This is a genomic window from Alkaliphilus hydrothermalis (genome assembly GCF_016908555.1).
Classification (GTDB): Bacteria; Bacillota; Clostridia; order Peptostreptococcales; family Natronincolaceae; genus Alkaliphilus; species Alkaliphilus hydrothermalis.
Map to the genome: position 1 here is coordinate 1 of NZ_JAFBEE010000013.1, position 57,671 is coordinate 57,671.

General features: G+C 36.0%; 47 protein-coding genes and 3 riboswitches (1 of these 50 running past the window's edge). Of the genes, 30 read left to right on the forward strand and 17 right to left on the reverse strand.

Going from position 1 to position 57,671, the window contains the following annotated elements:
- The first annotated feature begins 452 nt into the window (after window positions 1–452).
- Complete coding sequence (locus JOC73_RS09875) at window positions 453–896, forward strand: CBS domain-containing protein (protein ID WP_204402678.1); 444 nt, start codon at window positions 453–455, stop codon at window positions 894–896.
- A gap of 100 nt (window positions 897–996) precedes the next feature.
- Here JOC73_RS09875 and JOC73_RS09880 read toward each other — a convergent pair whose 3' ends face one another.
- The 4 genes from JOC73_RS09880 to JOC73_RS09895 all read right to left on the reverse strand — a co-directional run bounded on the left by JOC73_RS09880 (window position 997) and on the right by JOC73_RS09895 (window position 5,216).
- The gene (locus tag JOC73_RS09880; RefSeq protein ID WP_204402680.1) at window positions 997–1,779 is read right to left on the reverse strand and encodes an ABC transporter permease; all 783 of its coding nucleotides are present in this window, start codon (window positions 1,777–1,779) and stop codon (window positions 997–999) included.
- Window positions 1,780–1,783: 4 nt separating this feature from the next.
- Entirely contained in the window at window positions 1,784–2,587 is an 804-nt protein-coding gene (locus JOC73_RS09885; RefSeq protein ID WP_204402682.1) for an ABC transporter permease, read from the reverse strand.
- A complete protein-coding gene (locus JOC73_RS09890) occupies window positions 2,584–3,561 on the reverse strand; it encodes an ABC transporter ATP-binding protein (protein ID WP_204402684.1) in 978 nt (325 codons plus the stop codon). Before JOC73_RS09890 ends, JOC73_RS09885 begins: the two co-directional genes overlap by 4 nt.
- Window positions 3,562–3,833: 272 nt before the next feature.
- Window positions 3,834–5,216, reverse strand: a complete 1,383-nt coding sequence (locus JOC73_RS09895) for an APC family permease (protein ID WP_204402686.1) — start codon at window positions 5,214–5,216, stop codon at window positions 3,834–3,836.
- A 104-nt stretch (window positions 5,217–5,320) separates the two neighbouring features.
- Window positions 5,321–5,422: riboswitch (glycine riboswitch) on the reverse strand.
- A gap of 325 nt (window positions 5,423–5,747) precedes the next feature.
- On the opposite strand from JOC73_RS09895, the gene gloA reads away from it, so the two are divergent.
- The 7 genes from gloA (at window position 5,748) to JOC73_RS09930 (ending at window position 12,266) form a co-directional block, all read left to right on the forward strand.
- Window positions 5,748–6,131, forward strand: a complete 384-nt coding sequence (gene gloA, locus JOC73_RS09900) for a lactoylglutathione lyase (RefSeq protein WP_204402688.1) — start codon at window positions 5,748–5,750, stop codon at window positions 6,129–6,131.
- A 181-nt stretch (window positions 6,132–6,312) separates the two neighbouring features.
- Entirely contained in the window at window positions 6,313–6,810 is a 498-nt protein-coding gene (locus JOC73_RS09905; RefSeq protein ID WP_204402690.1) for a GNAT family N-acetyltransferase, read from the forward strand.
- Between the two features lie 428 nt (window positions 6,811–7,238).
- Window positions 7,239–8,312 carry a pyridoxal-phosphate-dependent aminotransferase family protein gene (locus tag JOC73_RS09910; protein ID WP_204402692.1) on the forward strand — a complete coding sequence of 358 codons (1,074 nt, stop codon included), beginning with the start codon at window positions 7,239–7,241 and terminating at the stop codon, window positions 8,310–8,312.
- Between the two features lie 16 nt (window positions 8,313–8,328).
- On the forward strand, window positions 8,329–9,240 hold the full coding sequence (locus tag JOC73_RS09915; RefSeq protein ID WP_204402694.1) for a D-2-hydroxyacid dehydrogenase: 912 nt from the start codon (window positions 8,329–8,331) through the stop codon (window positions 9,238–9,240).
- Window positions 9,241–9,251: 11 nt separating this feature from the next.
- Window positions 9,252–10,499: a DUF1015 domain-containing protein gene (locus JOC73_RS09920; protein WP_204402696.1), complete on the forward strand. Its 1,248-nt coding sequence runs from the start codon at window positions 9,252–9,254 to the stop codon at window positions 10,497–10,499.
- A 353-nt stretch (window positions 10,500–10,852) separates the two neighbouring features.
- Window positions 10,853–11,338: a flavodoxin domain-containing protein gene (locus tag JOC73_RS09925; protein WP_204402698.1), complete on the forward strand. Its 486-nt coding sequence runs from the start codon at window positions 10,853–10,855 to the stop codon at window positions 11,336–11,338.
- Window positions 11,339–11,453: 115 nt separating this feature from the next.
- Window positions 11,454–12,266 carry a class I SAM-dependent methyltransferase gene (locus tag JOC73_RS09930; protein ID WP_330613160.1) on the forward strand — a complete coding sequence of 271 codons (813 nt, stop codon included), beginning with the start codon at window positions 11,454–11,456 and terminating at the stop codon, window positions 12,264–12,266.
- Window positions 12,267–12,306: 40 nt separating this feature from the next.
- Here the strand turns inward: JOC73_RS09930 and JOC73_RS09935 are convergent, their stop codons facing one another.
- From JOC73_RS09935 to JOC73_RS09945, 3 genes are read right to left on the reverse strand one after another with little or no spacing between them, the layout of a single operon-like run.
- Window positions 12,307–12,531: a hypothetical protein gene (locus JOC73_RS09935; protein WP_204402702.1), complete on the reverse strand. Its 225-nt coding sequence runs from the start codon at window positions 12,529–12,531 to the stop codon at window positions 12,307–12,309.
- A complete protein-coding gene (locus JOC73_RS09940; protein ID WP_204402704.1) occupies window positions 12,531–13,685 on the reverse strand; it encodes a Ger(x)C family spore germination protein in 1,155 nt (384 codons plus the stop codon). Before JOC73_RS09940 ends, JOC73_RS09935 begins: the two co-directional genes overlap by 1 nt.
- 18 nt (window positions 13,686–13,703) lie before the next feature.
- Window positions 13,704–15,308 (reverse strand): spore germination protein, encoded by a 1,605-nt coding sequence (locus JOC73_RS09945; RefSeq protein WP_243427930.1) that lies wholly within the window; start codon window positions 15,306–15,308, stop codon window positions 13,704–13,706.
- 90 nt (window positions 15,309–15,398) lie between these two features.
- Between JOC73_RS09945 and JOC73_RS09950 the strand changes: the two genes are divergently transcribed.
- From JOC73_RS09950 to JOC73_RS09960, 3 genes are all read left to right on the forward strand, one after another.
- A complete protein-coding gene (locus JOC73_RS09950) occupies window positions 15,399–15,599 on the forward strand; it encodes a hypothetical protein (protein WP_204402708.1) in 201 nt (66 codons plus the stop codon).
- Window positions 15,600–15,602: 3 nt separating this feature from the next.
- Window positions 15,603–16,544 (forward strand): GerAB/ArcD/ProY family transporter, encoded by a 942-nt coding sequence (locus tag JOC73_RS09955; RefSeq protein ID WP_204402710.1) that lies wholly within the window; start codon window positions 15,603–15,605, stop codon window positions 16,542–16,544.
- A gap of 115 nt (window positions 16,545–16,659) precedes the next feature.
- The gene (locus JOC73_RS09960) at window positions 16,660–17,610 is read left to right on the forward strand and encodes an L-threonine 3-dehydrogenase (RefSeq protein WP_204402712.1); all 951 of its coding nucleotides are present in this window, start codon (window positions 16,660–16,662) and stop codon (window positions 17,608–17,610) included.
- Window positions 17,611–17,728: 118 nt separating this feature from the next.
- On the opposite strand, the gene JOC73_RS09965 is transcribed toward JOC73_RS09960, so the two are convergent.
- Window positions 17,729–18,625, reverse strand: coding sequence for an AraC family transcriptional regulator (locus tag JOC73_RS09965; RefSeq protein WP_204402714.1), 897 nt, complete (start codon window positions 18,623–18,625; stop codon window positions 17,729–17,731).
- Window positions 18,626–18,921: 296 nt separating this feature from the next.
- Between JOC73_RS09965 and JOC73_RS09970 the strand changes: the two genes are divergently transcribed.
- Window positions 18,922–19,962, forward strand: a complete 1,041-nt coding sequence (locus JOC73_RS09970) for a M42 family metallopeptidase (RefSeq protein WP_330613161.1) — start codon at window positions 18,922–18,924, stop codon at window positions 19,960–19,962.
- An 88-nt stretch (window positions 19,963–20,050) separates the two neighbouring features.
- Here JOC73_RS09970 and JOC73_RS09975 read toward each other — a convergent pair whose 3' ends face one another.
- Together JOC73_RS09975 and JOC73_RS09980 are read right to left on the reverse strand one after the other, a co-directional pair.
- The gene (locus JOC73_RS09975; protein WP_204402716.1) at window positions 20,051–20,941 is read right to left on the reverse strand and encodes a LysR family transcriptional regulator; all 891 of its coding nucleotides are present in this window, start codon (window positions 20,939–20,941) and stop codon (window positions 20,051–20,053) included.
- Between the two features lie 81 nt (window positions 20,942–21,022).
- Complete coding sequence (locus tag JOC73_RS09980) at window positions 21,023–21,601, reverse strand: 4Fe-4S binding protein (RefSeq protein WP_243427926.1); 579 nt, start codon at window positions 21,599–21,601, stop codon at window positions 21,023–21,025.
- Window positions 21,602–21,809: 208 nt separating this feature from the next.
- Between JOC73_RS09980 and JOC73_RS09985 the strand changes: the two genes are divergently transcribed.
- Both JOC73_RS09985 and JOC73_RS09990 read left to right on the forward strand, forming a co-directional pair.
- Entirely contained in the window at window positions 21,810–23,081 is a 1,272-nt protein-coding gene (locus JOC73_RS09985; protein ID WP_204402720.1) for an MFS transporter, read from the forward strand.
- A gap of 128 nt (window positions 23,082–23,209) precedes the next feature.
- Window positions 23,210–25,027 carry a heparinase II/III family protein gene (locus JOC73_RS09990; RefSeq protein WP_204402722.1) on the forward strand — a complete coding sequence of 606 codons (1,818 nt, stop codon included), beginning with the start codon at window positions 23,210–23,212 and terminating at the stop codon, window positions 25,025–25,027.
- A gap of 124 nt (window positions 25,028–25,151) precedes the next feature.
- Here the strand turns inward: JOC73_RS09990 and JOC73_RS09995 are convergent, their stop codons facing one another.
- Window positions 25,152–26,903 (reverse strand): glycosyltransferase family protein, encoded by a 1,752-nt coding sequence (locus tag JOC73_RS09995; RefSeq protein WP_204402724.1) that lies wholly within the window; start codon window positions 26,901–26,903, stop codon window positions 25,152–25,154.
- A gap of 179 nt (window positions 26,904–27,082) precedes the next feature.
- On the opposite strand from JOC73_RS09995, the gene JOC73_RS10000 reads away from it, so the two are divergent.
- Window positions 27,083–28,330 (forward strand): nucleotide sugar dehydrogenase, encoded by a 1,248-nt coding sequence (locus tag JOC73_RS10000; RefSeq protein WP_204402726.1) that lies wholly within the window; start codon window positions 27,083–27,085, stop codon window positions 28,328–28,330.
- Window positions 28,331–28,427: 97 nt separating this feature from the next.
- On the opposite strand, the gene JOC73_RS10005 is transcribed toward JOC73_RS10000, so the two are convergent.
- Entirely contained in the window at window positions 28,428–29,456 is a 1,029-nt protein-coding gene (locus JOC73_RS10005; protein WP_204402728.1) for a CotS family spore coat protein, read from the reverse strand.
- A 102-nt stretch (window positions 29,457–29,558) separates the two neighbouring features.
- Here JOC73_RS10005 and JOC73_RS10010 point away from each other — a divergent pair, with 102 nt between their 5' ends.
- Window positions 29,559–30,311 carry an exodeoxyribonuclease III gene (locus JOC73_RS10010; RefSeq protein ID WP_204402730.1) on the forward strand — a complete coding sequence of 251 codons (753 nt, stop codon included), beginning with the start codon at window positions 29,559–29,561 and terminating at the stop codon, window positions 30,309–30,311.
- A gap of 128 nt (window positions 30,312–30,439) precedes the next feature.
- Here the strand turns inward: JOC73_RS10010 and JOC73_RS10015 are convergent, their stop codons facing one another.
- Complete coding sequence (locus tag JOC73_RS10015; RefSeq protein WP_204402733.1) at window positions 30,440–32,395, reverse strand: putative bifunctional diguanylate cyclase/phosphodiesterase; 1,956 nt, start codon at window positions 32,393–32,395, stop codon at window positions 30,440–30,442.
- 312 nt (window positions 32,396–32,707) lie between these two features.
- On the opposite strand from JOC73_RS10015, the gene JOC73_RS10020 reads away from it, so the two are divergent.
- From JOC73_RS10020 to JOC73_RS10030, 3 genes are all read left to right on the forward strand, one after another.
- A complete protein-coding gene (locus JOC73_RS10020) occupies window positions 32,708–32,932 on the forward strand; it encodes a hypothetical protein (protein ID WP_204402735.1) in 225 nt (74 codons plus the stop codon).
- Window positions 32,933–33,208: 276 nt separating this feature from the next.
- Entirely contained in the window at window positions 33,209–34,075 is an 867-nt protein-coding gene (locus JOC73_RS10025; protein ID WP_204402737.1) for a methionyl aminopeptidase, read from the forward strand.
- Between the two features lie 73 nt (window positions 34,076–34,148).
- The gene (locus JOC73_RS10030; protein ID WP_204402739.1) at window positions 34,149–36,491 is read left to right on the forward strand and encodes an ATP-dependent DNA helicase; all 2,343 of its coding nucleotides are present in this window, start codon (window positions 34,149–34,151) and stop codon (window positions 36,489–36,491) included.
- Between the two features lie 134 nt (window positions 36,492–36,625).
- Here JOC73_RS10030 and JOC73_RS10035 read toward each other — a convergent pair whose 3' ends face one another.
- Window positions 36,626–37,330: a cell wall hydrolase gene (locus JOC73_RS10035; RefSeq protein ID WP_204402741.1), complete on the reverse strand. Its 705-nt coding sequence runs from the start codon at window positions 37,328–37,330 to the stop codon at window positions 36,626–36,628.
- 7 nt (window positions 37,331–37,337) lie between these two features.
- A riboswitch (cyclic di-AMP (ydaO/yuaA leader) is annotated at window positions 37,338–37,470 on the reverse strand.
- A gap of 265 nt (window positions 37,471–37,735) precedes the next feature.
- On the opposite strand from JOC73_RS10035, the gene JOC73_RS10040 reads away from it, so the two are divergent.
- Both JOC73_RS10040 and udk read left to right on the forward strand, forming a co-directional pair.
- A complete protein-coding gene (locus JOC73_RS10040; protein WP_204402743.1) occupies window positions 37,736–39,433 on the forward strand; it encodes a M3 family oligoendopeptidase in 1,698 nt (565 codons plus the stop codon).
- Between the two features lie 221 nt (window positions 39,434–39,654).
- Window positions 39,655–40,275, forward strand: coding sequence for a uridine kinase (gene udk / locus JOC73_RS10045; protein WP_204402745.1), 621 nt, complete (start codon window positions 39,655–39,657; stop codon window positions 40,273–40,275).
- 189 nt (window positions 40,276–40,464) lie between these two features.
- Here the strand turns inward: udk and JOC73_RS10050 are convergent, their stop codons facing one another.
- On the reverse strand, window positions 40,465–41,298 hold the full coding sequence (locus tag JOC73_RS10050) for a DegV family protein (protein ID WP_204402748.1): 834 nt from the start codon (window positions 41,296–41,298) through the stop codon (window positions 40,465–40,467).
- Window positions 41,299–41,675: 377 nt separating this feature from the next.
- On the opposite strand from JOC73_RS10050, the gene JOC73_RS10055 reads away from it, so the two are divergent.
- Window positions 41,676–43,862 carry a DNA topoisomerase III gene (locus JOC73_RS10055; RefSeq protein WP_204402750.1) on the forward strand — a complete coding sequence of 729 codons (2,187 nt, stop codon included), beginning with the start codon at window positions 41,676–41,678 and terminating at the stop codon, window positions 43,860–43,862.
- Between the two features lie 47 nt (window positions 43,863–43,909).
- On the opposite strand, the gene JOC73_RS10060 is transcribed toward JOC73_RS10055, so the two are convergent.
- Complete coding sequence (locus JOC73_RS10060) at window positions 43,910–45,499, reverse strand: ABC-F family ATP-binding cassette domain-containing protein (RefSeq protein WP_204402752.1); 1,590 nt, start codon at window positions 45,497–45,499, stop codon at window positions 43,910–43,912.
- Between the two features lie 243 nt (window positions 45,500–45,742).
- Here JOC73_RS10060 and JOC73_RS10065 point away from each other — a divergent pair, with 243 nt between their 5' ends.
- From JOC73_RS10065 to JOC73_RS10085, 5 genes are all read left to right on the forward strand, one after another.
- Window positions 45,743–46,300 carry a methyltransferase gene (locus JOC73_RS10065; protein WP_204402754.1) on the forward strand — a complete coding sequence of 186 codons (558 nt, stop codon included), beginning with the start codon at window positions 45,743–45,745 and terminating at the stop codon, window positions 46,298–46,300.
- Between the two features lie 16 nt (window positions 46,301–46,316).
- A complete protein-coding gene (locus JOC73_RS10070) occupies window positions 46,317–47,900 on the forward strand; it encodes a GH3 family domain-containing protein (RefSeq protein WP_204402757.1) in 1,584 nt (527 codons plus the stop codon).
- A 16-nt stretch (window positions 47,901–47,916) separates the two neighbouring features.
- The gene (locus JOC73_RS10075; RefSeq protein ID WP_408626926.1) at window positions 47,917–50,457 is read left to right on the forward strand and encodes a diguanylate cyclase; all 2,541 of its coding nucleotides are present in this window, start codon (window positions 47,917–47,919) and stop codon (window positions 50,455–50,457) included.
- Between the two features lie 111 nt (window positions 50,458–50,568).
- Complete coding sequence (locus JOC73_RS10080) at window positions 50,569–51,357, forward strand: ABC transporter ATP-binding protein (protein ID WP_204402761.1); 789 nt, start codon at window positions 50,569–50,571, stop codon at window positions 51,355–51,357.
- A gap of 2 nt (window positions 51,358–51,359) precedes the next feature.
- On the forward strand, window positions 51,360–53,132 hold the full coding sequence (locus JOC73_RS10085) for an ABC transporter permease (RefSeq protein ID WP_204402770.1): 1,773 nt from the start codon (window positions 51,360–51,362) through the stop codon (window positions 53,130–53,132).
- Window positions 53,133–53,225: 93 nt separating this feature from the next.
- Here JOC73_RS10085 and JOC73_RS10090 read toward each other — a convergent pair whose 3' ends face one another.
- Window positions 53,226–53,471 carry a hypothetical protein gene (locus JOC73_RS10090; protein WP_204402772.1) on the reverse strand — a complete coding sequence of 82 codons (246 nt, stop codon included), beginning with the start codon at window positions 53,469–53,471 and terminating at the stop codon, window positions 53,226–53,228.
- 225 nt (window positions 53,472–53,696) lie between these two features.
- Window positions 53,697–53,879: riboswitch (Lysine riboswitch) on the forward strand.
- Window positions 53,880–54,023: 144 nt separating this feature from the next.
- On the opposite strand from JOC73_RS10090, the gene JOC73_RS10095 reads away from it, so the two are divergent.
- The 3 genes from JOC73_RS10095 to JOC73_RS10105 form a co-directional block, all read left to right on the forward strand.
- Window positions 54,024–55,655: a Na+/H+ antiporter NhaC family protein gene (locus tag JOC73_RS10095; RefSeq protein WP_204402774.1), complete on the forward strand. Its 1,632-nt coding sequence runs from the start codon at window positions 54,024–54,026 to the stop codon at window positions 55,653–55,655.
- A gap of 590 nt (window positions 55,656–56,245) precedes the next feature.
- Complete coding sequence (locus JOC73_RS10100; RefSeq protein WP_204402776.1) at window positions 56,246–57,091, forward strand: hypothetical protein; 846 nt, start codon at window positions 56,246–56,248, stop codon at window positions 57,089–57,091.
- Window positions 57,092–57,302: 211 nt separating this feature from the next.
- On the forward strand, window positions 57,303–57,671 hold the 5' portion of the coding sequence (locus tag JOC73_RS10105) for a hypothetical protein (RefSeq protein ID WP_204402779.1). 153 nt of this gene lie beyond the right edge of the window; the window shows 369 of its 522 coding nt (coding positions 1–369); its start codon is at window positions 57,303–57,305; its stop codon lies beyond the right edge, outside the window.

A 57,671-nucleotide genomic window follows, 5' to 3' on the forward strand; every position in this document is an offset into this window, starting at 1 on the left:
ATAGACACTTAACTAATATGGATTTGAAGTTCCTAATGCTTTAGTTAGTGCTATTTTTCTTACTCTAGTTTTTCATAACCTACTTTACACTACCTTAATTTATGTATAAAGATAAGTGAACACTAATATTATATCATATTGTTAAAAAGAAGACAACGATTTAATGATAACTGATTTCAACAAAGAAATTGCTTTAGGAGTCATAAATTAAATGGACTGTTGAAAAAACAATATTATAAAGGGGTATGTAAATAAATGGGTGTAGAAATTAAATATATTTAAGAATTTATATATTCTTTATTTAGAAATCCACGGTATAATAGAAGTATTAATAAAATTAAAAAAAATATAAATACCGTACCTTAAGCTGATTCCACTGGACAACAAACCCAAATTGATAGCATATGATGTAAACGTATGGCGGAGGCCATAGAGTTAAGGAGGAGTTTTATATGAATATTGCTTTTTTTATAACACCGAAAAAGGAGAGTGTATGTCTTTCTTGTAATGCAACCATGAGGCAAGCACTTGAAAAAATGGAGTACCACAGATACTCAGCCATTCCTCTAATTAATGACGAAGGTCAATATGTGGCTACACTGACAGAAGGGGATTTACTATGGATGTTAAAAAACACACCAGGACTAACGTTTCAGGGAACCCATGAAATTAGACTAAGGGATGTACCAAAACATATGAATAATCGAGCTGTATCCATTAATTCAGATATAGAAGACTTATTTAATCTAATCAGTAATCAAAACTTCGTTCCAGTAGTAGATGACAATAACATTTTTGTTGGGATTGTCACTAGAAACGCTGTAATGACCTATTTATATAATCTGGCATCAAAACAACAGGCAAGTTTGAATAAGCTAGCTAAAGTTACTGTATAGTGATATTAATAAAAATATGAATAACAAAAGCCAGTATCCTTACGTATATGAAATATATAAGGATGCTGGCTTTTTGTAGTATCAAGAAGACAAAGTTATTTTAGGAACCTGTAGATTTATAATGTTTTACCCCATAGTTCCAAGCAAAGATACAGGGAATAATAAATACCATCCCATATAAAGGGGAAATCATATATAAAAATTTATTACCTTCAGCTCGATTAAGGATGTGTAAGAGAGGAAGATAGTTAACTGTACCAAAGGGAATGATATAGGTGAAGAATTTTTTAATTCCCTCCTTATAGATACTTAACGGGTACTGAGACATTTCCCTACCACCGTCGGTGAGGATATTCATTACCTCCAATCCTTCTATGGTCCAAAAACAAAAAGTAGCCGATAAAAGGTAGATACCAGTAAAAATAAATACTCCACTTGCAATCATTAACACTAGAGTGATGATCTTATCATAACTCCAGACAATATCGAGATTTAGTAGGGCATAAACTAGCGCCATTAAACTCTGTAACAACCTACCGACACGAGTGAACTCAAATTTTGATCCCAAGACCTGTAGAAATGTTGTACGGGGTCTTACTAAAAGCCTGTCAAATTCCCCCCTGACTATCATACCTGAAAAGGAATCAAAGCCCCTAGCAAAGCATTCGCTGAGGGAAAAACCTATATGGGTCACGGCATAACATAGGGCAACCTCGTATAGGGACCAACCAGCCAAATTAGGGAAACGTTGAAACAATAGGAAAATCGAAACAAATACTAAAAAGGGAATAAAAAATTGTCCTATAGAAAGTAGTATAAAGGAGGTTCGATATTCAATCTGACTCTTAAAAAGTACCTTCATATATTTAAAGTAGAGTTTCAACTCATCAACCCCCTTGTATAATAACTTTCTTTAGTGCATTTTTCATCCATAAATTACCTAGAGACAATAAAACGAAGATCCATAGTAGCTGAATACCGATTCCCTGTAGACCCTCATGTATGCCAATGTTTCCAGCATAAATCCTAAAGGGTAAGTCGGCAACATACCTAAAAGGAAGGATGTAGACAATGCTCTTTAGTAAAGGAGGCATAAGGGGTACAGGTAAAATTAAACCTCCAAAAAACTCGCCAAGGACACCAAAAATTAAGAGGGAACCCGTCGGTGACATGGTGTAGAAGGTGAAGATATAGATTAACATGGAAATTGCAACAATTAAAATCAAACCCAAAGTTAAAGCAACAAAGAAAAGTCCAAAGGAAAATAAACTTACAGGTGAAGAAAATCCATAGGGATTTGGGAGTAGAGAGGCAACTAAAATAATAGGAAGAGACCTTAATATTGCTCCCGATAGTCGCTGGGCAATAAGTCTTGCATACCAAAATCCATATAAGCTGGTAGGGCGGCATAGTTCATAGGCGATATTCCCACTGGTGATGAGGCTAAATAATTCACTGTCCCTAAACCATAGCATAACAAAAACTAGGAAGCTTTGTTGTAGCCATATGACTTGTATTAGCTCCTGAAGGGAGATGGGCTGTGGACTAGAAGTACTGCGATAAAAGGCTTCAAAGACCATAATTAAGATAAAGCCCCAGAAAAACTGAGTAAAGACACCGGCTAAGGCGGCGGTTCTATATTGTAGTCCCTTTAGTAATCTCATCTTAAAAAAGGAATAATAGGCCTTCATATCTGAAACTCCTTATACAAGTCTACAATGATTTCCTCCACTGGCTGGGCATTAACGGCAACGTCCTTTATATCAAAGTTTTGGGATAAGATACTGATGACATCTGATACTTTAATCGTCTCTAAATCCACCGCTAAAGATATTCTTTCCTTTGTTCGAGATAAGACTGTTGTTCCTTTTATAGATAGATCCTGCGTACTTGCGGCAAAATCCACTGTAACTGTTTTGTGGGTTACAAAGCGATTCTTTAATTCGGTCAAGGTGCCGTCCATCAGTTTTTTACCTTTCCCAATGAGGATGATTCTTTCTGCCAGTGCCTCAATATCACTCATGTCATGGGTTGTTAAAATAACAGTTACTTTTTTCTCTTGATTAATCGTATTAATAAAGTTACGGACTGCCATTTTAGATACTGCATCTAGTCCGATTGTGGGTTCATCAAGAAATAATATTTTGGGGTCGTGTAGTAGGGAAGCTCCGATTTCACAACGCATTCTTTGACCGAGGCTTAGTTGTCGAACAGGTGTTGAAAGTAAAGCAGATAAATCAAGGGTTGCGGTAAGTAAGTCGAGGTTACTTTTAAAGGTTGTTTCAGGGATTTTATAAATATCTTTGAGGAGATAGTAGGAATCCATTACAGGAACATCCCACCATAATTGTGATCGTTGTCCAAAAACAACACCGATGTTCCTCACATGATTAATACGATTTTTCCAAGGTGTATTACCAAGAATACTACATTTCCCACTATCGGGGACTAGGATGCCACTGATTATTTTGATAGTTGTGGATTTTCCGGCCCCATTGGGACCTATATAGCCAACGATTTCTCCTTCATCAATGGTAAATGAAATGTCTTCTAGAGCCTGGACTGTTTTGTATTGGGGATTAAATATGGATTTAATTGCAGCTGTTACACCTGCATTTCGCTGGGCAACCTTAAAGCTTTTGTACAAGCCTTCAACCTCAATCATCTAATCACTCCTTTATAGAAAAGTAAAAAATAAGAAAATAAGCATTTAAGTAAAGGTAGTAGAAAGGATTGGAAATATTAGTCTGAAAATTTAACAGAAGAATTACATTATATAGTTCCTTTATATCAATGTCAATAAGAAATACAAAAAAACCCAATTCTTAGTTTGAGGATATCCTTAAGTAAGTCCAATGATAGGAAAAAACTCCCTTCATATGATGAGGGGAGTTCGGAAATAAGTTGATAGGTAATATATTTTGAGTATAAACTTTTTTATGCCCTGTAGATTTTCTTAATCACTAAATAAACAGGAAAACCAACCATAGTAATCACGATACCGAATAGAGCATTTGATGTATCAGTAATAAGGGTGCTGGCAATGATGTAGATTCCTCCAGCAATTCCCACTAATGGTACTACAGGATATAAGGGTACTTTATAGGTTCTAGGAAGATGGTTAAATTTCTTTCTTAAAATAAAAATCCCTGATACCGTCATGATGAAAAATAGCCAAACTACAAACATTGCTAAAGTGGTAAGAATCTCGAAGGAACCACTAAGCACATAAAGGACAGCTAAAATTCCCACCATAATAAAAGAAGCTAAAGGAGTTTCAAACTTCTTATTAACTTGACCGAGGGTATTGGCAAAGGGGAATAGGCGATCCTGTGCCATTGCAAAAGGAACTCTAACACCAGTCATCAAGTAGCCATTCATTGCGCCGAAGATTGAAACCATAATTCCTCCTGCGATTAAAGCTGCACCACCATTTCCGAAAAGAACGATTGCTGCATCGGAAGCAGGGGTTCCAGAAGCCATTACCTGATGTACAGGGATAATATTAATAATAGCAAGGTTAATTAGTACATATATTCCGATAATCATACTAAGCCCTAAAATGATTGATCTAGGAAGGTCTTTACCTGGATTTTTTAATTCTCCTGCCATGTTACCTACTCCAACCCAACCGTCATAAGCCCATAGGGTTCCCAGGATGGCTGCACCAAATCCAGCAATACCAGTAGTGCTTTTACCAGCAGCGGCTACAGCAGAAACTGCACCTGCATTACCATTGATCAAGCCAAATCCAATGATAATAATTATTGGAATAAGTTTGGCAATAGTAGAAACTACCTGCACCTTACTACCCAGCTTAGTAGAGATAATATTAATTGATATAATAAGGAAAATCATAAAAATTGCTAATACTTTTTGTTGTACTTCTGTTAGAGGAATAAAAAATGTAGCTTGTGTAACAAAGACAATAGATAGTGCTGCTGTTACACCAGGGACATAAATGATAGATTGTACCCACCCAAATAAAAATGCCCACTTTTCACCATATAGTTCCTTTAGATAAGCAAAGATCCCACCGGTTTTAGGGATAGCAGTGGCAATTTCAGTAATCGTAAGGGCAGAGGCAATGGTAACTACCCCTCCAAGTATCCAGGCTAGAATCCCCAGTAGAGGCGTACTGGCATTGGAAAATACTGAAGAAGACTTAAAGAAGATACCCGAACCGATTACGACACCCACTACCATAGTAACGGCATCAGCAAGGCCAATTTCCTTTTTTAGACTCTTTGTTTCCTGATTAGATAACGGATTTTTTACTGCTTTTTTTTCTGTGACATTTTCTCTTAATATTGCACTCATTAATTTCTCAATCCTTTCTTTTAAGCTTCGTATGAGTTCCTTAGCTGACAACTACTTAAAGGGCAAAAAAAATAGACAGGGAGTAGGTAGCACAAAAACACGCTACGCTACTCCCTGTCCTTTTATCTGAAAGATTCCCCAGTCTTCTTGAAATGGGTTGCTTCTTTGATGCCACATATTTATGTAGTCTCTCCAGGGGTGTGTCAAATTATTGTATCAGACCTGAAAGCTTCAACACTACTGGTTTGCTGGGTAGTGTCTTTCTCCTACGGTTATCTTAGTAGATATCTCCAATAATCTTCATCCACTGCTATTCAATTCTTTTATATTTTATTGTGCTTAACTAGAAAAGTCAATAGTTTTTTAGGAGGGAAAATTAGGAGTAAATATATTATATTACATCCAAATACTAGTCCTAATTAATTTATATGGACTAGAAGGGAATAGGGATCTTATGATGAATATATAATACAAGGGAATGTAGACAAAATTTAGACATCAACCTACTAAAAATCATAAGGGAGGTATTTTATGCAATACAAAATGCTCCATACTTGTATTAGAGTAATGGATTTAGAAAAATCTCTAGCATTTTACAAAGAGGCGCTAGGCTTTAAGGAGACGAGAAGAAAGGATTTTCCAGACAATGAATTTACGTTAGTATTTCTAAGTGATGAAGAAGGTCATTATGAAATAGAATTAACCTATAACTACAACCCAGAAGAGCCTTATGTTATTGGAAATGGTTTTAGCCATATGGCTGTTGCAACAGAAAATCTAGAAGCCTCTAGAGAAAAGCATATGGAGATGGGCTACACGGTTACAAAACTGATGGGACTGCCAGGGAGTCCTCCAAGATACTATTTCGTAACAGATCCTGATGGATACGATATAGAAATTATTAGGGGAAATTAATAAAAGGTAATAAGTCCTATTTCAAGTCTTTTCATAAGGGAAAATATCAAAATTAAAGGATTTTATTGTGAAAAACTATGGGAGTGCAGATTAATTGCTAAATTTTCATAGTTTTTTATCTGTAAAAAAATGTTTTTTGTCTTACAAATATATCTGTACTTATATAAAGGAGCAAGGTATTATGCAGGACTTTGAAAAAATATGGGATATTCTAGAGGAAGCATTTCCTCCTAATGAGAGGAGAAGCAAAGAGGCTCAGAGGAATTTACTAATGCTACATGCCTATCATATTACCCCTTATTATGAGGGGGAGCAACTGGTGGGTTTTTTATGCTACTGGAACTTAGGGGACTTTATATTTGTAGAACATTTGGCTGTGGAAGAAGGATATCGGGGGAAGGGCTACGGAAGAAAGATGATGAAAAATCTTCTTGAGCAGGATAAAGGAAAGGTAATCCTTGAGGTGGAATACCCAGAGGACGATATTTCTAGGAAACGGATTAAATTTTATGAATCCCTTGGATTTAAGTTGAATTCAATAGAGTATCTTCAACCCTCCTATGGAACGGGAAAAGAAGCTGTTTCACTATTATTGATGTCTTATCCCAATTCATTGGGTGAGGTGGAAGCAAGGGAAGTGATCAAAGAAGTCCATAAGGAAGTATATCATGTTTCATAGTATGTTTAATAATATCAAAAATTCTAAGATAATAGAAAATTCCCCAAGCTTCTGTATATAATCAGTAATGATGTATACTAAATAAGGTTTGGGGAAATTCTCTATAATGTGGTAAAAAAATGTGAATATTCATAAAAAATACTATATTTATAAAAACTAATAGAATATATTGCAATCTAATAGTTAAACTTGTACAATATGATTATAAAATATTTTTTTGATTTTTAGGGTAAATTAAAATAGGCTCCGTAAGAAAATACCATACATTTTTTACTATGGTCTTTTTTATGGGAGAAATTACTAGGCCCATAATTTGCAGCAGACTTTGACAAGAGTTTTATAAACTATAGGCATAGGTAAGCTGCTTGTTATAATTTTTAATTACATAGAAAGATTTGTTTAATTTAATCTAAAGGAGGCTTTTTATTATGCACAAAAGACTTTTTATCCCAGGACCAGTTGATGTAGCACCAGATGTATTAGAAAAAATGGGAACACAAATGATTGGACATCGTTCTAAGGCTGCATCTGTATTACAACGTAGTATCTCTGACAAAATGAGAAAATTAATGTTTACTGAAAACGAGATCCTATTATCGACTACTTCAGGTAGTGGTTTAATGGAGGGAGCAATCCGTTGTTGTACTAGAAAAAGAGCGGCAGTATTCTCTGTTGGTGCCTTCGGAGATCGTTGGTACAAGATGGCTAAGGCTAATGGGGTTCCAGCTGATAAGTTTTCTTCTGAATTAGGACAACCTACTACACCAGAAATGGTAGAAGAAGCTTTAGCAACTGGAAAATATGATTTAGTAACAATCACCCACAACGAAACTTCAACAGCCATCATGAATCCTGTAGAAGAGATTGCTGAAGTACTTAAGAAATATCCAGATGTAATCTTCTGTTTAGATACAGTTAGCTCATTAGGTGGAACTAAAATTGATGTAGATAAGCTTGGCGTTGACGTGTGTATTACATCTACTCAAAAGTGTTTAGGTTTACCTCCAGGATTAGCTATTTGTTCTTTATCTCAAAAAGCTTTAGATGCTGCAAGACAAGTAGAAAACAGAGGATTATACCTAGATCTTGTTGAAATTTATGACTATATCCAAAAGAAAGACTATCAATATCCTTCTACACCATCATTATCCCATATGTTTGCTTTAGACTATCAATTAGATAAGATTCTTGAAGAAGGACTTGAAAACAGATTTGCTAGACATGCTGAAATGGCTAGATACGTAAGAGATTGGGCTAATAAGCACTTTGAAATGTTAGCAGAGGAAAAGTATGCTTCAAATACATTAACAACGATTAAGAATACTAAAGAAATCAGTGTTAAAGATCTTAACAAGGAGTTAGATAAGAGAGGATACGAGATTTCTAACGGATACGGAGACTTAAAGGACGTAACCTTCCGTATTGCCCACATGGCAGATACTACTTTAGATGAAGTTAAAGCATTATTAGTTACTATCGAAGAAATTTTAAACCTAAAATAGTAGGGGGGACGAAAACATGGCAAGAATTCTTATAGCAGATGGAATGGAGCAAAGTGGGATGGATGCTCTTAGAGCAGCAGGGCATGAACTTGTTGAAGAGTTTAACGAGCCAGTTGCACTTGCGGAAAAAATTAAAGAGTTTGATTGCATCGTAGTTAGATCAGCTACAAAAGTTAGAAAGCCAATCATCGACGCAGCCCTTGAAACGAAGAAGCTTAAATTAGTTATTCGTGGTGGTGTAGGAGTAGATAATATAGATGTTGAATATGCTATGGAGAATGGTATTCAAGTAAGAAATACTCCTTTAGCAAGTAGTGCATCAGTAGCAGAACTAGCAATTGGACATATGTTTGCCCTTGCAAGACATATCCATATTGCTAACGTTACCATGAGACAAGGCAAGTGGGAAAAGAAGAAGTATGAAGGAATTGAACTGGCAGGAAAGACTCTTGGCTTAATCGGATTCGGTAGAATTGCTCAATCAGTTGCTTCTAAAGCTTCTGCCCTAGGCATGAAGGTAATTTACAATGATGTAGCTGGAAAAATAGAAGGAAAAGACGAATTCCAATCAGTATCTAAAGAAGAGTTATTAAAGACTGCTGATTTTATTTCTCTACATATTCCTTTCATTAAAGAGCAAGGACCAGCCATTGCTAAGAAAGAATTTGATATGATGAAGGATGGAGCATTCCTTGTAAATACTGCCCGAGGTGGAGTAGTTTGCGAGAAGGCTCTATTGGAAGCTCTTGATTCAGGAAAAATTGCTGGAGCAGCAGTTGACGTATTTGAAGAAGAGCCAACTAAGAACGAAGAGTTATACACCCATGATAAAGTATCATTAACACCTCACATTGGAGCATCAACTGAAGAAGCTCAAACTAGAATTGGTGAGGAAATCGTTGATATAATCACAAATCACTTTAAGTAGGAGGATGAACAATGGCAGTAGTTAAACCCTTTAGGGGAGTTAGACCAAACCCAGAATTAGCACATAAAGTAGCAGCCCTACCATACGATGTAATGAATCGTGAAGAGGCTAAGAAAATGGCTGAAGGAAATCCTTACAGTTATTTACATGTAAGCAGATCTGAGATTGATTTAGATGATAGTGTCAATCCATATGATAAAATTGTATACGAAAAGGCTAATGAAACTTTAAAGAGATTCAAAGCTGAAGGGATTATGATCCAAGATGATAAGCCAGTATATTATATCTACAGACAAATCATGGACGGAAGACCACAAACAGGTATTGTTGCTTGTTCATCTATCGATGAATATGTGGACAATACGATCAAAAAGCATGAGTTTACAAGGCCTGTAAAGGAAGAAGATAGAATCAACCACTTTGACTATTGTAATGCTGATACAGAGCCTGTATTCTTTGCATACCGTTCAAAGGCTGAGATTCAAGAATTAATCTACAACTGGATTGAAAATCACAAGCCAGTATACGATTTCAAGAGTGTAGATGGGATCGACCATATTCTTTGGGTAATTGATGAAGAAGAAGTCATCAATGCTATTGAGGAAAACTTCAAAACTGTAGACTACCTATACATTGCAGATGGACACCACAGAACAGCTTCTGCTGCTAAAGTAGGATTAAAGAGAAGAGAGCAAAATCCTAACTACAAAGGTGACGAAGAGTTCAATTTCTTAATGACTGTTATTTTCCCTGATGAAGAGCTATTAATCATGGACTATAACCGTGTTATTCAAGACTTAAATGGATTATCATCAGAGGAATTCTTAGCAAAGATCTCAGACAAGTTCACTGTGGAAGAAGCTCAAGGAACAGAGCCATACAAGCCAGAAGCAAGACATACTTTTGGTATGTTCTTAGATGGTAAGTGGTACAAGTTAACAGCTAAGTCTGAAATCATTGATGAAACTGATATGGTTGAAAGATTAGATGTTGCGATTCTTCAAAAGAATCTTCTTCACCCAGTTCTAGGAATCGAAAATCCACGTACAGACAAGAGAATTGACTTCGTAGGTGGAATCAGAGGATTAAAGGAATTAGAAAGAAGAACTCAAGTAGACATGAAGGTTGCCTTCGCTTTATATCCACCATCAATGGAAGAATTATTTGCTATTGCAGATGTTGGAGAAGTTATGCCTCCTAAATCAACTTGGTTTGAGCCAAAATTAGCTAGTGGTTTGTTCGTTCACGAATTAGAATAATTTATATGATAAAGCTATGAATACCCTTACCGTTTTGGTAGGGGTATTCATTTTTATAACGAATAGGAAAATTCTACATTAAATTAGTATAAAAGAGAACTTTTTCGCAAATGAGTTTCAACATAAGTCATCGATTAAATCTTCCGAAGGAAGACTTTGTTATAAGAAAAAAAGTAAAGTATAAAATATTCTTAGCAGAAGGACTAGAGGTATGGCCTAATAAAGTACAAACAATAAAAAATAAAATAATGATAATGGTATTAACATTGGGATTAGTTAATAAATAATAATAGTACGTAATTTCTGCGATATTATAATAATATGGTGCTACGATAAATACAAGGGGGGGTTATATGCAAATCTTAATTTTATTTACTTCTAAGTATGGAGCTACGGAAAAGGCACTTAAATTAGTTGCAGAAGGACTTAAGGGGCAAGTGGATATGATTGATATTGAGGAAGAGGCCTGTGGGGAGATAAATCAATATGATACAATTATATTTGGGGGATCTATTTATGTTGGTAAAATTCAATCAAAAATAATAAAATTTATGGAAAAACATAAGAAAACGCTAATAGATAAAAATATTGCTTTGTTAATCAGTAGCAAAGATGGTGGAGAAAAAATTTCGGAATTCTTAGAGTTCAATTATCCCCAGTGGATAGTTGAGCAAGCCTTTATCAAGGAAGGATTAGGCTACGAGATAAGTATTGAAAAAATGAGTTTTTATGATAAATTTGTACTTAAAAACCTGTTTAAGATAGAGGAAAGTGATTCAAAAATAAACTATGATGTAATTAAAAAAATCATTGATATTATCAACCAAATGGAGGCTTAAGAGGATAAGCAATATTAACTATGTGAAGCCATAGTATTACATAAAAAATTGCCATAGAATGGATTTAAATGGGAAAAGCTAATGATTAAGGATGATAATTAAGGGAGGATTTGTAGTGAAGGAAAGACAGATCAGTAATGTTTGCAATGATAACAACCACGAGGCTTGGAATAAAGCGGCCTATAGTGCATGGGTAGAGAAGTTTGGAGAACCCCTTGAGGCAGCAAAAAAAATTTTAAGGGACCCTACCAAAACGCTGTCAGTTCTACATAGTAAATTTGGCGATGTGAAGGGTAAAAAAATCATGAATTTGATGGGTTCCAATGGGACTAAAGCAGTTGCATTAGCTTTATTAGGGGCAGACGTTACGGTGGTGGATTTTTCGGAAGGGAATAGGCAGTTTGCAATGGAGCTGGCAGAGGCAGCAGGTGTAAAGATTAATTATATCTTGGCAAATGTACTAGAAATTCCTCAAGAGGAACTAAGGGGAGATTATGATATTGTCTTTGCAGAGATGGGGATACTACATTATTTTTCTGACTTGAAACCCTTTTTTAATGTGTTTTATCGTAGTTTGAAGGAGGAGGGAATAATGGTACTTCGAGACTTTCATCCTGTATCTACTAAGCTCATCACCTCTAGAGGGACTACTGCTAAAATACGGAAACATAAGGTGACGGGTGACTATTTTGATACTTCCCTAGAGGAACAGGATATATCCTACTCTAAGTTTATGTCAGAGGGAGAAGAACCCATCAAGGTGTTCCTTAGAAAATGGAATCTAGGGGAAGTCATTACGGCGGTTGCAGAGGAAGGACTAATGATTCAGTCATTAGAGGAGGAACCAAATTTATCCTGTGAGGTCTTTGATAAGGGGATTCCAAAGACATTTTCACTGGTGGCTAGAAAAATAAGGAAAAATAAATAAAATGACAATAAGAAAACCGTGTCATGGTAGCACGGTTTTTTTATTGTAGCTTAAGCTGAATCCATTGCGTGATGGGGTTTGTGAAGGATATCAAAGCCTCCAATGGATTGGTTGAAATTAAATTAAGATGATCTCCAACACAGATGGCTGCCGCCAGTGCAACAATGAATAGGTACATGAAAATGACGGATTTATCCTCTTTATTGAGTTTAATAAAATCAATAATCACCACAATGGTAATTACTATTGGTAGAAGGATCTTCATTATATTCTCCCCTTATTGGTATTAAGTGCAGAGTGGATCACTGTACTATTCACTTTAACATTGACTTCGCAGTCTGAGAATACCTCATTCCAGTTATCCTGAAATTCTTTAAATTCCTCGGGATATTTTCGAAAAAAATTGCCACTTAGATTAAAATAGTCAACTTTGTACTCCCTTTGGGCGGAGGCAATGGCTTTATTGAGCTTATCTTCAATGACTTTATTCATCTGCTCTTGAACTTTTATAACTTGTAATTCTTGATCAACTCCCAAATGGGGAATTCTTTCTGCAATGTTTCCTTCTACATCGACTTCTATGTCAAAAGAAATTTTGTCATCAATAAATCTAGGGGTAATCTTTGAACTGGCCTTTGAAACTTCTATTGTAAGGGGCTCGTTTTTTAAATAATACTCATAGACAATTAAACTATTTTTAAATTTATTGGTGATTAGGTTATAGGCTTGTCCCTCTTCATAATTTAAGTAACCCACCAATAGATCCTTGTCAAAAATAGCAATGGAGGATAATTTAAACATAGACAGTTCATTGGGGCTAGGGGGGGGTACTTTGGCAACTAAAGTAGTTACATAATTACTTGCTGGATTGTTAATGATTTCTAGCGTTTCCTTTAAATCGGCCACATAAACCTTAGAGTTTGATTTATTGTTGTCTGCTTGAGTCTCCAGTATATTCGATGGAATTGCCCCCAGAATATTAGGTGTATCTAGGATTTCATTTGGGGGTAGTTTGCTGATAAAAATATAGGGCTCCAGTCGAACCTCCATATCCTGTACTAAAAAACCGGTGACCTTTGAAATACCCTCTTTAGCGATTGATTCATCTATTACGATGGCACTGACATGGGCAAAGTAGGGACGCCTACCAGCAATTAATGTGGTATTTCGAAAAGCATCAAAGATGGTGAGCCCCTCTGATTCAATAATGCTGTACTGCTTTCTTGTCTCACTTCCCTCCGATAATAATGTACTAGGATTTGCGAACTGTAGTGATATTTTATAGAGACCTGCTTCAGTTTTTGAAATGCCTATGCCTAATACAAAGCCAATATTTTCAATTTCTCTACGGCTCCAGCAGGAGGTAGTTAGAGGGATTGATAGAAAAAGGACCAGCAATAACATCATTTTTCTTTTCATGGGTTGTCTCCTTTCCCCCTAAGACTGGGGCGGTTTTGGCTTCAGTTGATTTGATTTACGAATGAGATTCCTTTTCGTTATATGTTGGGACCTTTTAGTGATTGCCCATTGGGGAAATCTCAATACCCAGTCCTTCATTTCTTGAAGACTGAATGGGGCAAAGGGAATCATAAAGGGGACACCAAAGGACCTCATGGAAATGAGATTTAATGCGATTAATAAAGCCGCCGTAATAATACCATAAATACCAAGAATCGAAGCCAAAGTCATGTTGAAAAATCTTGTTAATCTTAAACCATTGCTGAAATTAGAATAGGGGATGGTAAAGGAAAAAATAGCAGTCGTTGCAACGATGATGACGACAGCTGGAGATACTAATCCAGCCTCCACTGCAGCTTGTCCAATAATCAATGCCCCAACGATACTGATGGTTTGTCCAATATGGGTGGGTAGCAGGGTACCGGCTTCCCTGAGGGCTTCAAAGGCGATCTCCATGATTAAGGCCTCGATAAATGCTGGAAAGGGAACCCCAGCCCTAGTACCAGCAATGGTCAAAGCCAGTTTTGTTGGCAGCACCTCTTGATGAAAGGTGGTGACAGCCACATAGGTGGCTGGTAAAAACATCACCACCAGGGCACCAAAGTAACTCAATAACCTATTAAAATTAGCAAGATAGTAGCTTGTATAATAAGACTCTGAGGAGATAAAAAAATCAGTGATAATACTGGGGACAACTAAGCAAAAAGGACTTCCATCACATAGGATGGCGATTCTTCCCTCCAATAACATAGCCTCTACCCGGTCGGGTCTTTCAGTACTGAAGATGGTTGAGAATATCTTTGTGGGTTCATCCGTCACAAGCTCCTCAATATATTGGGATGAAACAAAACCGTCTATATCAATATCTGCTAATCTCTGAAACAATTCATCCACGTTCCCTTGATCTGCAATACTAGAAAGATAGATGATGCTGATTTTACTTTTAGACTCTCTACCAATAACATGATCCTTCACCACAAAGTGCTGGCTTTTTAATTTTTTCCTGAGGATAGAAATATTTACATCTATATTTTCTACAAAACCCTGCTGGGGCCCCTTAATGACCTTCTCTGTTTTAGGATCAGCGTATTTTCGTTCAGCCTCCGTCAAGGTATTCACGGAGACAGCCAATGGATGTCCATTGAAAAGTAGGATCGAATTACCAGCAAGTAAAGCTTCTACAATCAAAGGGCTGTTTTTAAGTGTATTTATATCTGCATTAACCAATACTCCATTAATGAGCAGATCGATGTCGTAGAATAGATTACATCGTTCCTCCATAGGAAGCTTAAGTAGCCCCAGAGTTAAAGGTGTTAGTATTGAGGTCTGTATAATATCAGTGTCAACAAGATCTTTAATATAGATGATAGCGCCTTTTAAAACGGGGGATGTAGATATGTCAAAATATCTGATGGCAATATCATCAGTATTGTTAAGGAGTCCTCTTGTTTTTTCGATGTTTGCCTGTAGACAGTTGAAAAGGTCAGTATCGGCATAACAAATAATATCCTCCACCCCCAATTCATGCATAGGTGGAAGAATTTTCTTAGGCTTCTTTATCTCTTTTCTCCTAAACTTTTTCATTTTCACAAATCAACTCCCTCCAATATTTATATTTTGTGCATTATTTAAAGAAAATATGAAAAACTAAAAAAGAAAAGAGGGAGGGTTAAAATGGAAGAAAATAAAATTCAAATTTCCAATAGGCAATTGTTTATGATGGCCTTGGCTCAATTGGGGGGAGCGGCAATAATCTATTTACCCGGGGTAGTGGAGGCGGGTCGGGATGTCTGGATATCTAATATATTGGCCTCCATCATGGCCTATGTTGTTATTTACTGTCATTACTTACCCCTATCCCTTTGTCCAGGCTGATCCATGACAAAAACCCTCAATCAATATTGGGGTAGGTTCCTGGGGAACTTAGTAAACTTATATTATCTAGCATTTTTTTTGCTATTGGCCTGTCTGATTGTATCGGATGTATATTATTTTGGGAAAATCACCATGCCTGAAACACCTGGAATTGTTTTTGCAATTTTCTTTTTAGTGCCTGCTATATATGCCATCAAATTAGGACTAGAAGTAATGGCCCGGTTAATGGAACTACTATTACCTATAATCGTCATTGTATATGTGCTTCTGCTGGTGCTAGTTATACCCAAGCTGGAATATACTAAATTTCTGCCGATTATGGTGGGTGGAATTAAGCCTGTATTAGCAGGGGCCCTACCTAATATAAATTTTCCATTTGGACAAATCCTACCAGTGGCTTTTTTATATAAATACGTTAAAGGTAATGGAGGGGGGGATGGCAAAGTTGGTAAAGGAGGTAATACCGATTTCATAAAATATTGCTTTGCTGCAATTATAATTGCAACAATACTGTTGACCTTTAGAGCGATGGCTTCGGCTGCAGCCTTTGATGAGGAGTCGTTAAAGAGCTTAACCTATGCCCCCTTCAGTACTATTCGAGCAATAGAGATTGGCAATATCATTGAGCGTTTAGATTATTTTTTACTGGGGGCATTTTATGGAACCACCTTTTTTAAATTTATCATCACGTATTATATAATCTGTGAAGTGATAAATGATGTTATTGGAAAAGGAAAACCAGCCAACTATGCTGTCCCTGTGGCCATTCTTATATTAGTCTTGATGCCTTTTTTATTACCACGTTTTGATTTAATTTTAAAAACGGTTAATCCATATCTATTTGTTTCACTACCGATATTTTTTATGGTTCCTTTGTTGTTATATATAACCATTGGGATAAAAGAAAAAAGAAATAGTAGGGGGAATAGGGGAGTCGATGGGTAATTTAAAATAAATCTTATCATTCTAGTTTTTCTAGTTTTAACATGGTATACTGTAGTAAAATATGTTTTTTTGGCAACTATATTAAATAGATTTTTAATTATTCGGAGGTGTATTTATGAAAAAAGTATTAGTAACAGGAGCCCTAGGGCAGATTGGAACAGAACTGGTTGTTAAAATGAGGGAGATTTATGGTGCAGACAATATCATTGCCACCAACAGAAGTAGACGAGCAGGGCACGTATTGGTTGAATCTGGAGCTTTTGAAGAGTTAGATGTTACCGATGCAAAGGGTGTACATGACTTAGCAAAGAAACACAATGTAGATACGATTATACATATGGCAGCACTTCTTTCTGCCACAGCTGAGAACAATCCATTAATGGCTTGGAATATCAACATGGGGGGCCTTATGAATACATTGGAGGTGGCTAGGGAATTAAATTGTAAATTCTTTACCCCTAGTTCCATTGGAGCCTTTGGACCATCTTCTCCAAAGGTAAACACACCTCAAGACACGATTCAAAGACCGACAACTATGTATGGGGTTAATAAAGTAGCAGGGGAGTTATTATGTGACTACTACTTCCACAAGTTTGGAGTAGATACAAGGGGAGTAAGATTCCCGGGATTAATCTCCTATGCCCAAGAGCCAGGTGGTGGAACTACTGACTATGCTGTAAATATCTTCTATGATGCCCTAAAGCAAAAGAAGTACACATCTTACATAGCTGCTGGGACTTACATGGATATGATGTATATGCCAGATGCAGTTAATTGTATCATCGACTTAATGGAGGCAGACACATCAAAATTAAAGCATAGAAATGCCTTCAACGTAACAGCAATGAGCTTTGAACCAGAGGAAATCGCAGCTGAAATCAGAAAGCATATCCCTGAGTTTACGATGGACTATGATGTAGACCCAATGAGACAGGCTATTGCCAATAGTTGGCCAGATTCCATAGATCCAACTGCTGCTAAGGAAGAATGGGGCTTTAAAACAGAGTATGATCTTCCTAAGATGACGGTTGCTATGTTGGAGCAATTGAAGGCTAAAGGAGTGTAATAGTCTATAAATTATAGATACAGGTCTATGTTGGTCAACCAAAGGACAATAGCAACAATAGCTACAATTAAAGAATCCATAACCAATACTTGATACTGGCTATGGATTCTTTTTTGTACTATTTTTTTCTCTTAATTGGCACGTAGATATCCATCGAAATTTTTTTATATACCCAAGGATGGCATCCCTCGTCATAAAACTCATAGTCTAATTTTCCATCATCAATTTCATATCCTGAGTTGGGGAACCATTCCTCCAATATAAATTTCCAAGTTCCCTTGATGGAGTCCACGAATTCTTTAGGATCAACAGCCGGGGAGGTAAAGATGGCATAGGTGGCTTTTGGAACCTCCAACTGATACATTTCAGGTGTTGCCTTATCAAAGGTTTCAACTTCTACTCCGAATATATAAGAAAACTCATCGGTTTCTACATTTGTATTGACACATAAGCCGTACTCACCATGCTTAGGTGGATTTTGTGAGTCATACAGAATATTTTCGTAGTTCTTTTCCCCCAAACCACATTCATCCCAAAATACAGGGATATCTCTAGTATGGGCATTATTCTTCATAGTGGTTTTAAATTCATATCCAACAATTTTAAAAGCATCTTTTTCAACTATTTTAGGCTGCATTACAATTCCTCCGATTTCATTCATTTTTTTAAGGTTGACTCTTTGTGGAATACTAATAGGAGCATGAAGGCGATAGAGGTTCGGGGGATACCCAAAGCACTTTTTAAAAGCCTTGGTAAAACCCGCGTGGGTTTCAAAACCATACTTTAGGGCAATGTCCAACACTCGATCACCGTTACTAAGCTCAAATAGGGCATATTGAAGTTTTCGTCTTGTAACATATTCCATAACTGATAAACCAAGTATTCGGTTGAAGATCTTATAGTAATGGTAGGTTGAAAAACCAGCAATTCCTGCAAGATGATCAACTGTGATTTTCTCCGATATGTTGTCGTCAATATAATCCACAGTTTTTTGTACTAATTCTATATAATCCATGATTACCTCCTAAGGAGAAGATTTCTGTTCCGTACGGTAATTATATAATAACATTGTCAGAAGTGGTTTTCTTATCCAGATTTGTTATGTTTGAAAAAATTCTTAAATATTTTAATACAGGGTTGTACTAAAAAGGACTATTAACAGCAGATGTGTTGAAGGAAACTTATCCTGTATTGATTTAAAATTTTTGATTGAATCATTTCTACTTATAACCAAAATGTGCTATAGTTATATTAGTGTTATAATTTAGAAAATTTAAATACAGAGCTTAGTGATACAGAGGAGGGTATTATATGATGAATTTAGCCATCAACAAGGAATATGTTTTGAAGAGAGCAAAAGAATTATTAGAATTCCATAGTCCCACTGGATTCTGCTTTGACATTATGGAATTAATTAGAGGGTGGACAAAAGAATTTGGATATGATTTCGATTCAAATATTAAGGGCTGTGGAATCATTACTATCCCAGGACAAAGCAATGAAAAAGTAATCGGATTATCAGCCCATGTAGATACTTTAGGAGCAATGGTAAGGTCTATCACAAGTGATGGGACATTGAAATTTACTTTACTGGGTGGGCCAATCGTGCCGACCCTAGACGGAGAGTACTGCCACATCCGTACAAGAGAAGGAAAATTATATACAGGTACCTTTTTAAGTACCAGTCCAGCAGCTCATGTTTATGATGATGCTTCTAGCAAAAAAAGAGATCCTCAAAACATGGAGATTAGAGTTGATGAAAAAGTAACCAGTAAGGATGATGTATTGGAATTAGGCATTAAAGCAGGAGACTTTATCTTTATTGATCCCAAGACAACTATCACAGAATCTGGCTTTGTGAAATCTAGATTTATAGATGATAAGGGTAGTGTTGCTTGTTTAATTGGATTGATGGAATTATTTAAGAGGGAAAACATCAAGCCCCTATATACAACTAAAATATTTGTATCTACTTATGAAGAAGTTGGTCATGGTTCTGCCTTTATACCCCATGATATTACAGAAATGATTGCAGTAGACATGGGTTGTATCGGTGATGACCTAACCTGTACAGAATATGATGTCTCCATCTGTGCAAAGGACTCTTCTGGCCCATACGATTATAATATGACGACTAGACTAGTTAAATTGGCTGAGGAATTTGAGTTGGATTTTGCAGTGGATATTTATCCAATGTATGGATCTGATGTATCAGCTGCCCTTAGAGCTGGTAATAATATCCGTGGAGCATTAATCGGGCCAGGGGTACACGCTTCCCATGGAATGGAAAGAACCCATTACAATGCCCTTGAAAATACAATTAAGCTATTATACTTGTATTTGACTAAATAGGAACTAATCAAAATCTTGAGGTAAATAGCTTAAGAAAGCATTCATAGGACAAAAAATCCCTCGAGACAAAGGTCTTGAGGGATTTTCTTTAGCAAAATCCTCTTTTTGAGGACTTAATGAATTTAATAAACTCGTCTTCAAAATGAGAAAGCGGATGGTCCGTTCGATAGGCAATGTAGAATTCACTATAAATGTCAAGATTTTCTACTTTAATTTCTTTTAGGACACCGTCCCGAAGTTCTCTTTTTATAGTAAGCTCTGGTATAAAAGAGATTCCTTTGCCAGAAATAACAGAAGTCTTAATGGCCTCCATTGAGTTAAGTTCATAAATAACATTTAAATCATGTAGATCTACCCCTAAAGGACTTAGATGCTGATGAATGGTTTCTCTGGTGCCTGAGTTTGCTTCTCTAAAGATTAAGGGTAGCTTTTTAAGTTCTTCAACACTAATCTCCTGTTTAATAAAAGGGAGGGAAGTCACCAACACTAATCTATCACTGGCAATTTTATCGGTCTTAATTTCAGTAAGAGTTGTATTGCCATGAATAATTCCAACGTTAATTGTTCTATCTAAGAGGTTTTTCATAATTCCCTTTGTATTCTCTATCTGAAAGTTAATGTCTATTTCAGGATGCTGATGCTTATAAATATAGATGCTACAGGGTAAGGCGTACTCACCAACGGCTTTACAGGAACCCAAGAGGAGTTCTTTTCTATTGCTTTTAAGGTTTTTGAGGTCCCTTTCAATATTATCCTGCATTGAAAGGATTGTATCAGCATAATCAAAAACCACTTTACCTGCCTCTGTTAGCTCAACACCACGATTACTTCTAATTAGAAGAGTCACCTCTAGATCTTTTTCTAGGGATTGAATCTGCATACTCAACCCAGGTTGCGTTAGATGGAGCTCTTTTGCAGCTTTTGAGATGCTATTTTGTTTAACTGTTACGTAAAAAACTTTTAAATACTGAATGTTCATATTCCCACCCTTTTTATATTAGTTTGATATTAATAATAATTATACCACAAAATGGTGAAAAGCCTAATGAAAGAATGTTCTTTAATGGGTCGGCTTTTTCTTGCATACTTTTAAGCACTCAGCACAACCCCTAATGGAATAAGGAATACACCTATTTAGGTGAAATTGATTGTTATAAAAGGCATCAGCAGGACAGGAACGAATACATTCACCGCAGCTAATACAATGCTCTCCTTCAGGTTGATTTTCAGTCTTTGTTGGAGTGAGGGGGGCATTGGTAAATAGGGCTGCAAATAAGAGTCCTGCCCCGTAGTCTTTATTAACTACGATACCATTTCTTCCCCATTCTCCCATTCCTGCCGACACTGCTAATGGTCTAAAATCTCCAAATAAAGACAGAACTGTTTTGTAGTGGGCAGTATAACCTTCACCCTTCAAGATAGAAGCCACTTGGTCCTGGACGTGCCTACTACGGAGATAGTCCTTTGCCAGCATTTTTGATGAGAGTAAAGGAACATTCAAAAACCACTTTTCTGTAAAGGGAAAGGCAAAGAGGATGACGGGTTCAACTCTTCTGATTTTTGTAACACCCGTCAACAGCGCCTCCTCCTTTAAAGCTTTTTGTTGTATATAATTCGTTAGTTCGTCTTGGTATGTCATAGAGATCCTCCTGAGACTCATTTTCTATTAGTTTTAGACATTACCACGACAATATACCATATATTTCACTAACCTTCCTTCTACATCTCTAGGCGGAGGGAAAAACCGACTAGGGGACGTTAAAGGAATTATCTAATTTTGATATATTTGTATTAGAGGAAAGATCATGACACTTGGTCAGTAATCTATAAATTATGGAGGGATTTGTATGGAAGGGTTTTTAAAGCTTAAACAGGAGAGTATTTTTCAAAACAAAAGCTTTATGCTTCTTTTAATGGGGCAAATTGTATCGAATCTAGGAAATGCAGTACATTCTGTGGCAGTTTCATGGTTTATTATGAACACAGTAGGAAAAGAGCTTTCTGGGACTTATATGGGGATATTTGGTGCATGTGTATTGATTCCTTATATAATCTGTGGCCCATTGTCGGGGGTATATGTAGATCGGATTAGCCGTAAGAAGATTATTGTTGGCACTGATCTCATTCGAGGATCATTGATTGTATTATTGGGTGGGTTGGTATACTTAAATATTTATCCTATGATTTCCTTGTTCACCATTACTTTCTTAAGTGCCTTATTTGGCTCCTTCTTTAACCCAGCGGTGGATGCCTCCATCCCCAATATCGTAGCTGAAAAAGACTTAACCCAAGCAAATTCATTAAATGGTATGAGCCGTCAGCTTACTTGGATTATCGGTGGGGCAATTTCAGGATTCTTGTACTATAAGCTAGGGATTATCGGGATTTTCTTAGTAAACGGTATATCCTTTATATTATCTGGTATTTCTGAGACTTTTATCAAACTGCCCCATGTTAAAAAGGAAAGCAATGAGTCCAGCAGCTTTTGGAGTGATTTTAAAGGCGGCGTAAAATATGTAAAAAATCAAAAGACCCTTATGAGGGTGATGGTTTTCTCATTAGTGCTGAACTTTATTTATAGTCCTATTTTTCAGATTGTATTCCCGAAAACATTGAAATTCACCTTGGATATGGGGGCTAGAGAATATGGTATTCTTCAATCTTTATTCCCTGTAGGGGCTATGTTGGGGATGGTGGCATTATCATCCTTTAAAGTACTACAGGATAACCACAGGGTAGTAAAACTTGCTATACTTATACAGTCTATATTCTTTATCGGGTTTGGTATTCCAATTATTTCAACGATGCTGGATCATCTGGGAAATTCAAATGTATATATACTTTACTGTATTTTGGCGGTTCTATTAATGATTTGTAATGCGTTTATCAATATCCCCTTCTTTACAGCCCTACAGAAAAAGGTTCCAGATGAGTATAGGGGAAGGTTCTTTGGTCTACTAAACACTTTATCTCAAGGAATCGTTCCCATTGGTCTTGGATTCTATGGTTTTATATCAGATTTGGTACTTCCATCTGTAATCTTCATAGGATCTGGAATCGTGGCTTTACTAATGGGGGTATGGATTATCGGAACTACTGATTTTAAAGAAATACTTTAGTATTAAACCCCTGACATCCTTCACTTTGCTTTTCATTGGAACATAAAATTCTCATAGGAATATAATTAATATAAGTGAGGAAATTAAAAAAATATAGACTTGCTCTATGAATAGCAGGGGGGAAGACGATGGAAATAGACAAAGTGAGGTTGATTGAAAAAGAAGCTATTAGTGGAGGACTGTCCAAGGCAGATATAGATTATTTATTAGCAAAAGAGAATCGAAGAATGTTTAAAAGAACCAACTTGACGGGTGATGAGGCGGTAAATATTGGTACCCTGATCATGGATAATCATATCTATTTGATGGAAATATGGAAGGAATATCCCTATAAAGGTAAGTTGGATTGGAAAATCGATCCTTACAAAGACAAATCTTGGACTTTGTACTATCATAGCCTTAGAATGGTCAGTTATTTATGTAATGCCTATGAGACGACAGGGGAACTTCAATATTTAGATAAATCTAAGGAGATAATCAGTGATTGGATCGAGAACAATCACATTGAAAAACTAACGGTAAAGATCGCATGGAATGAGCATAGTGCCAGTAATCGAGTTCTTAACATGATTTATTATCTTGAAATGATCAAGCAGACCCCAAATATTGATTATGAATTTATGAATAGTCTCCTATTAGCCTTGTATGTTCATGGGGAATTTTTAGCAGATACTAAAAATTATGTTGCTAACAATCACGGAATCATGCAGGACAAAGCGCTGATGGAGCTATCGCTTTTTTATAATGAGTTTGAAGATGCTAATAGATGGTTAGATAATTGCTTGAAGCGATTACTATTGCGATTTCATAAGGATATAACCCATGAGGGGGTTCATTTAGAACATTCCCCATATTATCATATATTTGTATTGCAACTGTTTACTGATATAGAAGAAATGCTAAATTTCTATGGTAAATCTTTAGGGGAGGCCAGTAGAAAAACTTTTGCTTTAATGAAGGAGTATCTAGCCTATGCTATTAAACCAGATGGAAAATTACCCACTATAGGGGATACCAATGATGCTTTAATGGAGGAAAGAAAAATATTTGATCACCCCTTCTTAGATTATGTATTATCCCAAGGAAAGGAGGGGGTAAGGCCTACTGCCACCAGTAAAGTTTATCCAGTAGCAGGTATAGGGATTTTTCGGGATAAATGGAAAACCCACCCCAACTTTCATCTAAGTACCTATCTATTTTTTCACGCAGGTTTTCATTCAACCACCCATAAACATGGTGATGATCTATCCTTTATCTTAAGCGCTTTAGGGAAAGATATTTTCATAGACCCAGGGAAGTATAATTATGATAAATATAATAAATATCGCCAATACTTCAGATCTACCTGTAGCCATAACACAATTACGGTTGACGGGAAGGAGTATAGACTAAAAGAAGAAAATATAGGTAAAAGTAAATTGTTGGGTTGGAATCTTACGGAGGAATACGACTGGATAAAAGGAGAACATACCTTGTATGAAGGAGTTAGAATTATTAGGGAAATTCTTTTTATTAAACCCAATGCAATAGTCATCCTTGATTCTATTGAGTCGGGGAAATTCCATTCTTATCAACAAATATTCAATCTAGCTCCAGGAATAACCGTCAGAAAAAAAGATTATGGAGGATTTGAAGCAGTTTTTGAAAATAAAGAGTTAAAGATACTGTTGACGCAAGTGAATCCTGTCGATAAAGTAAAAAGTTACTCAGCATCAGAAAAGCCATTAAAGGGCTATGCTTCACCACGCACAAATCAGTTAGTTAAGATTCAACAGGTTGTATTTGAAAAAAAAGGTAAAGATATTGAGTTTATTACCGCTATCAATATTAAAAGTAAACAATATGAAAATAAAATAAGGGGTATTCAAATTAAAAATTATCAATCTACGAGACAAATAAAATATTATTGTGATGGTGTGTTAAAGACCATCCATTTAAAAAGATGATTTTACTCGTCTGAAACATTTTCTCCTCTATATTATTGCAAAGAGCTGGCGCCGTAGCATATTCTTAATATACGCTACAATCGACAGCTCTTTTGTTTCAATCTAAAGTTTTTTTACTTTCTGCTTATACTGTGACGGGGGTAGTATAATCATCAGTATTTTCAGTGATGATTTTGCACTTTTTTAAGTGTTCTTCATCGTTAATTTTCCAAGTATGATCATCTAAAGAAGCGCGTCTACAGACCACATGATTAAATCTATCTGTAGAATAAATCTTGAAACCTTGCTTGGAGCAATCCTGTAAGAATTGGCTATCGCTACCCTGTTGACGGTCTGTAACAAATTTTACTTTATCAAAAACGTGTTTTTTTCCTGTAATGGTGGAGCCAGCTACAAATTTGGTATATTGATTTTCTTTATATTCAAATTTAAGACCCAAGGTCTTGAGTCCTTCAAAATAGATATAATAGCATCCTTTTCCTACAATGTCGGCATCGGTGTATTTGAAGGCATTTAATAGGTCACCAAGATATTCTGGAGCATAATAGTTGTCATCATCAAATTTAGTAATGATATCACCATTAGCTTTAGAAATAGCAAGATTTAGACAAGCTCCCAATGGCTCTGCTTCATCAAGTTGTAGAATCATGACATTCTTATATTTCTTAGCCCTGTTCTTCCATAGTTTAAGATCCATTCTATTGTCATTTAAAACCACAATCATTTCCTTGTTTTTGTAGTTTTGCATATCGAAATTAGAAAATACATTATCCATATAATATTGTCTATTAGTACCCATTACAATGGAAACTAAGGGTTCCTCTTTATCAATAGAAGTATTCATCACCTTTTTAACTATTTGGTTTAATCTATGCTTGTAGGTATGATGCTTTAGGACTTCTCTGATTCCAATAAGGCTGTATTGATCCCTTTTACCTTGGTCGTTAATAAGCAATTCCAAATGGCTGATCGTCTCAGCTTCCGATTGTGAAAGGTGAACAATACCACTAAACATTTCGTCTATTCCAACGGAATAGGAACTAATGACATTTGTACCACATGCCAAGAGTTCAAAGACCCTCCTAGAAAACATTGTAGGACTCTGATTACAGGAGTTGACATTTAAGAATATAGGGTATTTTTTATAGGTTGAAGTCATTTCGTCATAAGCTAAACTACCTTTTATATGGGGTTGATAGACATGTGGAAATTTATAATGGTCTGATTGTGTGAAGTTATTCATTCGATCGTAAATATGAAGGTCATAATTTAGAGCAGGTTTCAGCATCATCTCCAGTTGTTTGACCCGTTCCTCATGTCCTGTATTATACCAAGTACCGGCAAATGCTACTTCTCCTAGTTTGGTTTTATTCTTATTGATTGGATTGTGGATTTTAGGTTGAGCAGCAAAAGGGAGGGAATAGATTCTGTTGTGACCTAATATTTCCATGTACTTTGGGATGCAGTGGGAGTCGGTGGTAAAAACATAATCAAATAGCTTTGCAGCAGAGATAAACCTTTGAAAGTTTAATGGATCTTCCTTATTCCAAAAAACGGTGGGGATTTTGTAAAACCTACACCAACGAATAAGCTGCTCTAAAGGTTTGTCGCTCTTATCTTGTAGATTAGAGATTTGGTATCGCCAACTGCCATCATTACCCATCCAAGCGGATTCCACCAACAACATATGGGGTTTTTCATTTGTGAGGGTTTTTTGCCAGTTTGTCTTTTTAAGGGGTATGAGGATACATTCATGTTTAAAGCATTCATGACTGAACTCGTCTAAAATACAAGCTATTTTTAGTGGTAATTGCTTTTCACTTCCTTTTGCACATGGCTTTTTAAAACGTTTTATATTTCTAAAATAAAACTTCATTCCATCACCTACCTCAAAATATTAAATACACTACAACACTACAATATATTCTTTATAGCTTTAAAAAAGACATTTAATTGCATTATGTATAGTAATACAGATATAAAATGCACAGTAGCCTCCTTAAAATAATATAATAAAATCAAGTTAAGGTATGATTTAATAGAGGAGTGATGGAAATGATGAAAATATGTGTTGTTGGACTTGGATACATTGGTTTGCCAACTGCAGCTATCCTAGCTTCTATTGGATTTAATGTGGTGGGAGTCGATATTAATCCCAAAATTATAGATTTGGTGAATAATAAAAAAATCCATATTGAAGAAACAGACCTAGAAGAAGTGGTGGCTACAGTGGTTTCTAAAGGAAATTTAGTGGCAAAAACTCAACCTGAGGAAGCTGATGCTTTTATCGTGGCAGTTCCTACACCAAAGACGGAGGATAATGCCTGTGAAGTAAAATATATCATCAGTGCAATGAAATCTCTGATTCCTTACCTGAAAAAAGGAAATACTGTAATTGTAGAATCAACTATAGCTCCTGGTACAATGGAGGAAGTAGTGTTGCCCTTGATTGAAGAAGCTGGGTTTTTGGTGGGTAAGGACCTGTATTTAGCCCATTGCCCAGAACGGGTACTACCGGGCAAAATATTGTTTGAAATCGTTAATAATGATCGAATTGTAGGAGGGTATACAGCTCTATGTGGAAGTAAAGCAGCTGATATTTATAAAGCATTTACAAAAGGAAATATTCTAATATCAAGCTTGAAGGTGGCGGAAATGACAAAACTAGTTGAAAATACCTTTAGGGATATTAATATCGCTTTTGCCAATGAACTAGTAAAGGTTTGTGATGAGTTAAACATTAATGTCCATGAAGTAATTCAACTTGCCAATAGACATCCAAGGGTTAATATTCTTCAACCTGGGCCTGGGGTAGGAGGACATTGTTTAGCTATTGATCCATATTATATTGTTAGCAAAGCTCCCAACAGTGCAAAGCTAACGGCTACAGCAAGGGAAATAAATAGCAGTATGCCTATTTATGTTGTTTCAAAAGTTAAAGAACTGGTAAGGGACATAGAAAATCCAAGGATTGCAGCATTGGGAATGACCTATAAGGAGAATATCGATGATGTGAGGGAGAGTCCTTCATTGGAAATCATCAATCTCCTCATGAAAGAAAATTACGAAGTTAGATGCTATGACCCCCATGTAACGAAAAACCTTGGCCAAGTAAAGAATCTAGATCAAGCAATAGAGGGGGCAGATTTGATTTTACTTTTGGTGGCCCATAATGAATTTGTGAACTTAAATCTAGAAGCTTATACAAAGAAAATGAGAAGGCCAATGGTCTTTGACACAAAGAATTGTTTGGAGAGAACCAATAATATGCAAGTAATCTACCTTGGGTGGAATGAGAGATAATGCCTTAGGTTTTTAGGGATAGAAAAACCAGCTAACTTACGTATATTAAATACGTAGCCGCTGGTTTTTTTATGTGGTGAAGAAATTTAAGAAGATGCTAGTGAAAGGTGTTTTTGATAAAGGAATCAATGAAGGGAATCAATCTTAACATCTCCTGGTCCGTTTCAATACCTTTGACGACTCTACTGAGATAAACAGACTCGTTCCATTGGCGACGAGAACAATTTTCAATAGCATAAATAAGCATATAGGGGTAAAGGAGATAAATTTTGATAATTTCCCATTGTTGAGGAGTAAGGGGATTGTGTTGTTGATATAATTCTAGAAACTCCATCATTTCATTTTTATCGAAACTTCCCTTTTTGATCAAAGTCCAGTAGAGGAGTATACGGAAATCTTTAGCAGGTAGATCAATGCTTAAGGTATCAAAATCAATAATATACACTTTTCCAGAGGGATGAATAATTAAATTGGAGGGGGAGAAATCACAGTGGCATAATCCTCCAACTTTCTCAATGTCTTTTGTCCATAGGTGGTACTCTGATTTTAATAGTTGTTGCTGTAATTTTGTTAGATTATTGATGAATTTGGGTAATTTTCTAACAAATAGCTTATCTAATGTAGAGGTTGTTTTAGTATCTGATTCTTGATATATTGAATTTAATAGATCATATTTTTCTCTAAAAAACTCTGACCAATTACCTAGACTATTTACAAAGGCCCATTGGGGCTTGGGGATGACCCCTCTTGAAGCAAGATGAAATTTTGCAAGTGAAGTAGTAACCCTTCTAAAATCACTTATGCTGTCTAAGTTTGGTTTACTACCGATTACTTGGTCTGTTAGAAGATATGTATCATCACCTATTATACAGTATGGAACTTGGTTATTGGTGGTATGAATGATGGGTACAGGAAAATGATTGGATTGTAGGTGCTTAATAGCGTCTACTAAGAATTGGATTTTTTCTAGAGGATACTGTATTTTTTTGAGATATTTAATTCCATCATTAGTATAAATTTTCCAAACACTGCGATTAACCTTATCTGCCACCAGTTGAACTTTATCTATTTCAAAAGAATATTGGGATAATATAGGATTTAATTCTTTAGTTTCAACAATTTGCAATTTAAACAACTCCTTTGCAAGATAATAAGACTTATGATATTATATTCATTACTGCCAAAGGATTGACTATTTCTTTATAATTTATTTTATGGAGGTAAACATATGAAAATTGTATCATGGAATGTTAATGGCCTTAGGGCTTGTATGGGTAAGGGATTTCTAGATTATTTTAATGAAATAGACGCTGACTTATTTTGTCTGCAAGAAACAAAGCTTCAGGAGGGACAGATTGATCTGCAGTTGGAGGGCTATCATCAGTATTGGAATTATGCCATCAAAAAAGGGTACTCCGGTACAGCTATTTTTTCAAAGAAGGAGCCATTGTCAGTAAAATATGGAGTAGGTAAGGAAGAAACCCAAGAAGAGGGTAGAGTAATTACATTAGAATTTGAAGACTTTTATCTAGTGAATGTCTATACCCCAAATGCCCAAAGAGGCTTGGCTAGACTGGACTATAGAATGTCCTGGGAAGATGATTTTAGAAATTATTTAATAGAGTTGGACTCTATTAAACCCGTAATTTTATGTGGGGACTTGAATGTTGCCCATCAAGAAATTGATTTAAAAAATCCAAAGACAAATACTAAGAGTGCAGGTTTTACAGTGGAAGAAAGAAATAAAATGACTGATTTGCTGAAGGTAGGTTTCATAGATTCCTTTAGACATTTTTATCCTGAGAAAGAGGGGGCATATACTTGGTGGTCCTATATGAGACAAGCTAGGGATAAGAATGTAGGATGGAGGATTGATTATTTTATCGTTTCAGAAAGATTAAAAGACCATCTTAAGGACTCCCATATTCACGCCCATGTTTTGGGGAGTGACCATTGTCCAGTGGTGTTGGAGTTGGAGTAAGTGGAGGATAAAAAAACGACCTTTTTATAGGTTCGTCATTAATAATACTTATAATTAAAAAGACTACAGTAAGTTTGTAGTCTTTTTAAGTAAACAAATTCCAATAAATAAGCATATGTAATCTAGCTTTAGAATTGAATGTAACCTTGTGCCATAAAACGCTCTAATTCTTCTGCCGGAAGGGGTTTGCTGATTAAATACCCCTGGGCATGATCACATTTTTTTTCAACTAGGTGATGTAGTTGGTCTAGGGTCTCTACTCCTTCAGCAATGACATTTAGGTTTAGCTTGTGGGCTAGAGAAATGATTGTTTCCAATATGTCATTTTCCACTGGGTTGTTTTCAATATTCGTGATGAAGCTCCTATCAATTTTTAGAGTGTTAATTGGAAGCTTTCTTAAATAGTTTAGTGAAGAAAACCCTGTGCCAAAGTCATCCAATGAAATCTTAACCCCAACGTTTTTCAAGGCTTGTAGGGTTCCTAAAGTGGTATCAATAGATTCCATTAAAACACTTTCAGTTATTTCAAGTTCAAGATATTCTGGATCTAAAGCTGTTTTGTTTAGGAGTTCATTTATTATGGACAAAAAATCTTTATGTTGCAATTGTACCGCAGAAATATTAACTGCCATATACACGGGAGGAAAGCCTTTGCTTTGCCAATCCTTATTTTGTCTGCAGGCTCTTTCAATAATCCACTTACCCATATCTACGATTAAGCCTGTCGTCTCAGCAATAGAGATAAATTGCATAGGTGGTATTATTCCAAACTCAGGAGACATCCATCTAATTAAGGCCTCTACCCCAACGATTTTACCTGTTTTTGAGTCGATTTGAGGCTGATAGTAAAGGCAAAACTCATCGTTTTGTAAAGCATGTCTTATCTTTACTACCATTTCTTTGGTATTTAAAATATTGTTGTACATGTACAACTGGAAAAATTGGAATTGATTTTTTCCCAACTCCTTTGCTTTGCTCATGGCAATGTTGGCCCGCTGTAGTAGTATATTAGAATCGTCACCGTCTTCTGGGTAGTGGGAGATCCCAATACTAGAACCGATATAAATCTCCTGGTTGTTAATACTCCAAGGATTGTGGAATAATTTGATGAGATTTTCCGCTAATTCTGTAATCTCTTCTATGGAATGTACCTCAGAAATCAACAGAGCGAATTCATCCCCTCCAAATCTAGACACAAAATATTTCGATTCATCATTAAAAATTATCCTCAGCTTGCTGGCAACAGATTGAAGTAATTGATCCCCATATTCGTAATCTAAGGTATTGTTGACTACTTTGAAATCATCAATATTGATAAAAAATATAAACATCTTTTTATCGGAGACACTATTAAATTCTTTGATTTTACTTGATATTTCTTTAAATAAATAGGTTTGATTCGGTAACTTAGTCAGTGAGTCATAGTATGCTATGTACTTCGTCTGTTCTTCAGCTTTATTGATTTTAAAGATAACCCTAACATATGCCCAAACTAGAAATAAAGTACAAAGGAGTAGTATGACTGCCACATAAGTGATTTTTGATCGATAATAATAATGAGTAATTTGAATTAAATTCTTTACAGTGTCATTATTAATCGAGGTAATCTCATCTATGGTTTCGATTATATTGTCCCCAGTCATTTTTAAGTTAGTTATTTGATCAGTATCTAAAACTTCTCTATTCTTTAGCCGATCATTTACTGATTGCAATTGTCTGATATAGGATTCATAGTTAAATCTTAGATTACGTAGTTTAATTAGTTTGTCGGAGTTTCCATCAACCATTTCATAGGAGTGCAATAGAGTCTTTATTTGACGGTCCTTTGCATCAACAATTAAAACAGGAGTGATGGAGTAGTCTTCCTTAGCTATGGCTGTATTTACAGTCATGCGAATCTCTAAAAAAGCTTTTCTGATTTCATATAAATCATCGTTTTGGGAGTTAATGATTCTAAATTTAGATATATTACTATTTAATATGCCTAGATTCCATAATCCATAGAGGCTTGTTGAGATAATGGCAATTATAATAATTCCTATCGGTAGCATAAAACTTTTTTGTCTCTTTAAATGTTGGAGCATTAAAAAATTCCCTCCTAGTCAGTCAAGTCTTGCATGTATGGTCTTTTTAAACACAATACAAAATCTATTTTTGTTGTTATTTATTGTTCTATTGTTTCGACAATTATTCACAAATTACCTGCTTGCTATCTAAAAAAATAAAAAAAATTTCTAAAATCCAGCGTTTCAGTGATATCCGGAATACAGTTATAATGGTGTGAGTTTAAATTTTATTTTTCTTGAAAAAGTTAGTTCCTTGTATGTACTATAAAAAAAGTTATAGGGAACTATAAGTTATATAAATAGAGTTAGAAGGAAGGGAGAAGATGTCTGATGGAAGAAAAGCCCTTGATATCTGATAATGCCATTAGGGTTAATGGTATTGTTAATGTACCAGAAGGAGAGCATTGGGAAAAATTTTGGGATGACTTTATCATTTGGTTGGAAAATAGAGGTGGTGGTTTTTTTGGAGTTACTGAACCCATCAACAAGGATGAGGAAGGTGAATCGGTTATTGAGAAGATTCTAGAGGATAGTGGCATCAGATTTGATGAATAGAAGATGATGTACAAAGGATCAGCACTCTACTTGTTTTATTATGGGAGGGTTGCTGATTTTTATGTTAACTTATGTTTTAAGTGTTAATCAAGATAGTTAACAAAGATGATATGCTTCAATCGATTAGCCTTTTGCACTATTTATATGGGGAGAACCATGATATAATAGTATATACATATTGGAAAAAGAAGGTTTCTCTTGGCTTTGTATTCATTTTTCAAAATGACTAAGGGCCATTAATATGATTAAGCGGAATTAGGATGGTGATGTAATCAAATGGTATTAATATCTAGAAATGATCCCTGCTGGTGTGGTAGCGGGAAGAAATACAAGAAATGCCATATGGAAAAGGAAGAGATTCTTTTAGACTATAAAAATAAAGGTTATCGTATTCCAAAGCAAGAACTTATTAAAACACAAGAGGATATAGAAGGGCTTCGTAAAAGCGCAGCCATTACAAAAGCGATATTAGATATGATGGAGGAGAAGGTAAAGGAGGGCGTCACCACAAATGAAATAAATCAGTGGGCCCATGAGTATACAATGATTCATGGTGGGACTCCAGCTCCTTTGGGCTACAATGGATATCCAAAGAGTGTTTGTACCTCCATTAATGAAGTGATCTGCCATGGAATCCCTGAGGATAGAAGGCTAGTGGAGGGAGATATCGTTAATATTGATGTCACAACCATATTAGATGGTTATTTTGCCGATGCCAGTAGAATGTATACCATTGGCAACATTAGTGAAGAAGCTAGAAAAATAGTACAATGCGCTAAAGAATGTCTACAGGTGGGGATAGATGCTGTAAAGCCTTATATGCCTTTTAATGTGATTGGTGCAGCCATTGAAGCCCATGCTACAAAATATGGTTACTCAGTGGTGAAGGACTTCGGCGGTCATGGAATAGGCTTGAAATTCCACGAAGACCCCTTTATATATCATTATGACCAAGGTGGAAAGGGCATGATTATGCTGCCAGGAATGGTCTTTACAATAGAACCAATGATTAATCAAGGAAGTTATCAATGTAACATATTAGAAGATAATTGGACGGCCGTCACTGTAGATGGTGGATTGTCAGCCCAATGGGAGCATACGCTTTTGGTGACGGAGACCGGAGTAGAGATTTTGACAAAGTAGATTTTTTAAGAGTAATATTAGATAATAGGGAAGCAATAGGCCACTATATCGTGACTATAAGGGATTGATGAAAATGAGTAAATTAAATGAAATTAAGATATCCGTTAGAAACCTCGTAGAATTTGTACTTCGATCTGGAGATATTGATACCAGCTTTAGGAGTTCCACAAGAGCGGTGGAGGGAACGAGAGCCCATCAGAAGGTTCAAAAAGCCCAAGGGGATGATTATGAAGCTGAGGTATCCTTGAAGCATCAATTTCAGTACAAGGATTTTAGATTTGTGATTGAAGGGAGAGTTGATGGGATCATCGACTCACCCCTTGCGGGGGCTTGTATAGATGAAATTAAATCCACCACAAAACCATTGGAAGAGATTCATGAGGACTACAACCATCTTCATTGGGCTCAGGCAAAGTGTTATGGGTATATTTATTGCTGGCAGAACAATTTGGAGTGTATAGATATTCAATTAACCTATTTTCATCTAAAGACGGAGGAATCAAAAATTATCAGAAAGTCCTTCAACTTTGGAGAACTAGAATCGTACTTTTTTGATATTATTGATAAATATATTATTTGGGCTAGTTTTACAGCTAAATGGCGTTTGATAAGGGATGCCTCCATAGAAAAATTAGAATTTCCCTTTCAGAAGTATCGTAGAGGGCAACGCAAACTGGCGATAGAGGTATATCGTAGCATCAAAGACCAAAAAAGATTGTTCGTTAAGGCACCAACGGGGATAGGAAAAACCATATCCACCCTATTTCCCACCATCAAAGCATTAGGTGAAGGTCATACCTCAAAAATTTTTTATCTTACCGCCAAGACGATTACTAGACAAGTAGCCGAGGAAGCTTTTGTAAAGATGAGAAAAAATGGATTAAGATGTAAAACAGTTACTTTAACGGCTAAGGATAAAATTTGCTTTAAAGAGCAATCCATCTGTGAACCAGAATACTGCCAATATGCACAGGGGCATTTTAATAGAGTAAACGAAGGAATACTAGACATACTTGAACAAGAAGATCATCTATCTCGAGAAGCTATTGAGGCCTATGCAGAAAAGCACACCCTCTGTCCCTTTGAGTTTTCCTTGGATTTAGCTTTATGGGCAGATACTTTGATTTGCGACTACAACTATATTTTTGACCCAAGGGTCTATCTTAAAAGATTTTTTGACACCAATAATAATGATTATAGTTTTCTAATAGATGAAGCCCACAATCTTGTGGACCGGGCTAGAGAAATGTTTTCGGCTACTCTATATAAATCCCATTTTTTAGACCTGAAAAAGATTTTCAAAGACCAAGAGCCTGAAATTGCAAAAGCATTAAATAAATTAAATGCCTACATGTTGAAGATGAAAAAACTGTGCGGAGATGGAGATGTCTATACTCAAAAGGAGTTAACCGAGGACATATTATATCTTTTAAACCGTCTCATGACAGAGAGTGAAGAATTTTTAGCTACTAATAAAAATAGCGAAGGCCACAAGCCGCTGTTGGAGCTATTTTTTGAATGTTTAGCCTTTACTAGGATTGCAGAGTTTTATGATGAGCGTTATGTAATCTATGTAGAACAGGAAAATAAGGATGTCAAGCTGAAAATTTTTTGTTTGGATCCATCTTATTTATTGAGGGAAGCAATTAAAAGAGGAAAGTCTGCAGTCTTTTTCTCTGCTACTTTATCCCCTATAGAATATTTCAAAGAAATTTTAGGTGGAGAGCAGGATGATCAAACAATGTTGCTTCCTTCTCCTTTTCCTACTGAAAATTTATGTCTAATGATCGCCAGTAATGTATCAACTAAGTATAAAGATCGAGGGGCTAGTTACGGGACTATTGTCAAATATATAGAAACTGTTGCCTCAAATAAAAGGGGTAACTACTTGGTATTCTTCCCTTCATACAAGTATATGAATGATGTATATGAGGACTTTGTGGTGCAGTATCCTCAATTTAAAACATTAATTCAAAACAACATCATGTCGGAGGAAGAAAGGGAAGATTTTTTAGAAGAATTTAAAGAATCACCCCATGAAACATTAATAGGTTTTGCTGTAATGGGGGGGATTTTTTCAGAGGGAATAGATTTGAAAGGAAGTCGGTTGTCTGGAGCCATCATCGTAGGGGTAGGATTGCCACAAATATGCTTAGAAAGAAATATCGTTCGTGATTATTTTAATAGAATTAATCAACAAGGGTTCAACTATTCCTATATATACCCAGGAATGAACAAGGTTCTGCAAGCAGCAGGTAGAGTGATTCGGACGGAGGAAGATAAAGGAGTAGTCCTGTTGATTGATGAACGTTTTAATACCATAAGCTACAAGAAAATATTTCCCCATGAATGGAGAAACGCTCTTCTAACAAAATCAAAGATAGACATTAACAAAAAGCTTAAAGCCTTTTTCTGAATTCCCTTACTTTAAAATGAGTATGAGCACATTGAATCACCTCGACTTTGTAGAATGCAAAGCAATCAATTGCCCGTTTCCACAAAAAAAGGTAGGGATTATCCCTACCTTTTACAATGAAATCTTGTTGTAAACTATTGATAAAATACGTGGTCACCTATTCTAGTAACATAGCTTTTATTTCTGACAATCCATGTTCCTGCTGCTTTATCTGGATTGAAGAAATAAGTTGACTGACCTACTGGTCTAGCACCATTCAATGCATCTTTAGCTGCACGAATACTCTCTTGAGATGGTGTGTTGTAGATTGTACCGTCGGCTACAGGGCTAAATTGAGGAATATTTTTATAATATTCAAAAATTACATTATATATCGTGTTGGGGAAACTATTTGATTTTACCCTGTTTAATACGACGTTACCTACAGCTACCTTCCCTTGATATGGTTCGGCACCTGCTTCAGCATGGATGATTCTAGATAACCAATATAGGTCATCATTAGTATAATTTTTAGTAGAGGCACTTCTGGATATAGTTGTTTTTTTAGCGTATAGGGTAGATTGCGTTTGGCGACCAGCTATACCATCAACTGTAATGCCACTGGCCTTTTGGAAACTAATGACTGCGGCACGGGTTATTCTACCATATATTCCATCCACAACACTATTATAGAGACCTCTGTTTTTTAATTCTGTTTGAAGCCTTACTACATCATTACCACGACTACCAATTGTAAGGTTACGATAAGATTCGCCTGCTGCCATGACCCCTACTACTTGAATAGAAATAAATAGTAAAATCAAAAGTACTGCCATTAATCTTTTTTGATACTTTTGCATTCTAGTCCACTCCTTCCATAATCGCTTCCGAAGTTAGCTGACGGGTGCGGGATAGAAGGCTCCCTACCATAAGACTCATGGATTAACCCCTACATTGGTTCCTCCGTACCCAGAAATCTGGGATTCAGCAGTTTGTTGGCTGATGCAATATGGATAATTATACAGGAGGTTTGACATTATGTAAACCTACAAAATGAAATTACATTAAATTACCAGAGTATAAACTAAAGTGCATAATGTCATATAGGTTCGAAGATTAGGTGCAGATAATAGATATCATATAATTTTTTTTATACGAGTAAAGAGGATTTAAAAGAATTATGCAGAATATTTTATTTAATGAAATAAATTTAAGCTAAATATAATAAGTTATATGAAGCTAATTAAAAGGATGGTGGCAAATTAATGTTAACATTTAAGGATTATCAATATGTAAGACCTGACATGGAAAACATGGAAAAAGAGATGGACAGATTATTAAAGGATTTTGATCACGCAGAGTCCTTTGAAATCCAAGATGGCATTATGACAGAAATTAATGGACTAAGAAACGACTTTGAAACAATGACGAACTTAGTGCATATTCGTCATACTGTAGATACTACAGATGCTTTTTATGAAGCTGAAAATGATTATATTGATGAAGTAACACCAGTTTATAGTGGATTTGGAAATCGCTTTTATAAATCTTTGCTTAATTCTAAGTTTAGAAAAGAGCTAGAAGACAAATGGGGACAACAGTTATTTAGAATCGCAGAATTACAACTTAAAACCTTCCGCCCTGAAATTATTGAAGATCTACAGAAAGAAAATAAGTTAGCCAGTCAATATGTTAAATTGAGGGCTTCTGCAAAAATCGACTTCCAAGGGGAAGAAAGAAATATCCCACAAATGCAACCCTTCATGGAGTCAAAGGATCGGGATGTAAGAAAGGCTGCTCAAGAGGCATTAAATGGTTTCTTTGCAGAAAATGAAGCAAAGTTTGACGAGATTTATGATCAGTTAGTTAAGGTAAGAACTAAAATAGCTAAGGATTTAGGTTTTACTAACTTCGTTGAATTAGGCTATGCTAGAATGAAGCGTTCTGATTATAATGCCGATATGGCTGCAAACTATAGGAAGCAAGTGTATGAGAGTCTTGTACCTGTAGCTACCAAGCTTAGGGAAAGACAAGCAAAAAGATTACAATTAGACAGTCTTAAATATTATGATGAGTCTTTAGAATTCTTAACAGGAAATGCGACTCCAAAGGGAAGTCCTGAATGGATTATTAACAATGGTAAGAAGATGTATCAGGAACTATCACCTGAAACCAACGAGTTCTTTACTTTTATGATTGAGAATGAGTTATTGGATCTTGAAGCTAAGAAGGGTAAAGCAGGGGGAGGGTACTGTACATACTTAAACAATTATAAAGCTCCATTTATCTTCTCTAATTTTAACGGAACTTCTGGTGACGTGGATGTATTAACCCATGAGGCAGGGCATGCATTTCAAGTATACAGCAGTAGACATTTTGAAGTGCCAGAGTATGGATTCCCAACCTATGAAGCTTGTGAGATTCACTCCATGAGTATGGAATTTTTTGCTTGGCCTTGGATGAATCTTTTCTTCCAAGAGGACGAAGCTAAATACAAATTTACGCATTTAAGCTCTGCAATTCTTTTTATTCCTTATGGGGTAACTGTTGATGAATTCCAACACTGGGTATATGAGAATCCAGAAGCGACTCCAGAGGAAAGAAGAAAGGCGTGGAGGGAAATTGAGGCTAAATATCTACCCCATAGAGATTATGAAGACAATGACTTCCTAAAGCGTGGTGGATTCTGGTTTAGACAAGGACACATTTTTGAGATGCCCTTCTATTATATTGATTATACCTTAGCTCAGGTTTGTGCATTCCAATTCTGGGTTAAGTCTGGAGAAAATAAAGAAAAGGCTTGGAGTGATTATTTAACCCTTTGTCAAGCAGGAGGCAGTCGGTCATTCTTAGAGCTAGTTGAATTAGCAAATTTAAGGAATCCATTTGAAGACGGTTGTATCGAGTCAATTATTGGTCCAGTACAACAGTGGCTAGATCAAGTGGACGATACGAAATTTTAGAATTAAAACCTAACGATTTAGATGTACCTATTAAATTAAAACCATATCAGTCTTAGGATTGATGTGGTTTTTTTTAGGTGTGGGATAATTATACAAATAAAACCTGGGAAGTTATATTTGATGGATTAAGTATTGTTGGCAGTTAGGATAAAATGATGGTATAATTGGTATCATAGTAAATCATATATAGCGAATGCGGTTATTTTACAGGAGGACAAACGATGAAGCAACCAGTTATAATTGGAATAGCAGGAGGGACGGGTTCAGGAAAGACCACCCTTGCTAGAAAACTAAAGGAAGACTTTGAAGATGATCTACTTCTACTTTGCCAGGACTACTATTATCGTTCTTTTAACGATATAACCTATGAAGAAAGGTGTAAGCTAAATTTTGATCATCCCAATGCTTTTGATACCGATTTATTAGTTGAGCACATAGCAAAATTGAAAAACTTTGAAGCTATTGAAAGACCAGTGTATTCCTTTGTTGAACATATGAGGCAGAAGGAAACTGTTTATGAAGAGGCTAAAAGAGTCGTGGTACTAGAGGGGATTCTTATATTTGAGAATCCTAAATTAGTTAATCTGATGGATATTAAGGTATTTGTTGATACTGATTCTGATATTAGATTTGCCAGAAGGCTGGTAAGGGACATCAATGAAAGAGGTAGGAATGTTGATTCGGTTGTAGATCAATATTTAAACACTGTAAAACCAATGCATGAAGCCTTTATTGAGCCCAGTAAAAAGAATGCCGATATCATTATTCCAGAGGGGGGCATGAATCAAGTAGCCTCATCGATGCTGGTGGATAAGATTAATACGATATTAAACAACTGGTAATAAAAGAAGGTATAATCTGATGAATTAGATTATACCTTCTTTTTTAGCCTGTTGAAAAGGCTCCATCTTCTGCGTCACTGCAAGCAATCAGCACCCTCGCGTATTATCTATACGCTACGTTCGCTGACTGCTTTTGTTCCTTGAATCTGAAGGCTTTTGAACAGGCTATTGTAATTTGAAAAGCCAAAATTAAAACAATACTGCCAATGCACCAAATCCACCGTGGGAACCCATTGTTGCTCCTAATTCCCCGATAAGAATTTCTTTAGGATTGAATAATTTTCTAATACCTTCCTCCATAAAGCTAATATCCTGTTGAGATGCCTTAGCATGGAGAATGGATAGGGTTGATTGGCTAATATCCTTACCTGTTTCCTCAATGGCTTCTAATAATTTTTTTAACTGTCTTTTTCTACCTCTACAGTAGTCAACAACCTTTAATGATCCGTCGGGGGCCATTGTTAGGATGGGTTTTATTTGCATTACCTTTGCAATGCTCCCCTTCCAGTTGGAAATACGACCACCCTTGATGACATTATCTAAGTTATCAATAGCTACAAAGGAGTGCATTGTATGTCTTAGTTCCAGAAGTTGTTCTTTTATCTCTTCAAAAGAAAGTCCCGCATTGATTAGTTCTTGAGCCTTCATCACTTGAAGTCCTGTTCCCATGCTTACATGCAAAGAATCGATAACTTCGATTTTTCTTTTAATCATGTCCTTAGCAATCATAGCACTTTGATAAGTACCGCTTAGACCTGCTGAAATAGTAAGACACAAAATGGAGTCATTTTCATCAAACTTCTCAAAGACATTTAAAAAGCTTTGAGGAGCCGGCAGGGATGTCTTGGGTAATAGGTCTGTAGAAGCCATCTTATTATAGAACTCACTAGTGGATAAGTCCACACCATCATTGTAGACCTCATCTTCAAATGTAATCTGCAAAGGGACTATTTCAATATTGTTTTCTTTAGCATATTCGATAGGTAAATCTGCTCCACTATCGGTAACTAGACGTATTTTCATTAGAAACTCTCCAATTCTTTTTTTATTAATTATATGTCACTTTACAATGTTCTGCAATAAAATACTTTTTTCGACATCATTTTTACTTCATATAGCCAATAAAAATTTGATTGCTTATATATAGGATACAGTGGAAGGGGAGATATTATGCTGGAAGATTTAAATTTAATACTTGTTATATATTATCATTGGAATAAAATGGAGATAATGAAATAAAACCCTTAATATACCATGACACTTATGTTAAAATGATATATATCGTTCTATCACGTTATTATCGTTTTATTATAATAATCTGTAGATGTTTTATTCTAGTTTGATGATGAAACAATATAGATTAGCAACACCATAAGCTAAAAACAGAAGGGATTGTGAATATGAGCAAAACATTAGTACTGGCGGAAAAACCCTCCGTAGCTAGAGATTTGGCTAGGGTCTTAAACTGCAATCGAAAAGCCAATGGCTTTATAGAAGGGGACAATTATATTATTACTTGGGCGCTGGGGCATTTAGTCACCCTAGCAGACCCAGAGGTCTATGGAGATCAATATAAGGAATGGCGAATAGAAGACCTACCTATGCTTCCAAATTCTATGAAGCTGGTGGTGATTAAGCAAAGTGGCAAGCAATTCAGTGTGGTAAAGGCCCAGATGAATAGAAAAGATGTAAAGGATATTGTAATCGCCACAGATGCAGGACGTGAAGGGGAACTGGTGGCAAGATGGATTATTGAAAAGGCCCATGTGAAGAAGCCTATTAAAAGACTTTGGATTTCTTCTGTTACCGACAAAGCCATCAAGGAAGGTTTCAACAAATTAAGAGATGGGAAGGATTACGAAAACCTTTACGCCTCAGCTGTTGCCCGTTCAGAGGGAGACTGGATTGTAGGGATTAATGCCACAAGAGCCTTGACCTGTAAATACAATGCCCAGCTATCCTGTGGAAGGGTACAGACCCCAACCATTGCCATCATAGCCGAAAGGGAAAAGGAAATCCAGAACTTCAAGCCAAAGACCTATTATGGAATTACAGCCCAAGCCAAGGGATTAAAGCTAGTATGGCAAGACCAAAAGACGAAGGACCTCAAGACCTTTGATAAAGGGAAAGTAGATAAACTATACAGTAGCTTAAAGAATAAGGATGCAACAGTGTATGGAGTAGACAAGGTTGCTAAAAAATCCTACTCACCTCAGTTGTATGACCTTACTGAACTTCAAAGGGATGCCAATCGAATTTTCAACTATTCGGCTAAGGAAACCCAAGGAATCATGCAAAAACTTTATGAAACCCACAAGCTGCTGACTTATCCAAGAACTGACTCAAGATACATCTCCACCGATATCGTAGACACACTGAAGGATCGTGTTAAAGCTTGTGGCGTGGGGACCTATTCGTCGGTGGCTGCAAAGATCCTAAGGATTCCTATTAAAGCCAATAAGTCCTTTGTGGATAACAATAAGGTATCAGATCACCATGCTATTATTCCCACCGAGGAAAAGGTGTTATTGGGGGCATTGAGTGATAAAGAACGAAAGATTTACGATTTAGTTGTAAAACGATTCTTGGCAGTATTATCTCCACCCTTTGAATATGAACAAACAACCATTAAGGCTAATGTTGGGGAAGAAACCTTTGTGGCAAAGGGAAAAATCGTCAAATCCCAAGGTTGGAAGGAAGTCTATCAAAACAATGTAGAGGATGAGGATGAAGGGGATGGTATACTAGATCAGATCCTTCCTAATATTAATAAGGGAGATACCCTAAAGATTACATCCATCACCACCACCACAGGGGAAACAAAGCCCCCAGCCTATTTTAACGAAGGGACTTTGCTTTCTGCTATGGAGAACCCTGCCAAGTATATGGCAAATGAGAGTAAGGATTTAATAAAGACCATCGGTGAAACTGGAGGGTTGGGAACAGTGGCCACCCGTGCTGATATCATCGAAAAACTCTTCAAAACTTTTCTAATAGAGAAAAGAGGAAAGGATATCTTTGTCACCTCTAAAGGGAAGCAATTATTGGAGCTAGTGCCAGAGGATTTAAAATCTCCCGTCCTTACGGCAGAATGGGAACAAAAATTGTCGGCTATAGAAAAGGGAATACTAACTAAGGAAGCATTTGTGAGTGAAATGAGAAATTATACAAAGGAAATCGTCAAGGAGATCAAAGATGCCGATGCATCCTTTAAGCATGATAATCTCACAAGAAATAAATGCCCTGAATGTGGTAAGTATATGCTGGAGGTCAAGGGCAAGAAGGGTAAAATGCTGATTTGCCAAGATCGAGAGTGTGGTAGTAGAAAAAATGTATCTCAAATCACCAACTCCCGATGCCCCAACTGTCACAAAAAGCTGGAACTAAGGGGAGAAGGAGAAGGGCGAATCTTTGTCTGTAGCTGTGGCCATAGGGAAAAATTGTCCTCCTTTAACGAAAGAAAAAAGGTAGAAAAAAATAAGCCCTCTAAAAAGGAAACCCAGAAGTTCTTAAAGGAGCAAAAGAAAAAAGCTGAAGAACCCATCAATACGGCTTTAGCAGATGCATTGGCAAAGTTAAAGCTATAACAAAGTAAAAATAGGGAAGTCCAGAGGACTTCCCTATTTTAGTCAGTTTAATCATTCATCAATTCTAAATACTCATCATAAGTCATTTGCTTGTCAATAATCTTGCCATCTGACTTGATTTCAATAATTCTATTGGCAATGGTTTGGATAAACTGATGGTCATGGGAAGTGAATAGCATATTACTGCTATAGTCCCGAAGACCGTTATTTAAAGCTGTGATGGATTCAAGGTCAAGGTGGTTGGTGGGTTGGTCTAAAATCAAGAAGTTTGCGTTACTGAGCATCATTCTAGATAGCATACAACGTACCTTTTCTCCCCCTGAAAGAACAGAAGCTTCCTTCAGAGCCTCTTCTCCAGAGAATAACATTCTGCCTAAAAATCCTCTGATATAGCTTTCGGCTTTTTCCTCGGAGAATTGACGAAGCCAATCTACAAGATTCATATTTACATTATTAAAGAATTCAGAGTTATCCTTAGGGAAATAGGACTTAGTAATAGTAACTCCCCATTTATAGGAGCCACCATCGGCCTCCATTTCTCCTGTTAGGATTTTAAATAGGGTGGTACAGGTAATCTCATTACCGATAAAAGCAATCTTGTCTCCCTTACTTAATGTAAAGCTGACGTTATCAAGGATTTTTTCGCCATTTAGTGTCTTAGTAAGACCATCCACAATCAGAATGTCATTTCCAACCTCCCTTTCAGGCTTAAAGCCACAGAAGGGGTATCTTCTTGTGGAGGGCTGAATATCATCTACAGTGATTTTATCCAATAACTTCTTACGGGAAGTAGCCTGTTTAGATTTTGATGCATTGGCACTAAAACGAGCAATAAATTCCTGTAGTTCTTTGATTTTTTCTTCTTTCTTTTTGTTTTGATCCTTCATCATTCTAAGGGCCAATTGGCTAGACTCATACCAGAAATCGTAGTTACCAACAAACAGCTTGATTTTACCAAAATCAACGTCTGCCATATGGGTACATACCTTATTTAAGAAGTGACGGTCATGGGATACAACGATTACTGTACCGTCAAAATTAATTAAAAATTCCTCAAGCCAGTTAATGGACTTAATATCCAAGTGGTTGGTTGGCTCATCTAGTATCAGAATTCCAGGCTGTCCAAATAAAGCCTGTGCCAATAGCACCTTAACCTTTTCAGCACCGGTAAGTTCCTCAACAGTTTTATAATGTAGATCTGTTGAAATTCCAAGTCCTTGTAAAAGGGAAGATGCTTCCGATTCTGCTTCCCATCCATTTAATTCTGCGAATTCACATTCCAGCTCTGAAGCTCGAATACCATCTTCGTCGGTAAATTCAGCTTTAGCATAGATTGCATCTTTTTCCTGCATGATTTGATATAGTCTTGCATTTCCCATAATAACAGTTTCAAGAACTTGATTCTTATCATATTGATAGTGATCCTGCTTTAAAACTGAAACACGAATACTTGCAGGGATGCTGACTTCTCCAGTATTTGCCTCAATTTCACCGGAAAGAATTTTTAAAAATGTACTCTTTCCAGCACCATTTGCCCCAATTACCCCATAACAATTACCAGGTGTGAATTTTAGATTTACATCTTCAAAAAGTTTTCTGTCGCCATATCTAAGGCTTACGTTAGTTACATTAATCACTCTATTACCTTCTTCCATATAGTTTAAATCAATTCTATTATTATAACATAGATTAAGAAAAAACACCATATACAAGGTGCATTGTTGAATAATGTCGAAAAAAGATGTATAATATAATTAATTCTGACGACAAATTTTTACATAAAAAATATGATTTTCACGTTACAATTAAACAGGGAAAAAACATGTACAGAGGATTATAAATAGCAGTAAAAGCATGGCGACGATTGAAGGAGGTGTTTTATGAAGTATATTGTATCAGGCTCTTTAGCTTTTGTGTTTTTGTATCTGTTTGATGTTTACACTTTGAAAAACAAAGTTATTAGGAGAAGAATTTTCGGAATATTAGGATTAGCCACTTTAATTTATTCTGCCATCATGGCGACTGTGGTTTCCGAAAAGATATACCTTCCATTAGCCATCAGAATCATTGGAGGTTTACTATTGGTGGTGGCGATTTTTCTATTAGTCTACTCATTATTCTTAGAATTACCCTTTAGTAAGACCTATGGAGAAAAGGAGCATTCTAATAAATTGGTGGATACGGGGACCTATGCCCTATGTAGGCATCCTGGTGTTCTCTGGTTTGGCTTTATTTTTCTCTTTTTCTTTTTGACAACAGGAGCTAAATTATTAGTTCCAGCAGGTATTATTTGGACATTGCTAGATGTAATCCATGTATATATACAGGAAAAACAATTCTTTCCCAAAATGTTTCCCCAGTATAAGGACTATATAAAAAAGACCCCTATGCTGATTCCTACACAAGACAGCATAAAAAAATGTAAGGCTACTTTATAGTTATGGAGGACTGATGATGGTGACATTAGAAGAAATGTTAAGAAGAGAAGAGTTTGATAAGATATGGGAGAAATATTGTGGATTCTTGGATTTAACCCTACCTGAATTCATGCAAATTCAAGAAAGGCTGTTAATGGAGCAAATTGAACTTCTATCCCGTTGTGAATTGGGACAAACCATCATGGGTGAGAAGGTGAAACCGAAAACGATAGAAGAATTTAGAGAAATGGTACCTTTGACTACATACGAAGATTATGCTGATATTCTCTTGAATAAAAGAGTAGATGCTTTACCATCAAAACCAATGTATTGGATTAAAACCACTTGGAAGGGAGGGACCCATGAAATAAAGTTGGCTCCCTATTCCGATAGCATGATTGAAGAACATACCAAGGCTTTTCTTGCTAGCTTGATTTTATCCACCAGTAGGAAGAAGGGTGATTTCTCCCTGAGGGAAAAGGATAAATTTTTATATGGGATGGCTCCCCTGCCTTATCTAACAGGATTAGCCCCCTATGGCGTTCGAAATGAGATAGACTTTGAATATCTGCCGTCTATTGAAGAAGCAGAATATCTAGGTTTTGAAGAACGCAACAAGGTAGGATTTCAATTAGCCTTATCAAAAGGAGCCGATTTGTTCTTTGGGTTATCCAGTGTATTGGTTAAAATAGGTGAGGATTTTGCCAGTGGTTCAAAGGTAGGGGGAAGAGGCTTAAGTACCTTGAAAACGGCTAATGCTAGAATGCTTTACAAACTTTTTAGAGCTTTTATTAAGAAAAACATAAAAAAAGAGACTATTTTACCAAAGGATTTATGGGATTTTAAAGGAATACTATGTGCAGGGACCGATACCCATGCCTTTAAAGAAAAAATAGAATACTATTGGGGCAAAAAGCCTTTGGAGATTTATGGTGGCACTGAAATTGCGACTGTTGCTACTGAGACGTGGGGGGATGGTGGACTAACCTTTTTCCCAGATGTAAATTTCCTAGAGTTCATTCCTGAGAAGGATTCATTGAGGAGTCTACAAGATAAAAACTATGTACCAAAGACACTACTTATTAATGAGATTCAAGCCAATCAGAGATATGAAATTGTCGTAACTAAATTTAGAGGAGGAGCTTTTGTACGTTATCGAGTAGGGGACATAATTGAATGTGTATCTCTTGAAAATGACGCCTACAAAATCAAGTTACCCCAAGTAAGGTTTGTTGATAGAATTTCTAACGTGATTGATTTAGCAGGTTTTACCCGTATTACAAAGGCCACCATTGACAAGGCGGTAGAGGTTGGAAAACTACCAGTAAAGGACTGGGTGGCATCTAAGCAGTACGACGCTAAGGAGCCTGTACTTCATGTGTATATGGAAATGTTAGACTCTGATATCAACTTAAATGATGTTAAAAATATACTTAATGAAAGTCTCCGTCAATCGGACTCGGACTATAGAGATATTCAAATGATGCTGGGTAGAGATCCCTTAAGGGTTACACTGTTGCCGAGAGATTCCTTTAATAATTTTTCTAAGAAGAGTAGTAATATGATTTTAAAGATGAATCCGTCTAAAGAGACCATTGACTTACTACAAAATTGTTGTTAATTAATAGACTATTGGGGTGGAAATATTGCAGCTATTCTCGTATTTAATATTGGTTCCCTTTGTATCATTTTTATGCTATTGCTGCTTATTAATGATCCTAGTGGGTTCAAGGAAGAATAAAATTTCAAGATACTATGCCATTTATGTTATTTCTATGATTGTGTGGAGTTTTGGTTCCTTTATTATGAGGACAAATTTTTATCCAGGGGCTCTCTTTTGGAATAGAATCCTCGTTACGGGTTTAATAGGAATGTCGGTACTCTTTTACCATTTTACACTGGTACTAACCGAGACCACCAATCAAAGGAAAAAACTGTTGTTTGGTTATTTTTCCGGTGGTTTGCTACTGATAGCAAACTATGCAGGGTTAATTATGAAGGAAGCCTATGCAGTCAATAGTGTGATTTATTATAGATTGGGGCCGATGGCATCTATTATGGCGGTGTGGAGTTTAGGATATTTGATTTTAGCTTTTACTAATATCATTGATAAGGTTAAATCAAAACAAATACCCTATAGGCGTGTAAAATACATACTATTGGGACTCATATTGGTAATTATCGGGGGGTTATTAAACCTAGTGCCTAGTTTGGGGAAGTACCCCTTTGACTTTGTATTAAATACAGTCAATGCCCTTTTTATTGCCTACTCAATTTATCGGTATCGGTTTCTTGAAATAAAGTTAATTGTAAAAAAGGGAATAGCTTATTCCCTATATACATTACTGTTGTCTGGGATATATATTTTAGCCATCATCACAGTGCAGCAGATTATAAGTCAGTTGATAGGGTATACAAATATGACAATTACCCTTGGGATGGCAGTAATATTAGCTATGATTTTTCAACCTATTAAGAATCTATTACAGGCCGGTATCGACCGAATATTTTATAAGGAAAGACTAACTCATCAAGAAGTTTTAAGGGATTTCAGTAGAATAATAAATAATGTCTTAGATTTAGAAGAACTTTCGGATTCTTTGCTGGAGGCAGTGAACAGAGGACTGAATCCTAATAAATCCTATTTGTTGATTAAAAGAAGAGAGGAAGAATATTGTCTTTATAATCCATCAGCAGAGGAAAAATGGTCCAAGGAGATTAGTTATGGTGACAACCATCCAATTATTGAGTGGTTTAAGCAGAACAAAAGCACTTTAACCATTAATGAAATAGAAAGCTCACCATATTTTACTAGTCTGTGGAGAATGGAAAAAAAGCAATTGCATAGATTAGGCACTGAACTCATTATTCCCATTCGACTACGGCATACTATTGTTGGGCTTCTAATTATTACTGAAAAAAAGAGGGGTGAGGCATATTCTCAAGAGGAAATGGATCTTTTGATTACCCTGACTAATAATGCCGCAGTAGGAATCGAAAATGCAAAACTCTATGAGGATGCCAAGTATCAGGCAATCACAGATGGTCTAACCAAGCTTTATAATCATAGACACTTTCATGAGATTTTAGGGAAGTTTATAGAAGACAATTCCTGTAAGGTGTTTTCTGTTGCAATGATAGATGTAGACTTATTTAAGCTATACAATGACCTTTATGGACATTCGGCAGGAGATAGAGCATTAGCTAAAATTGCTGATGTTCTAAGGCAAGCCACGAGAAAAGAGGATATCATCGCCCGATATGGGGGGGAGGAATTTGCCATCATATTCCCAAATATTGATGGTGCCCAATCCTTAAAGGCGATAGAAACCCTAAGAAAGGCTGTAGAAAGTAGCTTCTATTCCTCATCGGATGTAAATGAGTTTCTTACCATCAGTGTAGGGGTAGCCAACTACCCTCAAGATGGGGAAACGGCAGAGGAAATGATTGATTGTGCTGACTCTGCCATGTACGTAGCAAAACATAGCGGAAGAAACCAAAGTGTTTTATATAGCAAAAAAGATGAAAAAAGTATAGGGAGCTATGGAGGACAAGAAATACAAGAGATGGAGGATAGTATTAAATCTGCCTACTTCTCTGCTATTCATGCCCTTGCCGCCACCATAGATGCTAAGGACCACTATACCTTTGGGCATTCGGAAAATGTATCTGACTATGCGGTTCTTCTAGCAGAAGCAGCAGGATTTAGTGAAGAAAGGATAGATATCGTTAGGAATGCAGGTTTGTTACATGATATCGGGAAAATCGGTATTCCAGAAAATATCCTAACCAAAGCTGAAGCACTGGATGAAGAAGAATTTGAAATCATGAAGCGGCATGTGGATATTTCCATCACCATTATCAAGCACGTACCAGGGATTGTCAAAGTAATTCCTGCCATTATGAGTCACCATGAAAGATATGATGGAAAGGGTTATCCTAGAGGGATTAAGGGCGATAACATTCCAATTGAGGGAAGATGCTTATGTATTGTAGACTCCTTTGATGCTATGACCACCGATAGGCCATATCGTAGGGCATTGAGTATGAAAGAAGCTCTAAAAGAAATCCGTAGGGGCAGTGGAACTCAATTTGACCCTGAGTTGACTGAAATTTTTCTGCAACTATTTGAAGAGGGGAAAATATTCTCTGAAGATGGCAAAATCCAAGTTGCATAATTTAATTTAAACAATATATTTAAAAACACTCCATTAAAGGTTAATTTAATGGGGTGTTTTCTGATATAATAACCATATAATAGATGAACTTTTAGATGTGGAGGAGTAATCATGGAGAATAATCGACAGCAGGTTTTGTTAATAAAGGATCTAAGAATGAGTTATGGCGAGAAGACTGTGCTAAAGGGTATCAACTTGGAAGTGCATAAGGGAGAAATTATTGGATATATTGGAGCTAATGGAGCTGGAAAAAGTACCACCGTTAAAATTTTATTAGGAATTATTAACGATTTTCAAGGGGAAGTTCACATCTTTGGTGAGGACATTTCTAAAAATGGTGTGGGCTATAAAGGAAGGATTGGATATGTACCAGAGACAGCAGAAATTTTCGATAACCTGACAGCAAGAGAGTATCTTACTTTTATTGGAGAAGTGTATGGTCTAGATCAAGAGACAGTGGAGAAAAGATCCCTAAAATTGATGGAGCTGTTTAGTATTAGTGAAGCCCTTCATGGAAGAATTTCTTCGTTTTCAAAGGGGATGAAGCAGAAACTCCTAATCATAGCAAGTTTAATACATAATCCAGATATATTATTTTTTGACGAACCCCTCAGTGGACTTGATGCCAATAGTGTAATGATTTTCAAAGAAATTTTAGCAGAGCTGGCACGGGCAGGAAAGACGATTTTTTATTCCTCCCATATCATGGAGGTCGTAGAGAAAATCAGTAATCGAATAATCCTCTTAAATAATGGAGAAATCGTTGCAGATGGAACTTTTGAGGAGTTGAAGACAAAGAGTTTCGAGGGTTCGTTGGAGGAAATCTTTAATCAGTTGACTGGTTTCAAAAAATACAAGGAAATCGCAGATGAATTTGTTTCCACAATACAAGGGGTGTAGCAATGAAGGGTTTTATCGGATTAAAGATATTAGATAGATTTAAGTTTTTATTTACTAAATTAGATGTTGACTATAGGATAATGAGGAAGATTTTACAACTAAAATTAGTTATGGATGAAAGGCGAGTTCCCACTTTTATGATGAATGATCATCCGAAGGAAGGTTCCAATGCCTTCAGAAATTCCCTTATGCTCTATGCTTTTATGGGGGCGCTTTTTGCAATGTTTATTTTTCCGCCCTTTCCACTGTTCTATAAAATGAATATGATTCTGGGAGTCATTTTATTTATTGTGACAACAGCCATGATTGGCGACTATTCCAGTGTACTCTTGGATGTGAAGGAAAAAAATATACTGCTTCCAAAGCCTATTGATGTAAAAACGATTAATGCTGCAAAGGTACTCCATGTATTAATTTATCTATTTAGCATAATATTGGCTATAGCAACCCCTACTTTATTAGTAGGTTCATTTAAATATGGAGTAGGCTTTGCAGTGGTGTTAATAGTACAATTGGTTTTCATGGCTGGATTTATTATATTTTCTACATCCATCCTATACTTTGCATTATTACATTTCTTTGATGGTGAAAAATTAAAGGATATCATAAACTATTTTCAAATCCTAATGACGGTAGCAATGATTATATTGTACCAATTGGTGGGAAGGGTATTCGAGATTTTTAATTTTGATGTTGTTTATACTCCGAAGTGGTGGAACTACTTACTTCCATCCGTATGGTTTTCAGCTCCCTTTAGTATTTTTGTAGAAAATCAAGTGGGGATGCATTACGTATACTTCAGTATATTAGGCTTCGTTATTCCCATCATGATGCTATTTTTATATTTTAAGGCAGTTGCACCCTATTTCGAGGGATTGCTACAAAAGCTAAACATTAGCAGCGGCAAAACTGGAGGGGTAGGTAAAAAGCAGTGGAGGGAAGGGATTGGTAGTCGAATTGCAGGAAAGCTGTTAGGTGAATCAATGGATGGAGTCTTTTATCGTTTTACCCTAAATATGGTTGCCAGCGAAAGGACTTTGAAATTAAAGCTATATCCTACCTTGGCATTTGCCATAATTTTACCTTTTATATTTGTATTTAGTAGCTTAAGTAGTGCAGGCTCCGTTACTGGGGGATATCGCCAGTTGAAGGAGGGTAATTTTTATCTTTATTTATACTTTACCATCAGCATGTTAGCAAATACCATCCCTATGCTCAGTACAAGTGAGGGGAACAAAGCTGCATGGATTTATCATATTTTACCAATAGAAAACCCTAATGTAATTTATCGGGGAGCTTTGAAGGCCTTTATTGGCAAATACATACTACCTGTGTATGGGGCTGCCTGTATCATTTTTTTAGGTGTATATGGATTAAGAATTCTGCCAGATATTTTTTTAATGATGTTGAATCTATTATTATTAATAATCATCATCTTTCATTATTCCAAAAAGCCATTACCCTTTAGTCAGGATTTTCAGTATATCAAACATAACAATATGTCAATCATGCTTCAACTTTTTGCCTTTAGTGGGGTATCCGCAGGTATACATTGGTTCTTGATCAGTAGAGGTTATAATATTCTTGTCTATGCAGGTGTGGTTCTGGCCATGGTGATCATTACATGGAAAAAAGTATTTTCAACTAAAGTAGTAGACATAAGGACGGAAATAAGGGAAGAGAATGGAGATAAAAAAGATAAAAAAGATAAAATAGATAAGGAAGAAACTACTGAATCGGAGAACATAGATAAAGCAAAAGAGAAGTTAGAATAAATTGACTAATGTCAAGATAGACAATAATAATATTTCCTAAAAAAAACACCTCCTAAGCTTAATAGATTCTTAGGAGGTTTCGAATTTTAAATATTATATGATTTTTTGGATTTCAGAAGCTTTGAACTCTTTTATGTAACGTTGTTTTTGTAAGTCCACTAGAAGAACTGAAACAGTTTGGTCTTTAACCCTTAAAACATTTCCTTTATGTTTTGTACCTATGACATTGATTGGAGCCATTTTTAATAGTTTTTTGAAATTTCCTGATTTACAGTAAGTACATTCTTCAACTGAATCAAAAATTCTTCTACAATCTAAGCAATAAAATAAATTCTCCATAAAGTATCCCCACTCCTTTAGTTAAATTATGATGCCACATCCCATTAATAATGTATATTCACTTGTCCAAGAAATAATACAACAAAATGTAATTAAGAAGTGAATAAGCATCATACCCTCTAAAAATGCATAAATATAATAAAAAATATTTGACTTATACAGTTTATTTTGGTATTGTATTATATATTGAAAAACTAAATAAAAAATCCTCATCTCCTTCCAAAGGGGTGAGGTAGAGGCGCGATGTCTATTAGTAAAAATACTGAGGTTGGAAGCCAAGGAAGTGTTTTGAAAGGAGCCATCGCCGAAGTCATAGAAGCCAAAATCTATGGCTGGGCCTGCATCTAATAGGTGTAGGACTGTCATCAGAGTTATTGCCTGTAATTCTGATGTTGAGCTATCTCATGCTAAAGGTTAAAAGGGGAGGTGTAGGTACTGTTTTTGTTCTATGGACAATAACACCTAACATCCTTTGTTTAGGTGTTTTTTATATTTTTTGGTATCGGATAGTATTGAACGATAAGGTTAAAAAGACAAAGGGAGGACATTGTAATGGAACATGCATATGGATGGTTGGCAATTATTCCACCGATCATAGCCGTAGTATTGGCATTAAGAACAAAAGAGGTTTTAGGCTCATTAATTGCAGGGATCTTTTCGGGTTACTTTATTTATGTTAATTTTGCCCCAACTGAAATAGCAGAAGGATTAGCTTCAACTAACCCAATTATTGGACCTGTCACAGAAATGGTAAAGGCTGTAATCAGCAATGCAGGGGATTCATGGAATATGGCGATACTTATTTTCTTAGCTCTCATAGGGGGACTAGTGGCGGTTGTTACTGTGGCGGGGGGCTCTGCTGCCTATGGAGAATGGGCTGCCAGTAAAGTAAAGTCCCGTAGTGGTGCTCAGATGTCTACTTTCATGTTAGGTTGTATTATATTTATTGATGATTATTTCAATAGCTTAACAGTAGGAACAGTAATGCGACCCCTTACAGATCGATACAAGGTTTCTAGGGCGAAGTTGGCATATATACTAGATTCAACTGCGGCTCCTGTAACCATTCTTGTCCCCATATCCAGTTGGGTGGCATATGTTATATCGGTTATTCAGCCAACCCTGCAAGAATCAGGTTTTGAACTAAGCGGATTAAATGGATTTATGGCAACAATTCCTTTTAATATCTATGCATGGTTATCATTAGTTATGGTGGTGTTAGTGGCAATGTCACAGGTGGAATTTGGACCGATGGCTCAGTTTGAGAATTACGCAATGGAGACTGGAGAATTACAAGGGGATTCCAATGCAACACCCCCTGGGGATGACTTTAGTAATCTAAAGATTTCTTCAAAGGGGACACCGTGGGATTTAATAATCCCCATCAGTGGATTAATCATATTTACAATGTTGGCTATGGTCTATACAGGAGGATTCTTTGGAGGCGGAGTGTCCCTATGGCATGCCTTTGGAGATACCGATGCAGCCACTTCTTTAGTATATGGTGGAATCGCTGCCCTGCTATTATGTATGGTTATGTTTATTCCAAGAAAACTCATGACCTATGGGGAGTTTATGGAGGCCTTTACTCAAGGGGTCAAGTCAATGGTACCTGCCTTCACGATTTTAATATTAGCATGGACCTTTGGTTCTGTTTTGAGGGATGATGGATTACAAAGTGGTAGCTTTGTGGCTAATCTAGTAGGAAACAGCATACCAGTTCAACTATTACCAGCCATTATCTTTATTGTATCTGGAGCCATTGCTTTTTCAACAGGAACATCATGGGGAACTTTTGCCATTATGCTACCAATCGCGATTCCTCTAAGTGGCAACCTAAACCCAGAAATGATTGGTTTAATGATGTCGGCAGTATTGGCAGGGGCAGTCTTTGGGGATCATTGTTCTCCTATATCCGATACAACTATTTTATCCTCCACAGGGGCTGCGTGTCACCATTTAGATCACGTATCTACCCAGATTCCCTATGCCCTTACTGTAGCAGGGGTATCGGTAATTGGATTTATCATTGGTGGACTTACCAACAGTGCTTACTTGAGTTTAGGAGTTTCGGGGATTATTTTAGTGGTGGTGGCGAAGACGATTACGAAGATTTCAAGAAAAAGAAATCAGCAGAATGTTATAGAAATATCAAGACCCAGCATGTCCATTATATGGATATAGCTGGGTCTTGTTTCTTTTAAGATCTGATCTGGGCTATCCTATGATTATTTATAAAAACACTTTAATAAATAAAATAGGCTAAATACTTAAATAGTGGTTAGTTTTTTTATTTATTTCTATCGGTGTTAAAGGTAGTGTTTATTAAGTTTTCAGTATAATATATAAAAAATTAAATACATGAAATAATTATAAAATTGAACAAAATAAATAAAGATTTAGGATATTAGATGAATATTAATTTTTTTTAATACATTAATATTCATACAAAATAAATTATAATATTAATTAACAATAATTACTTTGAAAACACACACTAAATACAAAACGCCTATTCAAAGAGATGATAGTATAGAAATGGACAATTGAAAAGTTGGAAAAATGTGAATAATAATTCATATAACACTCATTAAATAGTGATTTTATTAATAATACTCTTAAATTAATGACAAACTTCGACAAAGCAATAAAAGATACTGTGTTATAGTAATTAAGTAAATTCTTATTTATCATATAGGAATTTATTGCACCATCTGTTACTTCCCTACAAAAGTTAATAGATGGAATGCCTTCTTTGTAGGGGAGAGGGCTTAATGTTAAAAAATCAAGCTAAGGAAGGTAGGTTTAAAATGAAAAAAGATTTTAATAAAATTATAGTATTTATTTTAGTTCTAACTTTGTTTACGATGAGTAGTTTATCTAGTTTTGCTCGGTCACCAAAAAATAATGGGGAAACTGTTTTTGTTGATGGTATTGAATATAATGTTAGGGTTGATAACAAGTTTAATACAACAGTAGAAACTGTTGGTTTAGAAAATAAAGCAAAGCTGGTTATCGACAAACATGGTAAGGGTACTATATCAGGAGTTAAAGGGCAAAAGAAAGGTGAGGTATATGAGGTAATTGTAAATGAATTAAGCTATGAGGGACTTGATGTAAAAGTTAAATCCAATGGCAAAGAAATAGAAAAATTTACAAAGAAAGAAGACCTAGTAAAAGATAAATACACAGGTCAAGCGACTATAGTTGTAGGAGGAACTGTGCTGGCAGGTTCTTTAGTCCAAGCGCTACTAGCTGCTGGATTAATATTTATTGCAGCTGGTATTACTTGGGTAGCTGTTACAGAGATTGCTGATATATTGCAGAATAGTAGTAGCACAGGGTATTTCCAATGTAAGTTTTCCCTTGGTATGCTGTTCATTAATCCTGATGATATAACTAGAACACATGCTGTTAATAGAATCAAAGGAGGATATGATGTATATACTTATTCTCGATCAGATGCAAGTGGTATTGTAGTATCAGCTGGGAAGGGTATTATTGGACCTGAAAACCATTATGCTTTTTGGAAATTTGGGGATTATTATGATCACTATCATACAGGAGATAGAAATGGAGCACATTCTTTTTATGGGCTTCCTCAAAAAAGAAGTCTTTAATATAAACTTAAGCATTTTATTTGATATTATTAGTATTAAACATGAGTGATACTAATTGATAATTTAATAACAGAAGGTATCTACGTTTGTTGAAAATGTATATATCTTCTGTTAAAATTCAATTAATAGTATTTATTTATGTGATTTCAACAAGGGAATGTGAATATGTAATGAAATATAAATAAAATTAAAAGGAAGGGTTGTTAAAATTATGGATACACTTGCAAATGATTATGCAATTAAAAACCTTATCATGACAGAGTTTGAAGTTTGGAACTATGATGATGATATAGATGTTATCAATGAACTAATTATTAATGCAATTAGAAGTTCCGAAGGGGTATTTGTATATAGAAGGCTCACCCATTTGTTAGAAGAAAATAAATTCATTAAGTGGTTAAAAAACGAAACTGAAATAATACACTGTAATGAAGTATCTATAGAATTTAAGGAACACAGTACCATGGAGAGTTTTAGACCTATAAATAATGAGGGGGTATATTTTCTTAAATTCACAGAAGATAATAAAGAAGATTTTTTAAGACATTTCAGATTATCCATTAGAGCTATAAAGAATAGA

Excerpts from the sequence above, each read along its gene's own strand:
- JOC73_RS09875 (WP_204402678.1), top strand. The coding sequence starts at position 453 with ATGAATATTGCTTTTTTTATAACACCGAAAAAGGAGAGTGTATGTCTT.
- JOC73_RS09885 (WP_204402682.1), bottom strand. The coding sequence starts at position 2,587 with ATGAAGGCCTATTATTCCTTTTTTAAGATGAGATTACTAAAGGGACTA.
- JOC73_RS09890 (WP_204402684.1), bottom strand. The coding sequence starts at position 3,561 with ATGATTGAGGTTGAAGGCTTGTACAAAAGCTTTAAGGTTGCCCAGCGA.
- JOC73_RS09895 (WP_204402686.1), bottom strand. The coding sequence starts at position 5,216 with ATGAGTGCAATATTAAGAGAAAATGTCACAGAAAAAAAAGCAGTAAAA.
- gloA (WP_204402688.1), top strand. The coding sequence starts at position 5,748 with ATGCAATACAAAATGCTCCATACTTGTATTAGAGTAATGGATTTAGAA.
- JOC73_RS09905 (WP_204402690.1), top strand. The coding sequence starts at position 6,313 with ATGCAGGACTTTGAAAAAATATGGGATATTCTAGAGGAAGCATTTCCT.
- JOC73_RS09910 (WP_204402692.1), top strand. The coding sequence starts at position 7,239 with ATGCACAAAAGACTTTTTATCCCAGGACCAGTTGATGTAGCACCAGAT.
- JOC73_RS09915 (WP_204402694.1), top strand. The coding sequence starts at position 8,329 with ATGGCAAGAATTCTTATAGCAGATGGAATGGAGCAAAGTGGGATGGAT.
- JOC73_RS09920 (WP_204402696.1), top strand. The coding sequence starts at position 9,252 with ATGGCAGTAGTTAAACCCTTTAGGGGAGTTAGACCAAACCCAGAATTA.
- JOC73_RS09925 (WP_204402698.1), top strand. The coding sequence starts at position 10,853 with ATGCAAATCTTAATTTTATTTACTTCTAAGTATGGAGCTACGGAAAAG.
- JOC73_RS09935 (WP_204402702.1), bottom strand. The coding sequence starts at position 12,531 with ATGAAGATCCTTCTACCAATAGTAATTACCATTGTGGTGATTATTGAT.
- JOC73_RS09940 (WP_204402704.1), bottom strand. The coding sequence starts at position 13,685 with ATGAAAAGAAAAATGATGTTATTGCTGGTCCTTTTTCTATCAATCCCT.
- JOC73_RS09945 (WP_243427930.1), bottom strand. The coding sequence starts at position 15,308 with ATGAAAAAGTTTAGGAGAAAAGAGATAAAGAAGCCTAAGAAAATTCTT.
- JOC73_RS09950 (WP_204402708.1), top strand. The coding sequence starts at position 15,399 with ATGGAAGAAAATAAAATTCAAATTTCCAATAGGCAATTGTTTATGATG.
- JOC73_RS09955 (WP_204402710.1), top strand. The coding sequence starts at position 15,603 with ATGACAAAAACCCTCAATCAATATTGGGGTAGGTTCCTGGGGAACTTA.
- JOC73_RS09960 (WP_204402712.1), top strand. The coding sequence starts at position 16,660 with ATGAAAAAAGTATTAGTAACAGGAGCCCTAGGGCAGATTGGAACAGAA.
- JOC73_RS09965 (WP_204402714.1), bottom strand. The coding sequence starts at position 18,625 with ATGGATTATATAGAATTAGTACAAAAAACTGTGGATTATATTGACGAC.
- JOC73_RS09970 (WP_330613161.1), top strand. The coding sequence starts at position 18,922 with ATGATGAATTTAGCCATCAACAAGGAATATGTTTTGAAGAGAGCAAAA.
- JOC73_RS09975 (WP_204402716.1), bottom strand. The coding sequence starts at position 20,941 with ATGAACATTCAGTATTTAAAAGTTTTTTACGTAACAGTTAAACAAAAT.
- JOC73_RS09980 (WP_243427926.1), bottom strand. The coding sequence starts at position 21,601 with ATGACATACCAAGACGAACTAACGAATTATATACAACAAAAAGCTTTA.
- JOC73_RS09985 (WP_204402720.1), top strand. The coding sequence starts at position 21,810 with ATGGAAGGGTTTTTAAAGCTTAAACAGGAGAGTATTTTTCAAAACAAA.
- JOC73_RS09990 (WP_204402722.1), top strand. The coding sequence starts at position 23,210 with ATGGAAATAGACAAAGTGAGGTTGATTGAAAAAGAAGCTATTAGTGGA.
- JOC73_RS09995 (WP_204402724.1), bottom strand. The coding sequence starts at position 26,903 with ATGAAGTTTTATTTTAGAAATATAAAACGTTTTAAAAAGCCATGTGCA.
- JOC73_RS10000 (WP_204402726.1), top strand. The coding sequence starts at position 27,083 with ATGATGAAAATATGTGTTGTTGGACTTGGATACATTGGTTTGCCAACT.
- JOC73_RS10010 (WP_204402730.1), top strand. The coding sequence starts at position 29,559 with ATGAAAATTGTATCATGGAATGTTAATGGCCTTAGGGCTTGTATGGGT.
- JOC73_RS10015 (WP_204402733.1), bottom strand. The coding sequence starts at position 32,395 with ATGCTCCAACATTTAAAGAGACAAAAAAGTTTTATGCTACCGATAGGA.
- JOC73_RS10020 (WP_204402735.1), top strand. The coding sequence starts at position 32,708 with ATGGAAGAAAAGCCCTTGATATCTGATAATGCCATTAGGGTTAATGGT.
- JOC73_RS10025 (WP_204402737.1), top strand. The coding sequence starts at position 33,209 with ATGGTATTAATATCTAGAAATGATCCCTGCTGGTGTGGTAGCGGGAAG.
- JOC73_RS10030 (WP_204402739.1), top strand. The coding sequence starts at position 34,149 with ATGAGTAAATTAAATGAAATTAAGATATCCGTTAGAAACCTCGTAGAA.
- JOC73_RS10035 (WP_204402741.1), bottom strand. The coding sequence starts at position 37,330 with ATGCAAAAGTATCAAAAAAGATTAATGGCAGTACTTTTGATTTTACTA.
- JOC73_RS10040 (WP_204402743.1), top strand. The coding sequence starts at position 37,736 with ATGTTAACATTTAAGGATTATCAATATGTAAGACCTGACATGGAAAAC.
- udk (WP_204402745.1), top strand. The coding sequence starts at position 39,655 with ATGAAGCAACCAGTTATAATTGGAATAGCAGGAGGGACGGGTTCAGGA.
- JOC73_RS10050 (WP_204402748.1), bottom strand. The coding sequence starts at position 41,298 with ATGAAAATACGTCTAGTTACCGATAGTGGAGCAGATTTACCTATCGAA.
- JOC73_RS10055 (WP_204402750.1), top strand. The coding sequence starts at position 41,676 with ATGAGCAAAACATTAGTACTGGCGGAAAAACCCTCCGTAGCTAGAGAT.
- JOC73_RS10065 (WP_204402754.1), top strand. The coding sequence starts at position 45,743 with ATGAAGTATATTGTATCAGGCTCTTTAGCTTTTGTGTTTTTGTATCTG.
- JOC73_RS10070 (WP_204402757.1), top strand. The coding sequence starts at position 46,317 with ATGGTGACATTAGAAGAAATGTTAAGAAGAGAAGAGTTTGATAAGATA.
- JOC73_RS10080 (WP_204402761.1), top strand. The coding sequence starts at position 50,569 with ATGGAGAATAATCGACAGCAGGTTTTGTTAATAAAGGATCTAAGAATG.
- JOC73_RS10085 (WP_204402770.1), top strand. The coding sequence starts at position 51,360 with ATGAAGGGTTTTATCGGATTAAAGATATTAGATAGATTTAAGTTTTTA.
- JOC73_RS10090 (WP_204402772.1), bottom strand. The coding sequence starts at position 53,471 with ATGGAGAATTTATTTTATTGCTTAGATTGTAGAAGAATTTTTGATTCA.
- JOC73_RS10095 (WP_204402774.1), top strand. The coding sequence starts at position 54,024 with ATGGAACATGCATATGGATGGTTGGCAATTATTCCACCGATCATAGCC.
- JOC73_RS10100 (WP_204402776.1), top strand. The coding sequence starts at position 56,246 with ATGTTAAAAAATCAAGCTAAGGAAGGTAGGTTTAAAATGAAAAAAGAT.